Source organism: Rhodococcus sp. JS3073 (assembly GCF_026810085.1).
Taxonomy (GTDB): domain Bacteria; phylum Actinomycetota; class Actinomycetes; order Mycobacteriales; family Mycobacteriaceae; genus Rhodococcus_F; species Rhodococcus_F wratislaviensis.
In genome coordinates this window covers 4,152,915-4,210,111 of record NZ_CP113951.1, presented here as the reverse complement: position 1 = coordinate 4,210,111, position 57,197 = coordinate 4,152,915, and the positions used below count along the sequence as shown (strand labels likewise).

Genomic DNA, 57,197 nt, shown 5'->3' with positions numbered 1-57,197 from the left:
CTTCGGCCCGCAGACCCACGATTCGCTGTCCTCGTTCCAGCGGGAGATCGGGATCGCCGCCGACGGCATCTGCGGTCCGGCAACCCTGCGGTCGCTCGAGTTGCTCGGCACCCGCGTCACCGGTGGGTCACCGCATGCGATGAGCGAAGAAGAAATGGTTCGTAGCTCCGGACCCCAGCTGAGCGGCAAGCGGATCGTCATCGATCCGGGCCTCGGCGGCGACACCTACGGCACCATCGTGCGGTCCGCGTACGGCACGATCTCCGAGTCCGACATCCTGTGGGACCTCGCCAGCCGCCTCGAGGGCCGCATGGCCGCGACGGGCATGGAGACGTTCCTGTCCCGGCCGCACCACGCCAATCCCACGGACATCGAACGCGCATCCACGTCGAACGCCTTTGATGCCGACCTGATGATCTCGTTGCGCTGCGATGGAAACACCAGCCCGTCCGCCAACGGTGTCGCGAGCTTCCACTTCGGCAATTCGCACGGTTCGACGTCGATGATCGGTCAGGTTCTCACCGGATTCATTCAGCGGGAAATCGTGGCGCGCACGCCGTTGCAGGATTGCCGGACCCACGGCCGCACCTGGGACCTGCTGCGCCTGACGAACATGCCGACCGTGCAGATCGACCTCGGTTACCTCACCAACGACCTCGATGCCGCGGTGCTCTCCAACCCGCGGGCGCGCGACGCCATCGCCGAAGCGATCCTCATCTCCGTCAAGCGTCTGTACCTGCTCGGTCAGGACGATCAGCCGACCGGAACGTTCACGTTCGCCGAGTTGCTCGCCGAAGAGCTGTCTTCCTCCGAACGTTCCTGACTTCTCGTTCCCGAACGCTCAGTGCGCACCGACAGGTGTGCGCTCCCCGATGTCGACCATGCTCACCGTCGCGGTGTGGATCAGACGCTCCAAGGCAGCCTCGACGTCTTCCTTCCACCCGTGATCCCGGTTCAGCTCGAGCCGTAGGCGGGGGAACCGATGATGGGGCGCGACGATCTCGAAGCCGTTGTCCTCGAGGAAATCGGCCGGGATCATGCACTCCTCCGGGGAGCACTCGCGCGCTGCTGTGGCTGACGCCATCCCATGTGTGTCGATCGGCCCGGTTCCGTCGGTGTTGCGGATACCGAACGCCTCGAGCGCGCGAACACCGCGGCGCACCAGATCGGCCACCACGGCTTGGATCAACGTGGTTCCCAGATTCTGTTCTTCCCCGGCAGGCTCGAGCCGAAGGCTGGTGAGCAGGACGGCGTCGGCACCGACCGGAGCGGTCGGGAGAAGCTGCGCGCGCGGCACGGTCCGTGGGGGAGCGTAGAGGGCGCTGCCGACCGGCTTCCCGTCCATGACGGCAACCTGGCCGCACGATCCCCATTCGAGCATGACCATGGAGAGCCAGGCTTCCTTCTCGAATTCCTGGTCGCAGAATCCGCGCGAACTGTGGATGGCCGCGGGATCCATTTCCCAGAAGACACAGCGACGAGCGTGGGCGGAGAGCTTGTCCAAGCCGTCGAGAGTGAGCGATGTGACGTGAGTCGACACTGGCTAGCTCAGCCTCCATATGTCACTACCGCAGATCATTCGACATCCTCTGGTATTCAATGTTTTTCGCCCCCGATAGTTCTGCTGGAGTCGGTCCGTCAGCGGCCACTGTCACAGTGACGGATCACCCGCGGGTACTTCTACCTCTCTCAGGCGCTCATGAATCGGCCTTCTGTGCCTCCATCATCCCAACAATCCTCTGAAGATCGTCCACCGAACCGAACTCGACCACAATCTTGCCCTTGCGCTTGCCGAGGCTGACCGTGACCCTCGTGTCGAACGAATCCGACAGCCGCTCCGCGACGTCCTGCAGGCCCGGCATCTGGATCGGCTTGCGACGCTGGGCGGGCTGCGCCGCCTGGTCGTCGCTGCGGTTGGCGAGCGTCACCGCCTCCTCCGTCGCGCGAACGGACATTCCCTCCGCGACGATGCGTGCCGCCATCACCTCTTGCGCGTCGGCCCCGGCCTCGAGCGACAGCAGGGCGCGAGCGTGACCGGCGGACAGCACACCCGCCGCGACGCGTCGTTGCACGGGAATCGGCAACTTCAGCAGTCGGATCATGTTCGTCACGACGGGACGCGAGCGGCCGATCTTCGCCGCCAGTTCCTCGTGGGTCACCTCGAACTCTTCGAGCAACTGCTGATACGCCGCCGCCTCTTCGAGAGGGTTCAGCTGGACGCGGTGGATGTTCTCCAGGAGCGCGTCGCGGAGCATGGCGTCGTCGCCGGTCTCGCGGACGATCGCCGGGATCGTCTCCAGCTCGGCTTCCTGGCTGGCACGCCACCGACGCTCGCCCATGACGAGCTGGAACTTGCCGTCGTCGAGCGGCCGCACCACGATCGGCTGCATCAGCCCGAACTCGCGGATCGAGTGGACGAGCTCGGCGAGAGCGTCGTCGTCGAACACCTGACGCGGCTGCTTGGGGTTCCGCTCGATCAGGTCGGGAGCGATCTCCCGGTACACCGCTCCGGTGGGGGAGGGGAGGGGTTGAGCACCGTTCCCGGATGCGCCGTCGGCGCCGTTGCTCCCTCCGTTGTTTCCCGTGGACGCGGGAGCGGTCTTCTTCTCGGTCGCAGAGTCCGAAGAGTCGGGTGCGGGAGCGGTCAGTACGTTGCGCCGGTCCGCACCGATCACAACGTCGGCGGCGGCGTTGCCCAGCCCCGGTCCCGTCGTGGTCGGTCCCGTAGGAATGAGCGCAGCCAGTCCACGGCCAAGTCCACCCTTACGCGTCTGACTCATCGCTGCTCCTGCTTCGTGATGTGTGCGGTGCGTGCTGCGAGTTCACGTCCCGCGTCGAGGTAACTCATGGCTCCCCGCGAACCGGGGTCGTAGTCGAGCACGGTCATCCCGTACCCGGGAGCTTCGGACACCTTGACGCTGCGGGGAATGACAGCGCGGAGCACGGCGTCACCGAAGTGGGTGCGAACCTCTTCGGCCACCTGGTCGGCCAACTTGGTTCGACCGTCGTACATCGTGAGAAGGACCGTCGACACGTGGAGGTCCGGGTTGAGGTGCGCCTGCACCAGTTCGATATTCCGCAGCAGCTGTCCCACACCCTCGAGGGCGTAGTACTCGCACTGGATCGGAATCAGCACTTCCTTGGCCGCGACCATCGCGTTCACCGTGAGCAGTCCGAGTGAGGGCGGGCAGTCGATCAGGATGAAGTCGGCATCGACCTCGCCGAGAGCCTTCTCCGAGAGCGCGCCCTTCAGCCGCCCCTCGCGGGCGACCATGGAGACCAATTCGATCTCGGCGCCGGCGAGGTCGATCGTGGCCGGAATGCAGAACAGCCGGTCGTTGTGCGGGCTCTTCTGGATGGCTTCCGCAGCGGTCACCTCGCCGAGGAGAAGCTCATAGCTGGATGGCACACCGGAGTGGTGGGCGACGCCCAACGCGGTGCTGGCATTACCCTGCGGGTCGAGGTCGATCACCAGAACGGTGAGCCCCTGTACCGCGAGGGCGGATGCAAGGTTGACCGCGCTCGTGGTCTTGCCGACGCCACCCTTCTGATTGGCGATCGTGAGGATTCGCCGTTCGGGTGGCTTCGGCAGGCTCACCGAGTGGGGGTGCAGCACCTGACTTGCGCGGTGCGCGGCCGCACCGATCGGAGTCTCCTCGACGGAGATTCCGTTGTAGGGGGCCGTGAATCCGTCGTCTCCGTTCCCGGAGCTCGTCGCCTGGTCGGATTGATGGTCGGTTTCACGTGAAGCTGTTTCACGTGAAACGGCGGATTCAGGCCCACCCGACATTGACTACTCCTTCGATTGGGAATCGCTCGTTACTCGACATACTCACTCCCTGGTCACCGTGCACATCGTCATCGACGCTGACGGCGTTTCGGTACACGTTCTGCCCGAACGACAACGGTGGGGACAGGAAGCAGGCCCACTCCGCATTCCACGATATCCAGCTTGCCAGCACCCAACCGAGTCAGGGAAGCGCGATCACGGGAAATCTCTTCGGCGGCGCTCGAACCTTTCAATGCGAGCATTCTCCCATGCTCGTGGATCAGCGGCAGCGACCACTTGGCCAATTTCTCCAGCGGTGCCACCGCGCGGGAAGTGACGACGTCGGCACCACCCGCTTCCTTCACCACACCCGACTCCTCGGCGCGGCCCCGCACCACGAGCACGTCCAGACCATTCGACTCGACGAACTCGGCGAGGTACACCGACCGTCGCAGCAGCGGCTCCACCAACGTGATCCGGAGATCGGGACGGGCGATAGCGAGAGGGATACCGGGCAACCCGGCACCGCTTCCGACGTCGACGACCGACTCGCCCTCGGCGATCAACTCACCGACGACGGCACAATTGAGGAGGTGACGTTCCCAGAGTCGCGGAACCTCTCGCGGTCCGATCAACCCCCGCTCGACACCGTCGGTCGCCAACGACTTGTAGTAGCGCTCCGCAATATCGAATCGTTCACCGAACACCTGGCGTGCCGCCGCTTGTTCGTCCCATTCGGCCGGCTCTCCACCATTCGGTTCCACGTGAAACATCCTCCCGCGAATAACGCGAAATCAACAAACACAGTTTCTTTATTATCCGCCCTCGCTCGCGACTATGTCCCTTAACTCGAACGCGCAACGCCGGAACAGTGTCGAGCCGCACCCCCTTCCGGTGGGGGAGGGGAGGGGTTGGGTCGTTCGCCGTCGCTGATGATCGACAGCGGGGAGATCCTCCGCGGATGTTTCACGTGGAACAGGCGAACTCGTGCAGGACAGAACTCGAGAGTGCCGATAGACCCGGCCGGTTAAATCCTTGGTCCCGGTATGCCCGCACTGATCACGGTGCGCGGAGTACCGGGGGGCCCACTCGGTGCGGTCGGCGCGAGTTTGGCACGCGAGACTTGTCCGAACTTCATCGCGTTTGTCGCGGGCAGTTTCACGTGGAACAACCATCGTGGTTTCACGTGGAACAGACCGAGGTCGCCGCAACCCCGTCCGCGCATCAGCGGCAGCCTTCCGGAGCACGCGGGCGCAAGCTTCCAGCGAATGACAATCGCGTCGAACCTCCCCAAGGGGAAGCAGCCGTCCGCGCCTGCCCGACGCTACCTTCTCGGCAGCTCCACTCGACTCAACCCTGATCTCTAAATCATCACAGTGACGAAACTCCCGGGTGTGGTTGGGTGGGTGAAACTACAACCTAAATTGCTTCGAAAACGCTCGAGAACGACGGTCCGGAGACTCCGAATCCGCCATGCGTCAGACAGTAGTGTCCGGGAAAGAGTGGTGCTCGTGAGCGACGAGCCACCGACCATCTTCCTTCCGCAACCCCACTGTGAGGCGGAGTCGATTCTCTGGATTGTCGGCGAGTTCCGCTTCCATTCCACAGCGGAGGAGGGCATGGGCAAACGCAACGTCTTCGCCGGCCGTCACATCCAACGACACCATCTCGAATCGGGCACCCATCGATTGCCATTCGAAGAACGGCGGCCATGTCTCGCGATACGCATCGATTCCGCGAGCACCCTCGAATGGCGGTGGCACGTCGAACATCACGATGTCATCGGAGTGGTTCGCCAGAACCCCTGCCATGTCGCCATCGTGCACGGCCTGCGCCCAGCGTTCGATCAGGTTCCGAATCTTCTGTTCGTCTTCGCTCATCGTTCACTCCATCCACTCGACGGCACCGGTTCGGTCCCCTCGATGATGTGGACTTCGAGCGGGATCCAAACTCATCGCGTCGACGCAGCCTCGCGTGAATCGTATGTCTCAGGACATCGCGAACACTCCCAGATCGTTCGGTGACTATCGCCGGATCGGCGGCGCCGAGGGCGTAGGTGGATCCAGCACTCGTCTTCACGACTTCAGCAGTGGGCCGCGCCGGGAGTACGGGAGGATCAATCATCGCTTCACCACAATGCACCGACGGATTCACGTGCAAGCGGACACTGAAAACTGTGATCTCCGCTCCGGGAGTATGGGTCCGGGACGACGAGGGCGCGATCGGACTGACGCACCACCAGGCCGAGACCCACCACTGCCACTGCAGCGTCGGGGCGAATGTCCTGAACTGCAAGCCCGCCGACCCCGAGCCAAATGGATCATCGACGCGCACCACGGAAAACCTGGAGGCACGCATGCGCGCCTGCCGGCCGGATCGATACCGAGGTGCCGATCCAGTCCTCGAGCGACTACGAATCCGGACCGGGGATCGGCAAACTACGGGGGCATCGTGATCGGCCGACACTCGACCTCTCGGTGGGGGAGGGGAGGGGTTGGTGTTTCACGTGAAACGAAACGAAGCCAAAGTGACGAATCACGGCATACGGATAGAGAAAAAGACGGGGCTCCCGGAGATGAATCCGGGAGCCCCGCCTACGTGATGCTTGTGTGGATCAGTCCTTGATGACGACCACGCGACGTGAAGGCTCGGCGCCTTCGCTCTCGCTCGAAACGCCATCGACCTTGGCGACTGCGTCGTGAACGATCTTGCGCTCGAACGGCGTCATCGGAGCGAGCTCCTCGCGTTCGCCGCTCTCGAGTACGCGGCGCGCAGCCGAGGAACCCAGCTCGGTCAGCTCGGCACGACGGCCGGCACGCCATCCGGCGATGTCGAGCATCAGGCGACTACGTTCACCCGTCGCCTGCTGCACGGCGAGGCGAGTCAGTTCCTGAAGTGCGTCCAGAACCTCACCCTTGCGCCCGACCAACTTGGTGAGATCGTCTCCACCGTCGATGCTGACAACAGCACGGTCGCCCTCGACGTCCAGGTCGATATCGCCGTCGAAGTCGAGTACGTCGAGCAGCTGCTCCAGGTAGTCGCCGGCGATTTCCCCTTCCTCGATCAGGTAGTCGTCAGAATCGGAATCCACCTCGGTGTCCGGGTTCTGCGTCGGTGCAGTCACGTCTGTCTCATCTCCGTCCACTGCGATGTCAGGCTCACTAGCCATGCTCGTTCTCTTTTCTGAATCAGCGCCGCTTGCGCTTGGGGGACTTTCCGCGGTTGGACTGGGGGCGGGCACCGGGCTTCGGCTTCGACGTACCTGCGGCCGAACCGTCACCACTCACCTGATCGGAGGCGCTGTCTTCGACGACGCCCTCGACGATCTCCGGCTCGTCCGCCGAGGAAGAACCGTCCGTTGCGGTCGCGGACTTCTTCTTTTTCTTGGTGAGATCGGGACGTGCACCGGGCTTCGGAGCGTTGTCCGCCCGGCGTGCGATGGCAGCCTGCTTCTTCTCTTCCTCTTCTTGGTCGATGCGACGGAAGACGATGTGCTGCTGCCCGTAGGTCCAGATGTTGTTACTCACCCAGTACAGAAGGATCGCGATGGGGAGGAACGGACCACCGACGAGCACACCGAGCGGGAAGACCCAGAGCGCGAGCTTGTTCATGATCGCGGACTGCGGGTTGGCGGCGGCCTCAGGGCTCTGCCGCGCAACGGACGCACGCGAGTTGAAGTGGGTCGCGATGCTGGCGATGATCATCAGCGGAACCGCGACGACCGCGATATTCAGCACGGTGGGAATCGGACCGTACGCAGCGAACGCGTCGAGCTGCGCCTTCGGCATCGTGATCCACGCCGAGATGGGTGCACCGAACAGTCGGGCACTCAGGAAGGACTGAACGTCCTCCACGCTGAAGAAGTAGTTCGGCGTGTTCGCGTTGGCCTCGACCGACATGCCGAGCTGACCGATACCGGTGCCGGTGCGGTTGAACGAGCGAAGCACGTGGAACAGGCCGATGAAGACCGGCGCCTGCGCGAGAACAGGGAGACAGCCCATGATGGGGTTGAACCCGTGCTCCTTCTGGAGCTTCTGCATCTCGACGGCCTGACGCTGGCGGTCGCCGGAGTACTTCTTCTGCAGCGCCTTGATCTGCGGCTGAAGTTCCTGCATCTGACGCGTCGTACGAACCTGCTTGACGAACGGCTTGTACAGCACGGCACGCAGCGTGAACACGAGGAACACGACGGAGAGCGCCCACGTGATACCGCTGTCCGGACCCAGGAAGGGAATGGCACCGAAAACCTTGTGCCAGACCCACAGGATCCCGGACACCGGATAGTAAATGAAGTCGAGCACGGCTCTATGTACTCCTCTGTTCGTCCACGTTCGCCGGACAGCAACGTCGGCCACCCGCATGACGGTCGTGACGGGCAGGGACCGGGTCCCACCCACCAGGGTGCCAGGGGGCACACTTCGCCAACCGAACCACCGTCAAAAAAAGGCCTTTGATCACCCCGTGGGTACGCAGGGACTCCACCGCGTACTCGCTACAGGTCGGCATGAACCGGCAGGTCGGCATCCTCAGGGGCGACACATACGTCCGGTAGAGCTCGATAAAGAAGATGAGAGTGCGCGCCGGTAACGCACGGACCGACTTCCACGCGGAAGAGGCCGAGGAGGTGGCCTCGGCCGTGTTGGCGCGCGACTCGTGGAGTGCGCTTTTCATGCGGAGTTACTCACGGGCGCAAGAAGGTCCAATCGAAGGAGACCTGCACGAAGTTGCTTCTCCAGGTCCCGGCTACTTGCAGTCGCAGCTCCCGGAAGAGCACGAATCACCACATCGGTTCCCCGTGGAACCACGTCCACGAGGTCGATGCAGATATGACGAAGCCGGCGTGCGACTCGATGTCGAATCACCGCCGGCCCGACAGCCTTACTCACAACCAGTCCGAATCGCGGACCGCCGCTACTCACCAGCTCATCTGCCTGTGCACGGTCGAATGCGTGCACAACCAGGTCGCGTCTTCCCATCCGACGACCACGTCGCACAGTCAGCGAAAAATCTGAATGACGACGCAATCGGTGCGGCTCAGGCAACACCCCGAGCTCCCGAACCCAGTGTCGGGATCAGGCGGTGAGGGATTCGCGGCCCTTACGGCGACGCGCCGAAACGATTGCACGACCCGCACGGGTCCGCATACGAAGACGGAAGCCGTGAACGCGCGCGCGGCGTCGGTTGTTCGGCTGGAACGTCCGCTTGCCCTTGGCCACGGTCAACACTCCTCGAAGTTCATCGACGCCTCCCGGCGTCATGGATCTAACATTGGCGAAAACTCAGGTGTTCATCCACAGGGTGGGGATGGAACGACTTCGAAACTGGACTCGAGCCAGCACGAAACCGCCACCTCACCACAGGGTGACTGTTCGAGAGTACTTACCACTCACGGTCAGGTCAAACTCGCTCACCTGCGATTCCCCCGCGAATCGGTTGACCGACACGCCGAGGATCGACAAATGCTTGCACCCCAACTTCCAATGTGCCAAACCGCTGTGAGCTTGCCGACACTGTTGCTAGCGTCTATGCATGGTCTCGCCGATGAACCCTGATCGAGTGCCCAGCTCTCGACTTCACCGTTCTCATCTGCATATTCACCACAATTCATCCACAGGGCACAGATGGTGTGCCGCTTCGGATCGCCACGAGGGTTGTTGACACCCTTCACTTCCCGGGTCCTCGAACCCACTCATCCAGGTTTCGCATGCATAAGCGCAGGTCAGCGCGCTCGATCTGGACTCCTCGCCACGCAACGGCGTCTCGACAGGAGGCGTCTGCACTTTGTCCACATCTGTGGATAATTGTGTGGAAACACAGTTCAGATGGCATATTCGTAGGTCCGTACGGGGTCCATCCTCAGGTCGGGGAAGCTCCAAATTCCACCTCGACGACGGCACCGACACTCGACTCGGCACCGCTGGCGCCGAGTCCGCGAACACACTGGGGAGGAACCACGTGAACGACGATCCGAATGCGCTCGCACGGATCTGGATCGACGTCGTCGCAGACCTCACATCCGATTCGCCCGGCGGCGATCTGCCGCCGCTGACGAGGGGACAGAAGGCGTGGTTGGCGCTCGTCAAACCGCTGACGCTCGCACAGGGCTTCGCGCTCCTGTCCGTTCCGTCGCCCTTCGCGCAGGAGGCGATCGAGCGGGATCTCCGTGAGCCGATTCTCCACGCCCTCGGCCGGCATCTCGGTGAGCAGGTCGAAGGCCTCGGTGTGCGTATCGCGGCCCCGGTCGACGACGAACCCGAATCCGAGCCACCGAGCCGGGACCACCGGCCCGAGCCGGAACCCATCCACACTCCTCGCCACCTCGAGCCTTCCGTCACCAGTTCCGGGTCGTTCCGCAGGCGCCGCTTCGGCTCCGGTGAGGATCAGCCCTACTCCGACACGACGGACTTCGAGGAAGTCGACGACGACCGCGAGGCCCTCGCCAGCGTCCACGAATCCTGGCCGTCGTACTTCACGAAGCCGCCGTCGGGCCCTCCACCGTCGGCGACCGGGGGGAACAGCCTCAACGCGAAATACACGTTCGACACGTTCGTGATCGGCTCGTCCAACCGGTTCGCCCACGCCGCGGCAGTCGCCATCGCCGAGGCTCCGGCGCGCGCATACAACCCGTTGTTCGTGTGGGGTGCGTCCGGCCTCGGCAAGACGCACCTCTTGCACGCCGCCGGCCACTACGCCCAGCGGCTCTTCCCGGGGATGCGGGTGAAGTACGTCTCCACCGAGGAATTCACCAACGACTTCATCAACAGCCTCCGCGACGACCGCAAGGTGGCGTTCAAGCGCCGCTACCGCGAGACCGACGTGCTGCTGGTCGACGACATCCAGTTCATCGAGGGCAAGGAAGGTATCCAGGAGGAGTTCTTCCACACCTTCAACACCCTGCACAACGCGAACAAGCAGATCGTCGTCTCGTCCGACCGGCCGCCGAAACAGTTGGCGACACTCGAGGAACGACTGCGGACCAGGTTCGAATGGGGCCTGATCACCGACGTTCAGCCACCCGAACTCGAGACCCGCATCGCGATCCTCAGCAAGAAGGCCCGAATGGACCGGCTCGAGGTGCCCGACGACGTCCTCGAGTTGATCGCCTCCCGGATCGAACGCAACATCCGGGAACTCGAGGGTGCCCTCATCCGCGTGACGGCGTTCGCGTCCCTGAACAGGCAACCCCTGGACCTCACGCTCGCCGAGGTGGTGCTGCGTGACCTGATGCCGGACTCGTCGAGTCTCGAGATCAATGCGGCGACGATCATGGCGGTCACCGCGGAGTACTTCAACATGTCCATCGACGACCTGTGCGGCCCCGGCAAGGCACGTCCGCTGGCGTCCGCGCGCCAGATCTCGATGTACCTGTGCCGCGAGCTCACCGATCTGTCCCTGCCGAAGATCGGGCAGACGTTCGGCCGCGACCACACCACCGTCATGTACGCGGACAAGAAGATTCGCAAGGAGATGACGGAGCGGCGGAAGGTCTACGACCAGGTCCAGGAGCTCACCGCCCGGATCAAGCAGCGTTCCAAGAGGTAGTCGCCGACCCCTGCCTCTCCTGTGCCCCTGGTAGCTCGCCTACCGGGGGCACGGGTCGTTTCGGGGGAAACGCAGTCCGGCGGGCAACTCGAGGGACTCCTCGAGCCGGTCCTCGAGGGTTGGCTCGAGCGGGTCCTCGAGGTGCCGCTCGAGGGTCTACTCGAGGCTCGCGCGACCCCCCGCCGACACGACACGCCGGTGCAACACGCCGACGCCAGGACCTGGGATAAAGCATGCACACCTGTGGATAAGTGTGGGGATGAGGTGGAATCTCTGTGGACAGAACGTGCAGAACTTTGAACAACCTCGAGTAGTCCACATGGGTGCCGGATCGGTCCTCGAGTTTGTCCTCGAGAATTCCCCATACGACGACGCGGAAGGACCAGCGTCTACACGCCTTCGTCCACAGTTTCCACAGGACCTAATAGTACTTCTCATTAATTCTTATAAAAACCTCTTTGAAAACAGGGTTGGGGACAGCATCGGTTCACAGGCCTCGGTCGGCGACTCGAGGACGCGACGGTTCCGCTTTCAACTTCGTCCTCGAGGGCATACGGTTATGCATCGCCGCTCTGTGAAAGACTGCAGTGCTGTGGTCACGGCCCGACCGTGGCGAACAACCGTGCCTACCGAGAGGAACAACCCGGCGATGGAGCTTGGAAGCCTGAAGTTTCGTGTCTCCCGGGAAGAATTCGCTGATTCAGTGGCATGGGTCGCTCGCAGTCTGCCGTCGCGGCCTCCTGTCCCCGTTCTCGGCGGTGTTCTCCTGGACGCGACCGAGCAAGGGTTGACGGTTTCCGGATTCGACTACGAGGTATCGGCCCAGGTCCGGGTCGCAGCCGAGGTCGGTAGCGCCGGTCAGGTCCTCGTCTCCGGCAAGCTTCTCGCCGACATCACGAAGTCGCTTCCCAACAAGCCGGTCGACGTGACTCTCGAAGGCACCCGCGTGCTGATCACGTGCGGAAGCGCCAAGTTCTCCCTGCCCACCATGCCGGTCGAGGACTATCCCCAGCTTCCGCAGTTGCCGCAGCAGACCGGCTCCATTCCCGCCGACGTCTTCTCCGAAGCGATCAGTCAGGTGGCTGTCGCAGCGGGCAAGGACGACACCCTGCCGATGCTCACCGGCATCCGTGTCGAGATCGAACGCAACGCGATCGTGCTCGCCGCCACCGACCGGTTCCGTCTCGCGGTCCGTGAACTCGAGTGGTCGCCGGCGAACCCCGACACCACCGCGGCCGTCCTCATCCCCGCGAAGACGCTCTCCGAATCGGCGAAAACGCTTGCAGGAGATGCTACTTCGCCGGTCGAGCTGGCACTCGGTTCGGGTTCGGCGGTCGGAAACGACGGCCTCCTCGGCATCGTCAACGACGGTCGCCGCACCACCACCCGACTGCTGGACGCGGAGTTCCCGAAGTTCCGGCAGCTGCTGCCGTCCGAGCACACGGCACTTGCCACCGTGGAGATCGCTCCGCTCGTCGAGGCCATCAAGCGTGTGGCCCTCGTCGCCGAGCGTGGCGCGCAGGTTCGCCTGCAGTTCTCCACCGAGGGGCTTCTCCTCTCCGCAGGCGGCGACGATGCAGGTCGCGCCGAGGAAGGGTTGAACGCGGTCTTCCAGGGTGAGCCGCTCACCATCGCCTTCAACCCCGGCTACCTGATCGACGGCCTGTCTTCGCTGCACAGCGAGCAGGTGCTGTTCGGCTTCACGACCCCCAGCCGCCCCGCGGTGCTGCGTCCGGCCACCGAGGACGAGATCGAGCCCGACGATTCGGGTAACTTCGCGGCGCCGGAGAGCGCGTATACCTACCTGCTGATGCCGGTGCGTCTCCCGGGCTGACGGTTTCGCGGAAGCGAAATCAGTACTGCCGAACGAAATCTCACGAGTGGACGGAGATCACGATGCAGATCGGGTTGGTCGGGCTCGGAAAGATGGGATTCAACATGCGCGAGCGGTTGCGCGCGCACGGGCACGAGGTGGTCGGTTACGACCCACGCCCCGAGGTCACGGATGTGGCGTCGCTGGCGGAACTCGCTCAGCGACTCGAGTCTCCGCGAGTCGTGTGGGTGATGGTTCCTGCGGGAAGGATCACCCAGGACACGGTGACCGAGCTGTCGTCGGTGCTCGAGACCGGTGACCTGGTGATCGACGGCGGCAACTCGAGATACACCGACGACAAAATTCACGGCGAACTGCTGGGTTCCCACGGGATCGGCTACCTCGACTGCGGTGTGTCCGGCGGGGTGTGGGGACTCGAGAACGGCTACGGGCTGATGGTCGGCGGATCGGAGGCGGACGTCGAGCGGGCGCTGCCGATCTTCGACGCCCTGCGCCCAGAGGGTGAGCGTGCGGACGGCTTCGTTCACGCCGGCCCGATCGGTGCCGGGCACTACGCGAAGATGATCCACAACGGCATCGAGTACGGACTGATGCAGGCGTACGCCGAGGGTTACGAACTGCTCGAGGCGGAAGACCTCGTCACGGACGTCCACGGAGTGCTGCGCGCATGGACCAAGGGCACGGTCGTCCGGTCGTGGCTGCTGGAGCTGCTCGTCAAGGCATTGGGTGAGGATCCCGATTTCGCCGAGATCTCCGGCTACACAGATGATTCGGGTGAGGGCCGCTGGACTGTGCTCGAGGCGATCGACCACGCCGTGCCCGCACCGGTGATCTCGGCCGCGTTGTTCGCGCGGTTCGCGTCCCGTCAGGACGATTCCCCCGCGATGAAGGCCGTCTCGGCGCTGCGCAACCAGTTCGGTGGTCACGCCGTGAAGAAGGCGGCAGGCGAGGCAGAAGCCGGTTCTGGAACGTAGGTGTTCGTTCGCGCACTCTCGCTCAGAGACTTCCGTTCCTGGGACGCCCTCGGCCTCACCCTGCGTCCGGGCTGCACCGTCTTCGTCGGACCCAACGGTCACGGCAAGACGAACGTCCTCGAGGCGCTCGGCTACCTGTCCACCCTGTCGTCTCATCGGGTCAGCTCGGACGCCCCGCTGATCCGGACGGGTACCGGGCAGGCATTCGCCGGGGCGACCGTCGTCAACACCGGCCGGGAACTGACCGTCGATCTCGAGTTGAACGAGGGCAAGTCCAACCGGGCGCGGATCAACCAGTCACCAACCCGGCGGCCGCGGGAGATTCTCGGAATTCTGCAGACGGTGCTGTTCGCGCCGGAGGATCTGTCGCTGGTCCGCGGGGATCCGGGGGATCGGCGGCGCTACCTCGACGAGCTCCTCACCTCCCGTATCCCGCGGATGGCGGCGGTGCGCTCCGATTACGACCGGGTGCTGCGGCAGAGGTCAGCGCTGCTCAAGACGGCAGGCGGCGCATTGCGACGGGTGTCGCGCGGCAGCGGCCAGACGAGCGAGGACGGCGCGAGTGCCCTTGCGACGCTGGAGGTCTGGGACGGACATCTCGCCGCACACGGCGCGCAGCTGCTCGCCGGGCGGCTTCACCTCGTCCACGATCTCGCTCCGCACCTGGCCGAGTCGTACCAATCGCTGGCGCCGGAGTCGAGGCCCGCGAGCATCCGCTACCGCTCGAGTCTGGGCTCCTCCCTGCCGCCGGAATTCACCGAACCGGCTCGAGTGCCCGAGGCGGGCGATATCGCGTTTCTCGAGGAGCGGTTCCTCCAGGAGCTGTCCGTGATGCGCTCCAAGGAGATCGAGCGGGGTGTGTGTCTCGTCGGACCGCATCGTGACGATCTCGAACTACAGCTCGGCGACACCCCGGCGAAGGGATTCGCGAGTCACGGTGAGTCGTGGTCGTTCGCGCTGTCGTTGCGGCTGGCCGGATTTGCACTGCTGCGTTCGGACGGCAGCGATCCCGTCCTCATGCTCGACGACGTGTTCGCCGAACTCGACCGTCGTCGACGGCGGGCACTCGCCAAGGTCGCGTCGGACGCGGAACAGGTGCTGATCACGGCGGCGGTGCCGGAAGATGTTCCGGAGGAACTCGACGCCGTCCGATTCGGTGTGGAGGCCCGCGACACCGATCGAGGACGGATCTCGCACATCGTGGAAGAGACGGAGGACCGCCGTGATGGATGAGCCCGAACCCACCGCACCTGCTGCGGCCCCCGAACCGGAGGTGAAGGGAATCGATCTCGCCCGCCGCGCCCTCGAGGAGGCGCGTGCCGCGGCGAAGGCGAGCGGAAAATCCGTCGGGCAGGGCCGCCGATCCGGAACCGGTGTCCGGGCCCTGCGCGCCCGGCGTCGACGCGGATGGTCGGGTCCCGGGCCGGACGACCGCGACCCGCAGCCGTTCGGTGCGCTGACCAACGCGATCGCGAAACAACGCGGCTGGTCGCCCAAGGTGTCGGAGGGAACGGTCCTCGGTCGGTGGGTACAGGTGGTCGGTGAGGACATCGCCGCGCACGCCGAACCGACCGGGCTGCGGGACGGGATTCTCAGCGTCTCCGCGGAGTCGACGGCCTGGGCGACGCAGCTGCGGATGATGCAGTCGCAAATTCTCGCGAAGATCGCCGCGGCCGTCGGCGACGGTGTCGTGAAGTCGTTGCGGATCACCGGTCCGACCGCTCCGAGCTGGCGAAAAGGGGAACGGCACATCCGGGGGCGCGGCCCCCGGGACACCTACGGATAGGCCGGAGCGGACGTTCGGTTCCTGGTTTTGTCTATTACCCGGTGTTACAGTTACTCCAAGTTTTCGAGTGAACTGTGCCACAGGCCTTCGTCGTGGCGCAGCCGCCGGCACGAAGGAGTAATGAGATGTCCGCCCCGACTGCACCCCGGAACGCGATCCCCGAACCGGACCACATCCTGTTGCAGGCCAGGAACGTGGAGTTCGACTGGTCGAACCTCCCCATGCACTGGATCCCGGGCGACCCGTTCAGCACGCACGTCCTCAACGTCCTGCACCTACTCCTGCCCGCCGGCGAGGAATGGTTCGTCGAGACGTTCAAAGAGGCACTGCCGCTGATCGAGGACGAGCAGCTCCGCGACGACGTCGTCGGGTTCATCGGCCAGGAGGCGATGCACGCCAACGCCCACACCGGCGTGCTGGGGCACCTGAAGGTGAAGGGCCTCGACCCGACGCCCTTCACCGAGCAGATGGAATGGACGTTCTCCAAGATCCTCGGACCGCGACCGCTCACCGGTCTGCGCGAGAAGAACTACCTGATCGAGCGGCTGGCGGTCATCGCCGCCATCGAGCACATCACCGCGTTCCTCGGCGACTGGGTGCTCAACGCCGAGGGGCTCGACCGCGCCGGGATGCATCCGACGATGCTCGACCTGCTGCGCTGGCACGGCGCCGAGGAGGTGGAGCATCGCTCCGTGGCGTACGACGTCATGCGGTACTTCGACAAGCGTGAGTCCCGGCGGATCCGCACCCAGGTGATCGTCACCCCGGTCATCGTGTGGCTGTGGGTGCGCGGCACCCGATTCCTCATGCGGAACGATCCGGAGCTCGCCCAGTGGTCGGCGCACCGGCGTAAGCCGCACCTGACGGATTTCTTCGCGGCAGGCAAGCGCGGCACCCTCCCGACGGCCCGGGAACTCGGCAAGCGGATGTCGACGTACTTCACGCGTTCGTACCACCCGAGCAACGAGGGTTCGACGGCACAGGCCGTGAAGTACCTGGCGTCCTCGCCCGCGGCTCAGGCGGCCGAGCGATGAAGCTGTCGCAGGTGCGGGAGGTGCTCACCGGGCAGGGCCTGCCCCGCCACGACGCTCCCCCGGACATCAAGGGGCGACCGCGCCCCGACCGCGCCATGCGCATCACCGAGGCCGTTGCTGCCAAGTATCTCCGTGTTCTCACCGCGTACGAATACGACCCGGGCGTCGCCGGTCACAACCCGGACGTGGCGATGAAAATGGTTGTTTCCCAACGGGATGTCGTCGCGCTGGACGAGAACGTCGTGCAATTGCGGTTCGAGGCCGAGGACGGTGCGGAACTCCCTGCGTGGCAGCCGGGTTCGCACCTCGACTTCCATCTGCCGTCCGGGCTGCGACGTCAGTACTCGCTGTGCGGCGACCCGTCCGATCGCACGGGCTACAGTATCGCCGTCCGCCGGATCCCCGACGGTGGTGGTGGATCCCTCGAGATGCACGCGCTCGAACCGGGTGCTCCGGTGACGGTTCGCGGCCCCCGCAACGGGTTTCCGTTCGTCGGCGAGGGGAGTGCGCTCTTCGTCGCCGGCGGCATCGGTATCACGCCGATCCTCGCGATGGTCCGGGCGGCGCGCGATCTCGGCATGGACTGGCAGTTCGTGTACTCCGGCCGCTCACGGGAATCGATGCCGTTCCTCGACGAGATCGAAACGTTCGATCGGTCACGGGTTTTCATCCGTCCCGACGACGAGTTCGGGCTGCCGACCGCCGAAGAGTTGCTGGAGCGCGCCGCACCGGGCGGTGCCGTCTACTGCTGCGGTCCGACGCCGATGCTGGAGTCGGTACGCCGTGCATTCCCCGGAAGCCCGGCCACCGCATTGCATTTCGAACGATTCGGGGCACCGCCGGTGCTCGACGGCACCGAGTTCGAAGTGCAGCTCCTCAGCACGGGTGAGGTGCTCACCGTGCCCGCCGACGAATCCGCGCTGACCGTGATCAAGAAGACGATGCCCGGAGTGGGGTATTCGTGCCAGCAGGGATTCTGCGGCACCTGCCGGGTGAAGGTGCTGTCCGGCACCCCGGATCACCGCGAGACGCGGCTCACCGACGCCGAGCAGGAGAACGAGATGCTGATCTGCGTGTCCCGCGCCGACAGCGGCCGTCTCGTCCTCGATCTGTAGTTCCCACCGTCGATCCCATACCCGATCCCGCACGACCAGAGGACCCACCATGACTCCATCCGCATCCGGTACCGCCCGGCGGATCACCAACGGTTCCGTCCAACTCGCTGTGTTCGAGGAGGGCAACCCCGACGGCGAGACGATCGTGCTGGTGCACGGCTGGCCCGACACCCACGACCTGTGGAGCCGGGTGGTGCCGTTCCTGACGGAGCGGTTCCATGTGGTCAGTTACGACAGCCGCGGCGCAGGCCGGAGCACCGTGCCCACCAGGGTCGAGGACTACCGGCTGCCGGCCCTGGCCGGCGACCTGTTCGCGGTGATCGACGCCGTGAGCCCGGGCCGGCCCGTGCACGTCCTGGCGCACGACTGGGGATCGGTGGAGGCATGGGAGGCGGTGTGCGAACCGGGAGCCCGCGCGCGGATCGCGTCGTTCACCTCGGTCTCGGGACCCAACCTCGATCACCTCGGCAAGTGGATGCGCCGTCGCCTCTCGGACCGCAGCTTCGGGGGGCCGCTCGCGCAGGCCGTCGCGTCCGGGTACACCGTCCTGTTCCAGATTCCGGGCCTGGCGACGCTGCCGCTGCGGCTGTGGTTCTCCCGGCACTGGCCTGCGTTCCTGAAGTTCTTCGACCGCCTCGACCCCACGCTGGTGCGTCCGGCGCCGACGCTGGCGAACGACATGGTGAACGGTCTCAAGCTGTACCGCGCCAACATCCGGACGAGTCTGCTGAGGCCGCGCGAGCGGTACACCGACGTCCCCGTCCAGCTGATCCTGAACAAGAACGACAAGGCGGTGCGGCCCGTCGGCTACGAGGACACCGAGAAATGGGCGCCCGACCTGCGCCGTCGAGAGGTGGATGCCGGGCACTGGTCGCCGATCTCCCACGCCGAGGACGTCGCGCAACTCGCCGCGGAATTCGTGCTGGACGTCGAGGACCGGCAGCGGGCCGAACTCTCGGACGGCCCGTCCGAAAGCGCTTCGGCGTAGGTTTTCACTCCCGAGACGCCCTGAAAATTCGTCTACGGGGCGCTCAGGGGTGTCATAGCCCGCTCCTGGGCCAGACGTACCAGTAAGATGGCCGAGGTAACTAGCGGCAAGATTCCCGATTCTCGTCTCCCGCGTGCCCGACCAGGGCGGTGGGCGCCTGCGTCGGGCATTGGACGGAGAAGGAGAGCTACCCACCCGTGGCTGCCCAGAAGTCAGACAAAAGCACCTCCAGCAAGGACTACGGCGCTTCTTCCATCACCGTCCTCGAGGGACTCGAAGCCGTTCGTAAGCGACCGGGTATGTACATCGGTTCCACCGGTGAACGCGGTCTCCACCATTTGATCTGGGAAGTCGTCGACAACTCCGTCGACGAGGCGATGGCCGGCCACGCCAGCAAGGTCGAGATCACCCTTCTCGAAGACGGTGGCGTCAAGGTCGTCGACGACGGTCGAGGCATCCCCGTCGGGATGCACGCCTCCGGTGTCCCCACCGTCGAGGTCGTCCTCACCCAGCTCCACGCCGGCGGCAAGTTCGACTCGGACTCCTACGCCGTGTCCGGCGGTCTGCACGGTGTCGGTATCTCCGTCGTCAACGCGCTGTCCACCAGGCTCGACGTCGACATCAAGCGCGACGGCTTCCAGTGGAACCAGACGTACACCGACTCGAAGCCGGGTGAACTCGTCAAGGGTGAGGCCACCAAGGAGACGGGCACCACGGTCACGTTCTGGGCCGACCCGAACATCTTCGAGACCACGGTCTACAGCTTCGAGACGGTCGCGCGCCGCCTCCAGGAGATGGCCTTCCTCAACAAGGGCCTGACCATCACCCTCACCGACGAGCGCGTCAGCGACGCCGAGGTCACCGAAGAGGTCGTCAGCCAGGTCGCCGACGCGCCGAAGACCGCCGAGGACGAGTCGGCCGAGGCGGATGCGCCTGCCGTGCACAAGGTGAAGACCCGCGTCTACCACTACCCGGGCGGCCTCGAGGACTACGTGCGGCACATCAACCGCACGAAGCAGCCGATCCACAATTCCGTCGTCGGTTTCACCGCGAAGGGCACCGGCCACGAACTCGAGATCGCGATGCAGTGGAACTCCGGCTACTCGGAGTCGGTCCACACGTTCGCGAACACCATCAACACCCACGAGGGCGGTACCCACGAAGAGGGCTTCCGGTCCGCTCTGACGGCGACGGTCAACAAGTACGCGCTCGACAAGAAGCTCCTCAAGGAGAAGGACCCGAAGCTCACCGGAGACGACATCCGGGAGGGTCTCGCGGCGATCATCTCCGTGAAGGTTGGTGAACCGCAGTTCGAGGGTCAGACGAAGACGAAGCTCGGTAACACCGAGGTCCGGTCGTTCGTCCAGAAGGCGAGCAACGAGCACCTGTCGCACTGGTTCGAAGCGAATCCGGCCGACGCGAAGACCATCGTGAACAAGGCGGTGTCGTCGGCACAGGCCCGCGTCGCCGCCCGCAAGGCCCGCGAACTGGTGCGCCGCAAGAGCGCCACCGACCTCGGCGGTCTGCCGGGCAAGCTCGCCGACTGCCGATCCAACGATCCGAGCAAGTCCGAGATCTACATCGTGGAGGGCGACTCCGCAGGCGGCTCGGCCAAGTCCGGCCGCGACTCGATGTACCAGGCGATCCTGCCGCTGCGCGGAAAGATCATCAACGTCGAGAAGGCACGCATCGACCGTGTGCTGAAGAACACGGAAGTCCAGTCGATCATCACCGCGTTCGGCACGGGCATCCACGACGAGTTCGACATCGCCAAGCTGCGGTACCACAAGATCGTGCTGATGGCCGACGCCGACGTCGACGGCCAGCACATCGCAACGCTGCTGCTCACGCTGCTGTTCCGCTTCATGCGGCCGCTCGTCGAGCACGGTCACGTCTACCTGGCGCAGCCCCCGCTGTACAAGCTGAAGTGGCAGCGCAGCGACCCGGAGTTCGCGTACTCCGACCGCGAGCGCGACGTCCTGGTCAAGGCGGGCCTCGAGTCCGGCAAGAAGATCAACAAGGACGACGGCATCCAGCGTTACAAAGGTCTCGGCGAGATGAACGCCAAGGAACTGTGGGAGACCACGATGGATCCGACGGTGCGCGTCCTGCGTCTGGTGACGCTCGACGACGCGGCCGCAGCCGACGAGCTGTTCAGCGTTCTCATGGGTGAGGACGTCGAGGCCCGGCGTAGCTTCATCACCCGCAACGCCAAGGACGTCCGCTTCCTCGACGTCTAGGTATCCGGCACAAGAGATTACGGATGTCATGCAGCCACCGGCGGTCGGAAGACCCCGGTGGCTGCACCCGTCTGGGCCGGTTGCGGGACCGGGTCACGCAGAAATCCGTCCTCGACTGTGAACCGCGATTCTGTGTAGCCTGGTCCGCTGATCCACCCCGCGACGGCAACGTCTGGGATCGGTGGTGCGCATGTTACTTAGAAGTAAGGATCGGGGAATTTCTGTGGTAAGAACGTTCCCCATGGGGATGTGATGAACTCGTTACATTCGGAAATCGGTGCGTCGGGCAGCGCTGCGCACAGCGCAACTGATCGATCACTTTCCTCTGTCGACGCGTGTCGTCCGGGCCGGTACGACTGTCCCGCCGCAGACGCGGTCACGAGCACAGAGCGACAAGCTATGAGTGGTTGGAAAGGAAGCGTGGGATGAGCGACGATTCGCCGCCCCGGGCAAAGTTCTGGGATATCGAGGGCTGGGGCCTGCGGTGGAAGGTCACCGCGGTTCTCGCAGTTCCCGTCACCGTCGCCATGGTGCTCGGCGGGCTCCGTGTGCAGGGCGAGCTGAGTAACGCCGTCCACTTCACCGAGGCGGCCGACCAGATCGTCGTCGTCCCGGACATCGTGGCCCTCGAAGCCTCGATGGGTACCGTGACCAGTGGTTACGCCTCGGGCACCCTCACCAAGCAGGACCGCGGGGACGCGGAAGCCCTGATGAACGACGTGTCCGAGCAGGCCCGGAACCCCGAACTGGATCCCGCCGTCGCGAGTTCAATCAACCAGACCGTCTCGGACGGCCGCGCCCTCCTGAATCTGATGGATTCCCCAGGTGTCGCCACCGACCTGCTCGCGGAACGCCAGCGCGCGTTCGCCGCGGACTTCATCCGCGAAGTGGACGACATCGTCCGTCCCATCGAAGACAGCGAAGTCGTCGACAAGGGTTACCAGCTGACCAACGCGTGGCAGGCGCAGCGGCGACTGTTCGAACAGGCCATGGGCCTCGTGATCGTGAAGGACGTCTACGCCGGTCCCGACGGACGGGAGAAGGCCCGCACGGGCGACATTCCCACCTCGGCCGTCGTCGCGGCCGCCGGCGCCGAATCGAGCCTCCTCGACGTCCTCGACCGGTACTACCCCAAGGGGGATGCCCGTCTCGAGACGCTGCGAAACAACATCAACGACCGCAACGCCCTCATCGACCAGGGCCTGGCGGACGCGGCGCGCGGCGGGATGCTGCCCATCCTGCAGCTGCGCTCCTCGCTCATCGCGAGCCGTGACGTCTACCAGGAGCTGACCAGCGAAGCGGCGAAGGACATCGCGTCCACCGTGCAGGTCCGCGCAGCCGAGACCCGGTCCGCCGCGCTGCGTGACACGGCGATCGTCCTCGGAACCCTGCTCGCCGCCCTCGTCCTCGCGCTCCTCGTGTCGCGGTCGCTGATCGGTCCGATCCGCCGCCTGCGGTACGGCGCGCTGAAGGCTGCTCGCCGCGACCTCCCGGAGGCGATCGAGCAGATCAAGGCCAGTGACGATCCGCGGGCACTGTCGTTCGAGCCGGTGGCCGTGCACTCCTCCGAGGAGATCGGCCAGCTCGCCCGCGCCGTGGACGACATCCACGGACAGGCACTCAAGCTCGCCGGCGAGCAGGCGCAACTGCGCCTGCAGATCAACGACATGTTCGAAACGCTCGCGCGCCGAAGCAAGTCCCTCGTCGACCAGCAGCTCGGCCTGATCGAGAATCTCGAGTTCGAGGAGAAGGACCCGAAGCGGCTCGAGAGCCTGTTCCGGCTCGACCACCTGGCCGCGCGTATGCGCCGGAACGGTGAGAACCTGCTGATTCTCGCCGGCACCCGGGTGCGTCGTTCGCAGGCAGCGCCGATCCCGCTGGGTGACGTGCTGCGTGCCGCGATCTCCGAGGTCGAGGACTACCAGCGTGTCCAGATGGGCGCGACCCCCGAAGGCGCGCTCAGCGGCACCGTCGTCACGGACGTCGTGCACCTGCTCGCCGAACTCGTCGACAACTCGCTGCGCGCTTCGCCGCCCGACACGGTGGTGACGTTCAGCTTCGCTCGCGCCGTCGACGGCGGGGTGCTCCTCGAGATCGCGGACCGCGGCATCGGTATCCCGTCCGACGACATGCGCGCCGTCAACGAACGCCTGGCGTCGGGTGGTGAGGTCGGTCCGGAGACGGCCCGCCACATGGGTCTGTTCGTCGTGAGCCGGCTCGCGAAGCGTCACGGTCTGACCGTTCGCCTGCGGTCGACGTTCGACACCGCCCGGAACCCGGGTGTGACCGTGAGCATCCACATCCCGAATGCGCTGATCGTGTCGCAGGCCGCCCGGCAGGACACGGGACCGCAGCGGAAGATCCCCGCGGCACCGGTCCGGACCGCCATCCCCGCACCCGCGGCCCCGGCGCAGCGCAAGGACAACGGACAGCAGCAGCCGGCGACCCGCAACGGACTGCCGACGCGCACCCCGTCCACGCCCCCGCCCGCACCGAGCCCGGCACCTGCGGGCGCGGTGACGACGGCGTCGGGCACGAGCCTGCCCCGACGTCAGCCCGGTGCCAGTGGCATCGCGGCCGGCGCGGGATCGGCGGCCGGTGCCCCGGCCGCGCAGTCCCAGGACACTGTCAACGTCCGGGGATCCGGGGCGATGCCGAAGCTGCCCGTGCGGCGGCCGCAGGCGGCGCCCGCGGAGACCGCACCGGCGGAATCGCAGCCGCAGCACGCACCGCACGCACCCCGTAGCGAGAACCGTAGTGAGAACCGGACCGCGGAACAGCCGGCGCCCCCGTCGTCGAACGGCGACGACCAGGCACCGGTCCGGCACCGCTACCGCACCAACTCGGCGAAGACCGCGTCGTTCTTCCAGTCGCGGATCGATCCGCCACTGGCCGAGGCCACACCCCGGCCCGGCGGCGGCACCCCGATCTTCTCCGACATGGTGTCCGACTGGCTGACCGATCCGACCGGCGCCGAAGGCGCACCCGGCGTCTGGCATTCCGCCGGCGACGCCGGATGGTCCGCCGCGGAACGGGTCAGCGAGACTCCCGTCGAGGTCGACCCGGAGATCGGACTGCCCAAGCGGCGTCCCGGCGACCGACTGGTTCCCGGCACGGTCGAAGGCGCGCACAATACGGGGACACTGCGCCGGGTGCGTGACCCTGAGACAATTCGCGCCAATCTCAGTCGTCACCAGCAGGGCGTCCGAAACGGCAGGGCCACGAGGCTCGCGGAACGTAACAGCATTGAAGGAGACCGATGAACACCGCTCATGGATCCGACGTCACGCGACCGCTCGACTGGTTGGTGTCGAACTTCGCCAGTGACGTGCCCGGTGTCTCCCACGCCGTGCTCGTGTCCGCGGACGGTCTCCTGATGGCAGCCAGCGCCCATCTCCCGATCGACCGGGCCGAGCAGCTGGCCGCGGTCACGTCGGGGCTGGCCAGCCTGTCGGCCGGTGTGTCCCGGTTGTTCGAGGGCGGCGGGGTGCTGCAGTCGGTGGTCGAGATGCAGCACGGGTATCTGCTGCTCATGAGCGTCGGTGACGGCTCGCATCTGGCGACCCTCACGGACGCCGAGTGCGACATCGGACAGGTCGGCTACGAGATGGCGATCCTGGTCGACCGCGTCGGCGCATCGGTGCAGGCCACGGCCCGCACTCCGCAGGGTCTCTGACCAGCCCATGCCCATGAACGACCACCACTCGGAGCAGCCGGGCCCGAACATCGTGCGCCCGTACTCGCTGACGTCGGGCCGGACCCGGCCTGCGGTCGAGCTCGCGCTCGAAGCGTTGATTCAGGCACTGCCGCAGTCGGTGGACCGGCAGTGGGAACTCGACGACGTCAACGCGGCGATCGTCGCGTTGTGCCAGCAGTCGCCTTCGGTCGCCGAGATCGCCGCCCGGGTGGGCGTACCCCTCGGAGTGGCACGCGTCCTGGTCGCCGACCTGGTCGAGGCCGGTCATCTCCAGATCCTGGCCACCCTGAAGGAAGACTCGACCGACTCCGAACGTCGTGAACTCATCGAAAGGGTCCTCAGTGGACTTCGCGAAATCTGATCCCCGCAATCGGGTGACCTCGACCAAGATCGTGATCGCCGGCGGGTTCGGCGTCGGCAAGACCACGCTGGTGGGGGCTGTCTCCGAGATCGTCCCGCTGCGCACCGAGGCGCTCGTGACCAACGCCAGCGACGGCGTCGACAACCTGGCTGCGACACCGCAGAAGGGCACGACCACCGTCGCCATGGACTTCGGTCGCATCAGCCTGGCCGACGACCTGGTGCTGTACCTGTTCGGTACCCCCGGTCAGCACAGGTTCTGGTTCATGTGGGACGACCTGATCCGCGGTGCGATCGGCGCGATCGTCCTGATCGACACCCGCCGGTTGGACGAGAGCTTCGCGGCGGTTGACTTCTTCGAGGCCCGGCAACTGCCGTTCCTCGTCGCGATCAACGAATTCGACGACGCCCCGCGCTACCCCATCGAGGACATCCGCGCGGCCCTCGCGATCTCCGAGGACGTGCCGATCATCCCGATCGACGCGCGTGACCGGGAATCGGCGAAACGCGCCCTGGTCGCGATCACCGAATACGCACTGACCAAGCTCCACACGGCCGCGTACTGAGGATTCGAAACATGTCGGACGAGTTGCAGCACTTCTCCATGGGGACGTGGATCGTCGCCCTCGCCGCGGTCACGTCGTTCATCGGCGTGTTCGTCGGTATCGCCAGCGCCCGCAAGGCGGTGACCGCGCCGAACCCGAGGCAGCGGTACCTCTGGCTGGCCTGGGGCGCGTTGTCCATCGGCGGCATCGGCGCCTGGCTGCCGCACTACATCGCGATGGTCGGGTTCGAGGTCTACGGCAGCGTGGTGCGCTACGACGTCCTGTGGATCGCGGTCTCGTTCGTGGTGCCCGTGGCGGCCGCCGCGGTGGCGTTGCTGATCATCAGCCCGCCGCCGACGAAACACCGGCTGCCGAGCGCGTCGGTGGAGATCGGCCGCCTCGCCGGCGGTGCGGTGCTCCTCGGCGTCGGCTTCACCGGAATGGACCTCGCCATCGTCTCGTCCCTCGAGATCCAGGGTTCGGTGGACACCGACATCCTGCTGACGGCGGCGTCGGCTGTGATCGGCCTGGTCGTCGGCGCCGGAATCATGTGGTCGATCTCCGCCCTCGAGTCCCGCACGCTGCGACTCGTGGCGTCGGTGGTCGTTGCGGCCGGACTGGTGGCCATGCACTACACCGGCGTGTTCGGGCTGAGCGTCACCGTCGACCCCGCCGTGGCGCGCCCGGACGGGCTCGAGGTGTTCTCGATCCTGTTCCCCGTCTTCGTGCTGGGCATGCTCGTGGTCACGATCCCGATCACCGCCCTGCTGATGGCGCCCGACCGCGTGGCCGCCGAGCTGGAACTCGAGGCCGACATGCTCGCCGCCGAATCCCTCGCCGCCGAAACCCAGGGCAGGGAGCTCGAACTCCAGTAGATCGGACGACTCCTGCGGCACCGATTCATGAGCGCACCCGAGTCCTTCACCCTCACAGCTGACCTGCACCTATAGACTCGGGTGGTTGCGCGACGTCGTGCAGGACCGCGAGTCCGCGAGGAGACGTCAAGCCGAGTAGAAGAAGGAGCTCATGACTGACACAACGTTGCCGCCGGAGGGACCGGGGCACGACCGCATCGAGCCCGTCGACATTCAGCAGGAGATGCAGAGCAGCTACATCGATTACGCGATGAGCGTGATCGTGGGTCGTGCGCTGCCCGACGTGCGCGACGGCCTCAAGCCGGTGCACCGCCGCGTTCTGTACGCGATGTACGACAACGGTTACCGGCCCGATCGCGGTTATGTGAAGTCTGCGCGACCGGTCGCCGAGACGATGGGCAACTACCACCCCCACGGTGACGCCTCGATCTACGACACGCTCGTCCGCATGGCCCAGCCGTGGTCGCTGCGGTACCCGCTCGTCGACGGCCAGGGCAACTTCGGTTCCCGCGGCAACGACGGCGCCGCCGCCATGCGATACACCGAGTGCAGGCTCACTCCGCTGGCCATGGAAATGCTGCGTGAGATCGACCACGAGACGGTCGATTTCACCCCGAACTACGACGGTCGTACACAGGAACCGTCAGTTCTCCCCAGCCGTATCCCCAACCTGTTGATCAATGGTTCCGGCGGCATCGCCGTCGGTATGGCCACCAACATCCCGCCGCACAACCTGCGCGAGGTCGCCGAGGCCATCTACTGGGCGCTGGAGAACTGGGAAGCCGACGAGGAGTCCACCCTCACCGCGGTCATGGAACGTGTGAAGGGACCCGACTTTCCGACGCACGGCCTGATCGTCGGAGGCCAGGGCATCCACGACGCCTACACCACCGGACGCGGTTCGGTCCGCATGCGCGGTGTGGTGGAGATCGAGGAGGACGCCAAGGGGCGCACCACGATCGTCATCACCGAACTGCCGTACCAGGTGAACCCGGACAACCTGATCACGTCGATCGCCGAGCAGGTGCGCGACGCGAAGATCGCCGGCATCTCCGACATCCACGACGAGTCCTCGGACCGGGCGGGTATGCGCATCGTCGTCACCGTCAAGCGTGACGCGGTCGCGAAGGTCGTGCTCAACAACCTGTACAAGCACACCCAGCTGCAGACCAGTTTCGGCTGCAACATGCTGTCCATCGTCGACGGCGTGCCGCGCACCCTGCGTCTCGACCAGATGATCCGGCTCTACGTCGCCCACCAGGTCGAGGTCATCCGCAGGCGCACCGAGTACCTGCTCCGCAAGGCCGAGGAACGCGCTCACATCCTGCGCGGACTGGTCAAGGCCCTCGACGCCCTCGACGAGGTCATCGCGCTGATCCGGGCGTCGCAGACCGTCGACATCGCGCGGGCCGGCCTGATCGAGCTCCTCACTGTCGACGAGATCCAGGCCGACGCGATCCTCGCGATGCAGCTGCGCCGCCTCGCCGCCCTCGAGCGTCAGAAGATCATCGACGAACTCGCCGAGATCGAGCGGGAGATCGCCGACCTCAAGGACATCCTCGAGAAGCCCGAGCGTCAGCGCCGGATCGTCCGCGACGAGCTCAAGGAGATCGTCGACAAGCACGGCGACGACCGCCGCACCCGCATCATCGCGGCCGACGGCGACGTGGCCGACGAGGATCTGATCGCCCGCGAGGACGTCGTCGTCACGATCACCGAGACCGGCTACGCCAAGCGCACCAAGACCGACCTGTACCGCTCGCAGAAGCGCGGCGGCAAGGGCGTGCAGGGCGCCGGGCTGAAGCAGGACGACATCGTCTCCCACTTCTTCGTCAGCTCCACTCACGACTGGCTGCTGTTCTTCACCACGAAGGGCCGCGTGTACCGGGCCAAGGCGTACGAGCTGCCGGAGGCGAGCCGCACGGCCCGCGGACAGCACGTGGCGAACCTGCTCGCGTTCCAGCCCGACGAGCGCATCCAGAGCGTCATCCAGATCAAGACGTACGAGGACGCGCCCTACCTGGTTCTCGCCACCCGCAACGGTCTGGTGAAGAAGTCCAAGCTCACCGACTTCGACTCGAACCGCAGCGGCGGCATCGTCGCCATCAACCTGCGCGGCGAGGACGAACTGGTCGGGGCGGTGCTCTGCTCCTCCGACGATGACCTGCTGCTCGTCTCCGCGCAGGGACAGTCGATCCGCTTCTCCGCCACCGACGAGGCGCTGCGTCCGATGGGCCGAGCCACGTCCGGTGTCCAGGGCATGCGGTTCAACGGCGACGACGAACTGCTGTCGCTGAACGTCGTGCGCGAAGGCACCTATCTGCTGGTGGCGACGTCGGGTGGCTACTCGAAGCGCACCGGCATGGAGGACTACCCGGTCCAGGGTCGCGGCGGAAAGGGTGTACTCACGATTCAATACGACAGGAAACGTGGCACCCTGGTCGGAGCGCTCATCGTGAACGACGACGACGAGCTCTACGCGATCACGTCGGGCGGTGGCGTCATCCGCACCGCCGCCAAGCAGGTCCGCAAGGCCGGTCGGCAGACCAAGGGCGTTCGTTTGATGAACCTCGGGGAAGGCGACACCCTGCTCGCGATCGCGCGCAATGCCGACGAACCCGATGAACCCGACGACAACGCCGAGAGCAGCGGCAAAGGAGCTAAGGAGTCCTAGTGAGCACTCCCAACCAGCCAGGCAGTGACCGGCAGAACCCGGGTTCCGCCAATCAGGCGAAATCCGAGCAGCAGGCCTCCCGCACTCCCGAGAACGGGTCGGCGCGACCGAACCCGCAGCCGGGTTCCGCGCCGCAGGGGCCGCAGGCGTCCGCCGGTCGTGGTCCCGCTCAGGCGGGGCCGGCTGCCCGGCCGGGCGGTGCTCCCGACGCGAGACCGGATCGGCAGGCTCCGGCCGATCCGGCCCGGTCGCCGTCGACGCCCCAGCATCAGGGTCCGCGTACGCAGACCCCGCAGGGGCGGTCCGTGCCGCCGCAGCAGGGTCACGCTCCGAATCAGCAGGCTCCCGGGCATCAGGGCCCGCCTCAGCAGGCGCCCGGCAACCGGGCTCCCGCGGGCGGTGCTCCCACCGAGTCCATCCGGGGAAATCAGGCTCCGCCGTGGCAGCGGGGAATGCAGCGAGAGCCGCAGACCAACCTGAAGCGTCCCGTGCAGGGCGGGGCCGGTGCCAAGCAGGCTCCGCGCCCGGAGGGCCAGCCGAGCGCGGCCAACGGCTCGGGTGCCGCGGCAGCGAAGGCTCCCGGAAGCCAGGACGTCCAGAAGCCGCAGACCGCTCCGACGCAGAAGACGCAGGCGCCGGGTCAGCGACCCCAGGGCGCGCAGAACTCGGGTGCTCCTACCCAGGCGGTGCCCACACAGAAGGCGCCCGCGCTGAATCCGTCGTCGCCGGCGAAGGGTCAGCCCGCACCCAAGCAGGGGTCCGATCGCACACCGTCCTCGACTGCGGCCACGGCAGCGGTCGGTGCGGTGTCCGGTGCAGCCGCGGCCGGTGCCGTGGGTCAGCGGGAGGCCGCGAAGGCGAAGGCGTCCGCGATCGACGGACCCACCCGGCACATCAACCGGGACGTGCTCCCCAAGGACATGCCGGATCTGTCCGAGGCCAAGCACCCCTTGCCCGGGGCGGCGACGGCCACGGGTCAGCAGCCGAAGATCGCCGTGGCTCCGCAGCGGGTCGAGGAGGGTGAGGCTCTCCGGGCGACGGTGCAGGTCCGCAAGATCGATCCGTGGTCGACGCTGAAGATCTCGTCCGTCATCTCGGTGTCGCTGTTCTTCGTGTGGATGGTGGCCGTCGGTCTGCTGTACGTCGTCCTGGACGGGATGGGCGTGTGGGACCGGCTGAACAACGCATTCACCGATATCGTCGCCGAGTCGAGCTCTGACGGGCTCGTGACGGCCGGGCAGGTCTTCGGATACGCCGCCGTCATCGGTCTCGCGAACATGGTGTTGTTCACCGCACTGGCGACGATCGGCGCGTTCATCTACAACCTGTGTTCCGATCTCGTCGGGGGCGTCGAAGTGACGCTCGCCGACCGGGACTGAACGCGGAAAACGACGGGGGCTGAGCTGGGAAAAGAGCGTCTCGCCGGACCGGTTTTGGTAGTTGCCGGTCCGGTGGGGTAATCTTCCGACTCGGTTCAGGGAACTGCGCGAGATGAGTTTCCAGACTTCAGGGGCCTATAGCTCAGGCGGTTAGAGCGCTTCGCTGATAACGAAGAGGTCGGAGGTTCAAGTCCTCCTAGGCCCACTCCTGGTGCCGGTGAAAGGTCATTCGCATGAAGGTCCTCCTGTTCGTGGGAGCCGGAGTGCTGGTGGCAATCGGACTGACCAAGTTGCTTCGCGGCAACGAGGTGTGGCACGAGGTAACGGGGCCTTAGCTCAGTTGGTAGAGCGCTGCCTTTGCAAGGCAGATGTCAGGAGTTCGAATCTCCTAGGCTCCACAAGTACGAATACAGAACAGTGTGCCCCGGATTCGGAAGAGTCCGGGGCACACTGCTGTGCGAGGCTGGAACGGGTGAGGTTACCCTTACTTCATGACCGCACTCGATCCCGGAGCCCGTGAACGCCTCGACCCGCGCAGCCGCGTCGCATCCCACCACCGGACCGGCGAGGGAACCGCACGAATCGGCTACCCGATCGGAGTCCGCACGGTCACGGTCCGTGCACGCGAGTACGTCACACCCCGCATGCTGCGTCTGACGATCGGGGGCCCCGGCCTCGACGGGTTCCACACCTATCAGGCCGACGATCACGTCAAGATCGTGTTCCCCGATCCGGACGGGACCCGCCGCGTTCCGGTGGTGAATGACGCGATGATGCTCGACTGGCCGCGACCGCTCCCGACCACGCGGAAATACACCGTCCGCCGCTACGACGCCGACACCCGCGAACTCGACCTGGACTTCGTGCTGCACGACGGTGGTCTCGCATCGTCCTGGGCGACGACGGTCGCGATCGGCGACGACGTGACCATCGCCGGACCGCCCGGTGCGAAGGCATTCGCCCACAATTTCGACCACTACGTCTTCGCGGTCGATTCCACTGCGCTTCCGGCGGTCGCGCGGTGGCTCGAGGAGTCCCCCGCGGACGTCTCGGCGCACGTCGTCATCGAGACCGACGACGACGTCGAGCACGGCTACCCGCTGGCCGTGCGCGAGAACCTGGACGTCACGTGGCTCGTCCGCGACGGCAGCGAGTCCGCCCTGGCGTCGACGGTGCAGTCGCTCGCGCTGCCCGACGGCCGCTCGTTCCTGTTCGCGGCAGGAGAGGCGAATGACATCAAGCCTCTGCGCGCGTGGAGCCGGGACCGGATGGATTCGCTGTTCACCGGATACTGGAAACGCGGAGTCGCGGGGCTGGACGACTGACCGGCCCTACACTCGCACCATGACCACGGTCCGGCCCGCACTCGCCCGCCGCGTGGCCGCCGCCGCGGTGATGCTCGGAATGCTGATCGCCGGCGGTGCCGCGCCCGCGAGTGCGCAGACCCGTCCACTCCAACCGATCGCCCTGGCGGTCTCCCTGCGCCTCGCGACGGCGGACGCGGTGGCGGCGGCCAAGTGGGGCACGCCGTCACCGATCGACGATCCCGCGCGCGAGGCGCAGGTCCTGGGTGCGGTCGCGGCGCAGGCGGCCGACGAGGGCCTGAGCGCGGTGCGGGTGCAGCAGATCTTCCGGGATCAGATCGAGGCCAACAAAGAGGTGCAGCGCGCTCTCTTCGGCTGGTGGAGTGTCGCACCCGGCTCTGCGCCGACCGTCCGGCCGGACCTGACGCAGGTCCGTCCGGTGATCGACCGCCAGAACACGGACATCCTGCTGCAGCTGCGCGACCAGGAGGCCGTGCTCGCCGGCCGGGATTGCGTGCCCGCTCTCGTCGACGCCGCGGTTGCGGTGGCGGCCGAACAGCGTCTCGACCCACTGCATCAGGCCACGCTGGTGCGTGCGCTCGTGTCGATCTGCGGGCCGGTCCGCGACTGACTGGCCGTTTCGGCATGGTCCGACAAGATGTCGCCAACTAGACTGGGGGCATGATCTCCAAGGTCGCGACGCTCCTCCTCGATCGTGTCTCGATGTTCGAGTTCGGGGTGGTCTGCGAAGTGTTCGGAATCGACCGCACCGAACACGGGGTTCCCCCGTTCGACTTCCGCATCTGCGGGATCCGTCCCGGCGAACCGCTCGCGTCGATCACGCCGGGGCTGACGCTGTCCGCCGACTACGGGCTGGACTCCCTGCGCGACGCCGATCTCGTCGTGGTCCCGCCGCCGGGGGCGCAGTCCGACTTCCCGGTGGAGGCGCTCGACGCGGTGCGCGCCGCGGCGGATGCCGGCGCCATCGTCCTCAGCCTGTGCTCGGGTGCCTTCCTGCTCGGCGAGGCCGGACTGCTGGACGGGCGCAAATGCACCACCCACTGGGAGTACGTCGACGAACTGGCCACCCGGTTCCCGACGGCGACCGTCGACCCCGACGTCCTGTTCGTCGACGAGGGCAACCTCGTCACCAGTGCGGGCACCGCGGCAGGCATCGACGCCTGCCTGCACGTGGTCCGCCGCGAGCTCGGTTCCACCGTCGCAAACACGATCGCCCGCAGGATGGTCGTTCCGCCGCAACGCGACGGGGGACAGCGCCAGTTCATCGAGCAGCCGGTGGTCGCGTGCACGTCGGACAGCCTCAGCGAGACGATGGCGTGGATGAGCGAAAATCTCGAGTTGCCACACACGGTCGACGAGCTCGCGACCCGCTCGTCCATGTCGACGCGCACCTTCGCCCGCAAATTCGCGGCCGAGACGGGCACCACCCCCGTCAAGTGGCTGACGACACAGCGGGTCCTCTACGCGCAGCAGCTACTCGAGGGCACCGACCTCGGTCTCGAGGCGATCTCGAGACGCAGCGGTTTCGGGTCCGGTGCCCTGCTCCGGCACCACTTCAACCGGGTGGTCGGCGTCGCGCCCGCCGACTATCGACGCCGGTTCGGCTGCAACACGGCCGAACTCACGCAATGAACGTGCCGATGGCCGGGTTCGCCTGGCAGATCGGGCTGCTTCCGAAGTTGATCGATCCGAACGCCGTCGCCACCACGTTGCCGACGCCGGTGTTCACCGTCGCGGACAGGAAGGGGTAGACGCCGCCGAGGTTCACGATCCCCGAACGTCCGCTGTCGGTGTTGACCCAGGCCACGGTGACCTGCGCGGCTGCCGGGATCGGTGGCGCGGCGGGGCGTGACTCGAAGCGGATGTCGCCGTCGGCGATGGGCGGTGACGCCTCCGGCCCGGACTGTCCGGTGAGCGCCGTCAACGACATCAGGCTGCCCTGGTTCGGACAGCCGATGGTCAGGGCCGGCCCGCCGAACGGGTGGGGTGGGTCGGCGCCGGCGGGGCCGGCCGTCAGCACAGCCGCGGCGGCGGCGATCGGAAAGGTGACGGCGGCGATGCGATGGACGATACGTCTGGCGGTCATGTCTGCTCCTCGGAACGGATCCTCGCGCTGGTGCGCATCTGCCTGCGGGATACCCCTGGTACAAGCCGTGAAACGAAGACAGGACACCAGGACGGTTGTCCACCTAGGATTCGCAGATGCCGGAGACAGCGCCTTCCGTTCCCTCCCGACTGCGGGACGGGTCCGTGCGCTACGCACGGTCGCTCCACCCCGTCGGCCTCGCGTTCGCGTTGCTGTTCTTCGTGTGGTCGATGACGCCGTCGCTGCTGCCCCGGCCGTGGTATCTGCAGGCGGTGGCGACGGGCATCAGCCTGGCCACCGGTTACGCCGTCGGCTGCTTCGTCGCCTGGGTGGTGCGTAAGTGCGGGGTCGAACCGCACTACTCACCGAAGGCCCGTCGGATCGGGTGGTGGATTCTGCTGGGGGCCGCCGTGATCCTCGTTCCCACCTTCCTGGTGCTGGGGTCGTGGTGGCAGCAGATCGTCCGCGATCTGGTCGGCACCGATCGCGCGAACCGCACCTACTACCTGCTGATCCTTATGATCTCGTTCGCCGTCGCGGCACTGCTGCTGGCCGCCGGGAGGGGACTCCGCAGTGCCGCACGGCGATTGACCGCCGTCGGATTGCGCTACGTACCCGCGCCGGTCGCGAAGATCGCGAGCGTCGTCGCACTGGTCGCCGTCCTCTTCTTCGTCGTCAACGGCGCCCTCTACGCGGGCCTGCTCGCCCTCGCCAACGGCAGCCTCGCCGCCGCCGACCACGACACGGCCGCCGGCGTCACCCAGCCCACCGCGCCGGAACGGTCGGGCTCACCGGACTCGGCGGAACCCTGGGATTCACTGGGCAAGGAGGGACGCACGTTCGTCGCCGGTGGTCCGTCGGCGGAAGACATCACCGCCCTCACCGGGCGCCCGGCGCTCACACCGATCCGCGCGTACGCGGGTCGCGACTCCGCGGACACCGTCGAGGAGGTCGCGCAGCACGTGGTGGCCGAACTGAAACGCACCGGCGCCTACGACCGCGCGGTCCTGGCCGTCGCCACGACGACCGGACGCGGCTGGGTCAACCAGGACGTCGCGTCCTCGCTCGAGTACCTGAACGACGGCGACACCGCGATCGCGTCGATGCAGTACTCGTTCCTCCCCAGCCCACTCGCGTTCATCGCCGACCGGGAGACACCGATGGTGGCAGGCAGGGCGCTGTTCGAGGCCGTCTACGCCGAATGGGCTGCGTTGCCGCAGGAGTCGCGGCCGAAGCTGGTGGTGTTCGGCGAGAGCCTCGGTTCCTACGGGGGACAGGCCGCGTTCGTCGGCGGTCAGGACATGCTGGCCCGCGTCGACGGCGCACTGTGGGTGGGAACGCCCAACTTCACCGAACAGTGGACCCGGATAACCGAGAACCGCGACCCCGGGTCGTTCCAGCGGGTCCCGGTGATCGAGGACGGCGCCGGAATACGCTTCGCCGGAAATCCCGCCGATCTCGAACTCGACGGTCCGTGGGGCGACAGTCGGGTGGTCTACTGGCAGCACGCCGGCGACCCCATCACCTGGTGGTCGTTCGACCTCCTGCTGAACCGCCCCGACTGGCTACGCGAGCCGCACGGTCCGGACGTGGATCCCGGAATGCGGTGGATCCCGTTCGTGACGTTCTGGCAGGTCACCCTCGACATGGTGTTCTCGGCGGACGTTCCCCCCGGGCACGGGCACAACTACGGGGAGGACGCCGTCGACATGTGGGCCGCGATCCTGCAACCGCCCGGCTGGACGCCGGGCGACACCGAGCGAGCGCGCGCCCTACTGGCCGGGGAGTGACGGGTCGGTAGGGGTGAGGGGCTTCGTCGCCGTGGGCGGCGTGGGCTCCTGCGTGTCCGCGCTGTCGAGGTCGCGCAGGTTCGGGGGAGCGGACGCGACGCGCGGCTGCTCGCGGCGGCGGCTCTTGACGAACACCGCGCCCCCGGCGACGGCGGCACCCACGAGGACGACGATCGCGATGCGACGGCCCTTCCGCGACTTCTTCTCCTCGACCGGTGCTACGGCCGAGGTCAGGGGGCGAACGACATCCTGGGCGACCTTCTTCACCGGTACGGTCCGGGCGCGTTCGTAGCCCTTCTTGGCCAGCGAGGCCCCTTGACGGCCGAGGAACAGACTGAGCTGGCCGGCACCGCGGGCCGTCGCGAGTGCCGCCGCGCGTGCGTAGCGCCGCGCCTGATCGACAGCCTGGGATTCCTTGACGCGGGAAGCCGAATCCTCGACGTGGGCCAGAGCGGTCTCGACTCGTTCGGAGACCTGCTCCTGCAGGGTCTCGGCGCGTTCGGTCGGAAGCAGATTCGTGAGGGACTCCGTCGCTCGTGTCATGTCCCCACTTTGTCACAAGAACCGCGAGCACGAACCGATCCGAAGTACTCGAGTCACCGCGGCGGAACCACACGGAACCCCACAATGGCAACATGGTGGTGTGACTTCACCTCATCAGACCGCAACCGCAACGCTGCACACCAACCGCGGCGACATCAAGATCGCGCTGTTCGGCAACCACGCGCCCAAGACCGTCGAGAACTTCGTCGGCCTGGCCGACGGTTCGAAGGACTACAGCACCGCCAACGCCGGTGGCACCGACTCCGGACCGTTCTACGACGGCGCCGTCTTCCACCGCGTCATCGACGGATTCATGATCCAGGGCGGCGACCCCACGGGCACCGGCGCCGGTGGCCCGGGCTACAAGTTCGGCGACGAGTTCCACCCGGAACTGCAGTTCGACCGCGCATACATCCTGGCCATGGCGAACGCAGGCCCGGGAACCAACGGTTCGCAGTTCTTCATCACCACCGGCCCGACGCCGCACCTCAACCGTCGCCACACCATCTTCGGTGAGGTCGTCGACGAGGAGTCGAAGAAGGTCGTCGACGCCATCTCCACCACCGCCACCGATCGCGCGGACCGTCCGCTCGAGCCGGTCGTGATCAACAGCGTCACCATCGCGTAGGGAACCGCAGCACATGACCAACCCCGGCTGGGGCGGTGCCGCGAACGAGGGCACTCCGCCCCAGCCGCGGTGCGTCCGCCACCCCGATCGCCCCACTGCACTGTCGTGCAATCGGTGCGGTCGTCCCGCCTGCCCCGAATGCCTGCGCGAAGCGGCCGTCGGCTACCAGTGTGTCGACTGCGTCGCCGCCGGGCAGCGTGATGTCCGGCCGGTCCGCAACGTCGCCGGCGCCGTCACCACGCAGCGTGCGACACCGCTCGTGACGTACATCCTGATGGCCGCGAACGTCGGCATCTTCCTGATCACCGCGGCGCAATCCCGCAGCATCATGCAGAACCAGGCCGGATCGAAGCTCTTCGCGGACTGGGCTCTGTTCCCACCCGCCGTCGTGGACGGGCAGATCGTCCGCGTGCTCGGCAGCGGATTCCTCCACTTCGGCATCATTCACCTGGCCGTCAACATGTTCGCGCTGTGGGTGATCGGCCGCGACACCGAACTGGTCCTCGGGCGTGCCCGCTACGCCTGCGTGTACTTCGCGTCGCTGCTCGGCGGTTCCGCCGCGGTGATGCTGTTCCAACTCGGCGCGGTCACCGCAGGTGCGTCGGGCGCCGTCTTCGGCCTGATGGGCGCTCAGGCCGTCATCCTCCTGCGTCTGCGACGAAGCCCCGCACCGGTGATCTCGGTGATCGCCATCAACGTGATCATCAGCATCACGATCCCCGGCATCTCACTGTGGGGGCATCTCGGCGGCCTGGTCGCCGGAGCCGCGGCCACCGCAGGAATCCTCTACGGGCCCCAACTGCTGGGCGTCGGGAACAACCGGGAGAAGGCCGTCACCGTCGGCTGGGTCTGCCTCGGCGTCGTGGTGCTGGTGCCACTGGCCGTCATCGCCGTCCGCACGCTGCAGCTGCGCGCGAGCTTCGGTTACTGACCCCGGCCCACCAGACGATGCACCGCGAGGGCATCGAACACGTCCTCCGGATTGGTGCCGAGATCCCAGCGGCCGAAGATCAGGAGGCGTTCGGTGCCGTCCTCGGTGCGCACGTCGATCTCGAGCATCGGTACCCGGCGGCCCAGCCGGGGATAGCGCACGAGCCGCGCGCGGTCGATCTCCGAGCGGGCATACCCGTGGCGGCCGGTCAGCCGGTTCACCACGATCCCGCCGCCCTCCTTGTCGACGGCGAGGCGCGGGCGTTGCCGGAGCGCCGACGCGGCGGTCAGCAGCAGTCCGAGGGCGGCGACGCACACGAGGACACGGCCGGCCGGCTCGGTCGACACGGCGAGTCCCGCGACCCCCAGCGCGAGTCCGCCCGCAGCGAGCGCGATCACCGCGCCGAGGGGCGTCGACCACTCCAACGGTGCCTCGTCAGCAGACATCAGCACTCGACCTGCGGCTATCCACAGGGGTTGTCCACATTGGGGATGAATGACATGGGTGTAATTGTGACCGTCAACGCCAGCGCATCGTCATGATCAGACCGACCACCATGAAGCCGAATCCGATGAGGAAGTTGTAGGCACCGAGGTTGTTCATCCACTCGAGCTGGTCGGCGGCCAGGTAGTAGACGAGCAGCCACACCAGGCCGACCAGCATGAACCCGAGCATCACCGAGACGTACAGGGTGCTCGAGGGGCCGGCCTTCACCTTCACCGGGGTGCGGCTCGCAGGGTTGATCGTGTAATCGGTCTTCTTTCGGACCTTCGACTTCGGCATGACGTCCTCGTTCGTGCGGCTCTACGGGAATGTGGGCAGGTAGATTCGGAAATACCTGCGTGTGTACACGCTAACGTAGCCGCGATTCGCGCGGCGAGGACGAGGGGACGGAAACACCGGTGACCAGGTCGATCTTCTGGCGGATCGCGGTGCTGGTGGTGTGTCTCGTGGCCGGTCTGCTGGTGGCCACCACCCGTCAGGTGTCGCACGGCAACGAGATCCGCGCCGGCGATTCCACCCGGCTGTCCGACCTCGTGCGCAACGCGCAATCCGAGACCGACCAGGTGGCCGAGACCCGTGATCGGCTGGCGGCGCAGGTCGAGTCGCTGCAGCAGGACGCTGCGGCGTCCGACAGCGGTGTCGCGCAGGCGCTCGCCGACTCCAAGGCGCTCGCCACGGATGCCGGACTCACACCGATGACCGGTCCCGGAGTCACCGTCACGCTCACCGACGCCCCCCGCGACGCGGACGGCAAATACCCCGTCGACGCGTCGCCGGACGATCTCGTCGTCCATCAGCAGGACGTCCAGAGTGTGCTGAACGCGCTGTGGGTGGGCGGTGCCGAGGCGATCAGCATGCAGGACCAGCGAATCGTGAACACGTCGGCGCCGCGCTGCATCGGCAACACCCTGCTGCTGCACGGCCGCACCTACAGCCCGCCGTACGTGATGTCGGCGATCGGGGATCCCGCGCGGCTGGAGGCGGCGCTCGCCAACGAACCCGGAATCCGGGTGTTCAAGCAGTACGCGTCGCGGTTCGGTCTCGGCTACTCGGAGGCGGCGTCCGGCCAGTTGACCGTGCCCGGATACGCGGGGCACTGACCTGAACGGTCCCCGGCCGTGCAGAGCGGGAAGCGGGCAGAATACCCTGCTTCCATGAGGATTCTCGTCGTCGACAACTACGACAGCTTCGTGTTCAACCTGGTCCAGTACCTCGGACAGCTGGGAACCCGGGCCGTGGTCTGGCGCAACGACGATCCGAACCTCACGGGACCCGACGCCGTCGCGGCGGCAGCGGCCGAGTTCGACGGCATTCTGCTGAGCCCCGGCCCCGGCACACCGCAGCGCGCCGGTGCGACGATGGACCTGGTCACGGCGTGCGCCGCCGCCAGGACACCGCTTCTCGGGGTGTGCCTCGGTCATCAGGCGATCGGGGCCGCCTTCGGCGCCACCGTCGACCGGGCACCCGAACTCCTGCACGGCAAGACCAGCGTCGTCCACCACACCGGCCAGGGTGTTCTCGCGGGTCTGCCCGACCCGTTCACCGCCACCCGCTACCACTCGCTGACCGTCCTGGAAGACACCATCCCGGACGAACTCGAGGTCACCGCCCACACCGACAGCGGCATCGTCATGGCGATGCGGCACCGGGAGCTCCCGATCCACGGCGTTCAGTTCCACCCGGAGTCCGTGCTCACCGAGGGTGGGCACCGCATGCTCGCCAACTGGCTCACCGTCTGCGGCGAGGCCCCGAAGGAATCCCTCGTCGCCACCCTCGAGGCCGAGGTCGCGCAGGCATTGGGCGCGTAGCACCCGTGAGTGGTTGACGAGTCCAGAGACTCCTCGACCACTCACAGGCGGCGGAGCCGCCTACCGCGGGATGCCCAGCGCGCCGACACCGACCGAGACGACACCGTTCTTGGTGATCTCCGATCCCGGCGGCTGTTCCTGGCTGATGATCTTGCCGACCATCTCCGGGTCCAGGGTGGACGTCTGCGTCTGATTCAGCGAGGCCGACGACCCGCTCCAGCCGGCGCTGCGCAGCTCGGCGAGCGCCTGCGACACCGTCTTGCCCGTCAGGTCGGGCATCTCGATGTTGTTGCCGTTCGACACCCGGATCTGGATCGTGTCGCCCTTGGCGGCGGAGGAGCCGCCGACGGGGTCGGTGGAGACGACCTGACCCTTCGGCACACCGGAATCGATGTTCTGGATCTGCACCTTGAAGCCGGCACCCTCGATGTTCGCTTGCGCGACCTCGACCTTCTGGCCGGTCACGTCCGGGATGCGAATCTGCTCCGGCCCGGTGCCCAGCGTGACGGCGACCTCGGAATCGAGGGAGATGCTCGCCCCGGAGGACGGGTTCTGCTCGATCACCTTGTCGACGTCGGACACGTCGGACGGCGCGCGGGCGACGGCGGTGTCGAGCCGTAGTCCGACCGCGTTCAGCTCCTGCTGCGCTTCCTGCTGGGTGAGGCCGGCGAGCCGCGGGACCTTCACCTGTTCGGGGCCCGACGACACCTCGAGGGTGATCGTGCTGCCCTCGTCCACCTGCACCCCGCCGACGGGCCGGGTGGTGATGACGTTGCCGGTCGCCACGACGGCGTCCGGTTTCTGCTGCCGGGCGACGCGGAAACCCAGGTTCTGCAGTGTCGTCTCGGCGTCGTCCGCGGCCTGGTTCGTGACGTCCGGCATGGTCACCTGATCGGCCTTCGAGCCCGGTCCCACGGACCACAGGAACGCGCCGACGATGCCGACGACGATAAGCGCGCCCAGCGCCATCAGCGCCACCCGCATCGGGTTCTTCTTCTTGTCGGGCTCACCGCCGTCCGTCTTCGACGCGGTGGCCGGGGTGGGTGACTGCGGGCGCCGGTAGTTTCCCGCGCCGGAGTCGACGGCACCGAGGATCGTGGTGCGGTCCTCGTCGCTCATGACCATCGGCGCGCTGGGGCGCTGCCCGCCGAGCACCCGGACCAGGTCGCTGCGCATGTCCGCGGCGGTCTGGTAGCGGTTGGCGGGGTTCTTGCTCATCGCTTTGAGGATCACCGAGTCGAGCTCGCGCGGAATGTCCGGGTTGACCGCGGACGGTGTCTGCGGGTCCTCCCGCACGTGCTGATACGCGACCGCGACCGGGGAGTCACCCTTGAACGGGGGTTCGCCGGTGAGGATCTCGAACAGCACGCACCCGAGCGAGTACACGTCGGAGCGGGCGTCGACCTGCTCACCGCGGGCCTGCTCGGGCGACAGGTACTGGGCGGTGCCGATCACGGCGGCTGTCTGCGTCATGGGGCTGGACGCGTCGGAGATCGCTCGCGCGATGCCGAAGTCCATCACCTTGACCGCGCCCGCACGGTTGATCATCACGTTGGCGGGCTTCACGTCGCGGTGCACGATGCCGTTGCGGTGGCTGAAGTCGAGCGCCGCGCACACGTCCGAGATGACTTCCATCGCGCGGCGCGGTGCCATCGGGCCCTCGCTGCGCACGATGTCCCGCAACGTGTCACCATCGACGTACTCCATCACGATGTACGGCAGCGGTCCCGCGTCGGTTTCCGCCTCGCCGGTGTCGTAGACGGCCACGATCGCCGGATGGTTCAGCGCCGCCGCGTTCTGCGCCTCGCGGCGGAACCGCAGGTAGAACGTGGGGTCGCGGGCCAGGTCGGCGCGCAGGACCTTGATCGCGACATCACGGCTGAGCCGGACGTCACGGGCGAGGTGGACCTCGGACATGCCACCGAAGCCGAGAATCTCACCCAGCTCGTAGCGTGAGGAGAGGTTGCGCGGTGTCGTCATGGCAGTCCTTGTGGGGTCGGAGTAGCTGACTCCTCCGACGTGGTCGTCGTGGTCGTCGTCGTGGTGGTCGGGGCGGTCGTGGTGGTGGTAGTCGTCGTCGGCTCTGTCGTCGTCGTGGTGGTCGGGGCGGTCGTCGTCGTGGTCGGCGGCTCGGTGGTGGTGGTCGTATATGTCGGCGGCTCGGTGGTGGTCGTCTGTTCCTCGGTCGTCGTGGTCGTCGTCGGCCGCGGTGTCGTCGTGATCGTCCGCAGCGACGAGGTCACCGCCGGCGACGTCGGTTCCTTCGTGTCACCCCCGTCGAACAGGACGAGCGCGAGCGCGATGATCGCCGCCAGCAGGAGCAGGCCACCCGCACCCCAGGCCACGGCCTTCTGGCCGCTGGTCAGCCCGCCCTTCTTGCCGTCACCGTTCGAGTCGTCCGGCGGCACCTGCCCCGTGACCGGTCCCGCGTACGCGGTCTGGGAAGGCGGCATCATCTGGGTTGCCCCGGTCATCGGCGGGGGCAGAACCCGGGCGGCCCCGGTGCCCGACACGCCGGGCGGCGGGGGACGCCTGCCCGCCCGGACCGCCGCGACCGCGTCGGCGAACTCTCCGCCACTGGCGTAGCGGGTGCTCGGATCCTTCGCGATGGTGATGTCGATGAGTTCGCGGATGTTCGGCGGCAGGTCGCTCGGCAACGGTGCCGGCGCCTCCTGCACGTGCTTCATCGCGACCGTGATCGCGCCGTCGCCGACGAACGGACGCCGTCCCGACAGCGCCTCGTAGCCGACGATGCCGAGGGAGTACACGTCGCTCGCCGCGGTCGCGTCCTGTCCGAGCGCCTGCTCGGGGGCGATGTACTGCGCGGTGCCCATCACCATGCCGGTGCGCGTGATGGGCGAGTTCTCCACGGCCTTCGCGATGCCGAAGTCGGTGATCTTCACCTGACCGGTGGGGGTGATCAGGATGTTGCCCGGCTTCACGTCGCGGTGCACGACTCCGGCGTCGTGCGCCACCTGCAGCGCCCGGCCGGTCTGCTCGAGCATGTCCAGGGCGTGCGGCACCGCGAGACGGCCCACCCGCGCGAGGACGGCGTTGAGCGGCTCACCGTTGACGAGTTCCATCACCAGGTAGGCGGTGGAATCGCCGGTGGCGTCGCGGACCTCGCCGTAGTCGTAGATTCCGGCGATGCCGGAATGGTTCAGCTGCGCGGTGGTGCGCGCCTCGAAGCGGAAACGTTCGACGAACTCCGGGTCGGACGAGAACTCGGACTTCAGCACCTTCACCGCGACACGACGGTTGAGCCGGTTGTCCGTCGCTTCCCAGACCTGTCCCATTCCGCCCGTGGCGATGAGCCGGATCAGGCGGTATCGATTGGCGATCAGCGCGCCGTTGTTCAGTGCCACAATCAGCCCCCTTGTAGTCCGGCTGCGATGACGGCACGGCCGATAGGTGCAGCCACCGAGCCGCCGGTTGCGGCCAGTGCACGATCTCCGCCGTCCTCGACGATGACCGCGATGGCCACGGTCGGGTTCTGGGCGGGTGCGAATCCGATGTACCAGGCGTGGGGCGGGGTGTTCCGAGGGTCGGTCCCGTGCTCGGCGGTGCCCGTCTTGGACGCGATCTGGACGCCCGGGATCTTGCCTTCGCCGCTGGTGTTGTTCTCGGAACCGATCATCAGGTCGGTCAGGGTGGCCGCCACCTGGGACGACATCGCCTGGCCTTCGGACACCGGGTTGGTGGTCGCGAGGTTGGACAGGTCCGGCCCCTGCAGTTCGGACACCAGTTGCGGTTGCATCCGTACGCCACCGTTGGCGACGGTAGCCGCGATCATCGCGTTCTGCAGCGGAGTGAGCGCGACGTCACGCTGGCCGATGCTGCTCTGGCCGAGTGCGGCGTCGTCGGGGATCGACCCGATCGTGCTGTCCGCGACGGGGAACGGGACGCCGGGCATCTGCCCGCCGATGCCGAGCGCACTGGACTGGTCGCTGACGGCGTCGGTGCCGGTCTTCACACCGAGTTCGACGAACGCCGTGTTGCAGGACCGCGCGAACGCCTCACGCAGCGACGCGGTGGGTGCGCCGCCGCACGTGGAGCCGTTGTAGTTCTCGAGCGTCGTCGACGTGCCGGGAAGGGTGATCTGCGGGGCCGCGGTCAGCTGGGTGTCGGGGGTGGTTCCGGCGGCGAGCGCGGCAGCGGTCACCACCACCTTGAACGTGGAGCCGGGTGGGTACGTCTGCGACACCGCGCGGTTGATCAGCGGCTTCTCCGGGTCGGCGTTGAGGGCCTCCCACGCCTGGGTGGTCTCGGTGCCGTCGTGGCTGGCGAGCGAATTGGGGTCGTAGCTCGGGGTGCTGACCATCGTGAGGATGCGTCCGGTGCTCGGCTCGATCGCCACGACCGAACCGGTGTAGCCCTTCGCCGTCAGCTCGTCGTACGCCACCTGCTGCATGACCGGGTTGATGGTGGTCACCACGTTGCCGCCGCGCGGGTCGCGGCCGGACACGAGGTCGAAGAAGCGACGTCCGAACAGCCGGTTGTCGGAACCGTTGAGGACCGGGTCCTCGGTCCGCTCGAGACCGGTGCTGCCGTACTGCATCGAGTAGAAACCGGTGACCGGTGCGTTGGCCAACGGGCTGGACGGCGCCGCCGGGTTCGGCGGGTAGGTGCGCAGGTACTTGTAGCGGTCGTCGGTCGGGACGGACGCCGCGAGCACCTGGCCTGCCGCCGAGATCTGGCCGCGCTGACGCGAGTACTCGTCGAGCAGCACGCGCGAGTTCCGCGGATCGGCCCGCAGGTTGTCCGCCTTGATGACCTGGACGTAGGTGGCGTTGGCGAGGAGGGCGACCACCATCACCATGACGGCGATCGCGACGCGACGCAGCGGTGTGTTCATGAGCGCGGCACCATCTCGGTCGGGGCGTCGGCGATGGGTGCGGGGCCCTTCTTCTTCGGGACCGCCGGCTCACGCGCTGCGTCGGAGATCTTGATCAGGATCGCGAGGAGGAGATAGTTGGCGAGCAGCGACGACCCACCGTACGACATGAACGGCGTCGTCAGACCGGTGAGCGGGATCAGCTTGGTGACGCCGCCGACCACCACGAACACCTGCACCGCGATCGTGAACGACAGACCGGCCGCGAGGAGCTTGCCGAAGCTGTCCCGGACGGCCAGCGCGGTGCGCAGACCGCGGATGACGAGGATCAGGAACAGCATCAGGACGGCGGCGAGTCCGATGAGACCGAGCTCCTCGCCGATGGTGGCGACGATGAAGTCGGTCTTCGCGAACGGCACCTGAGCGGGTCGTCCGCTGCCGAGTCCCGTACCGGCGACACCACCGGTCGCGAGCCCGAACAGCGACTGCGAGATCTGGTAACCGGTGTTGTTGTAGTCGGCCAGCGGGTCGAGCCAGGTGCTGACCCGGACCCGGACGTGGCCGAACAGCTGGTAGGCGAAGAAGAAGCCGATTCCGAGCAGTCCGGCACCGATCAGCAGCCACCCGACGCGTTCGGTGGCGATGTAGAGCATCACCAGCACGGTGCTGAACAGCAGCAGCGACGTGCCGAGGTCCTTCTCCAGCACGAGCACACCCACCGACACCATCCACGCGACGAGGATGGGCCCGAGGTCGCGGGCGCGCGGGAGGTCGATGCCGAACACGTGCTTGCCTGCGGTCGTGAAGAGATCGCGCTTCGCGACCAGCACCGACGCGAAGAAGATGATCAGGAGGATCTTCGCGAACTCGCCGGGCTGAATGCTGAAGCCGGGGAGGCGGATCCAGATCTTCGCGCCGTTCACCTCGGAGAAGCTGGACGGCAGGATCGCCGGGATGGCGAGGAACACCAGTCCGGCGAGGCCCAGCGTGTAGCTGTAGCGGGCCAGGAGGCGGTAGTCCTTGAGCAGCACCAGCACGCCCACGAAACCGGCGATGGCCAGCGTCGTCCACAGCACCTGCTGGTTGGCGTCCGGCGACGGGACGGGCAGCCCGAAGTAGGCGGCGGACTGTGCGTCGGCGAGGTCGAGTCGGTGGATCAACACCAGTCCGAGGCCGTTGAGCAGCGCGACGATCGGCAGGATCAGCGGGTCGGCGTACGGCGCGAACCGGCGCACCGCGAGATGCGCGATCAGAAACAGCGCCGAGTAGGCGGCGGCGTACTTGGCGAGGTCCCAGGTGATGCTCTGTTCCTGGCTGGCCTCGACCAGGACCAGCGAGATCGTCGTGATCAGGATCGCGAAACCGATCAGGATCAGCTCGGTGCCCCGGCGCGTCGACTGGACGGGGGCTGGCGCGAACCCGCCGGGGGGACTGGGAAACTGAGCCCCCGGTGATGCACTTGCGACCGACATCAGCTAGCCGTCCTGCAGTTCTGACCGGGAACCTGGGTCACGGTCGGCGCCGGGGTGGCGGTCGGAGTCGGGGGTGTGGTCGGCGCCGGAACCGGCGGTACCTCGGCCGGGGGCACAGGTGCAGGCGCGGGCGGCGGCGTGGTCTCCGGGACGGGGGCCGGGGTCGGAGCCGGGGTGGTCGTCGTGGTGGTGGACGACTCCGACTCGCAGACCGGAAGCAGATCGTTCTGGGCGAGGCGCGTCATCTGGTTGCGGACGTCGTCGAGCTTGCCCGAGGGGAGCCCGGCACGTACCTGCTCGCGGGCCGACGGCTGGAGGTCGTCGACCTCGAGGATGGTGCACCCGTTCGGTGACTCGGTCGGCGACATCAACGTCAGGTCGCCGGCATCGCTGACACAGCCGACGAGATTCGCTTCCTGCAGGGAGTAACCCAGCACCGAACCGGGAACTCCGCGCAGCACGGTGACGCGTTCGCCGTCGGCGCCGACGTAGTAGTTGTTCCGGACCAGAGCCCGCCCCACGAAGGCAGCGACGGCGACCACGACGATCAGACCGAGCGCGAGCGCAGCCCACCACATGCGGTGACGCTTCTTCTTCGTCGGCGGTTCCTCGACCTGCGGGACGACCCGCTTCGGGGTGGCCCGCGGCGGACGCATCGCGGCGGCGCGCCCCGCAGCCGTGTTGGGCGGCGGTGTGTCCTCTTCGTCGTCGGCGGAGGCGGCACCGGCGACGATGGGGTGGCTCTGCCCGTAGTCGAGGTCGATGACGTCCGCGACGACGACCGTCACGTTGTCCGGGCCGCCGCTGCGCAGGGCGAGTTCGATCAACCGGTCGGCGCACTCGTCCTGCGAGCCCTCACGCATCGTGTTCTCGATGGTCTCGTCGCTGACCACGTCCGACAGTCCGTCGGAGCACAGCAGATAGCGGTCGCCTGCGCGCGCCTCGCGAACCGTCAGCGTCGGCTCGATCTCGTTGCCGGTGAGGGCGCGCATGATGAGCGACCGCTGCGGGTGGGTGTGCGCCTGCTCGGCGGTGATTCGCCCCTCGTCGACGAGGGACTGCACGAACGTGTCGTCCCGGGTGATCTGTGCGAGGGAATCGTCGCGGAGCAGGTAGGCGCGGGAGTCACCGATGTGGACCAGCCCGAGCTTGTTGCCGGAGAACAGGATTGCGGTGAGCGTGGTGCCCATGCCGTCGAGTTCGGGGTCCTCCTCGACGTGGTCGGCGATGGAGTCGTTGCCCTCCCGGGTGGCGGCCTCGAGCTTGCCGAGCAGATCTTCGCCGGGCTCGTCGTCGTCGAGATGCGCGAGGGCCGCGATCATCAACTGCGACGCGACCTCACCGGCCGCGTGACCGCCCATGCCGTCCGCGAGCGCCAGCAGGCGGGCACCGGCATACACGGAATCTTCGTTGTTGGAACGGACAAGGCCACGGTCGCTGCGGGCGGCATAGCGGAGTACGAGGGTCACGGGCGCAACTCGATTACCGTTTTGCCGACCCGTACGGGGGTACCGAGCGGCACGCGGACAGATGTGGTGACCTTGGCGCGATCCAGGTACGTGCCGTTGGTCGAGCCGAGGTCTTCGACGTACCAGTCGGCGCCTCGCGGGGAGAGCCGAGCGTGGCGGGTGGAGGCGTAGTCGTCGGTGAGAACGAGGGTGGAGTCGTCGGCCCGTCCGATGAGGACGGGCTGGGTGCCGAGAGTGATGCGCGTGCCGGCGAGGCCGCCCTGCGTCACCACCAGATACTTGGCCGTCTTGGTCTTCCCCAGCGACGGCAGCACGTTGCCGCTGCGCGAATACCGGGGCGGCACACGGACGCCGGATCCCGCGTAGATGTCGCCGCGCAACGCCCGCAGAACGGTCCACACGAAAAGCCACAGCAGAAGCAGGAAACCTGCTCGTGTGAGTTGCAGAATCAAACCTTGCACGGCAGTCCACCTCCTTCTGTGGCGGGAACGTTCGAGGTTCCAGCGTCTTTTTCTGGCAGCATCATATGGGCAACCCGCACCCTGGGATCAGGATACGGACAGCCCACAACGATACGGAGTCCCCACCGTGTTACGTCCGACACGGGCTCCGACGCGATGTCGGTCGAGTATCGAAGCCGTCTCGGTTGGGTCTCGGTGAGGCAGTTCGGGGTCGGGTATCGGCGGAACCTACTCGGAGTCCTAACTCGGTGGTGCCTCAGAGGATTCGGACCAGGATCTCCGAATGACCCGCCCGGATGATGTCTCCGTCGGCCAGCTGCCAGTCCTGCACGGGGGCACCGTTGACGGTGGTTCCGTTGGTGGAGCCGAGGTCGGACAGCATCGCGACCTGTCCGTCCCAGCGAATGTCGATGTGGCGGCGCGACACACCGGTGTCGGGCAGGCGGAACTGCGCCTCCTGGCCGCGGCCGATGATGTTGTTGCCCTCACGCAACTGGAAGTGGCGTCCGCTGCCGTCCTCGAGCTGCAGCGTCGCCGTGAACGTGTGACCGTCGGGTGCGTAGGCCTGCTGCCCGTAACCGCCCTGGTCGTAGTCGGCGTAGCCCTGCTGGTCGTATGCCTGCTGGTCGTAACCGCCCTGCTGGTAACCGCCGCGGTCGTATCCCTGGTCATAGCCCTGCGGCTGCTGGTATCCCGCGTCGGCGTAGGAACCGTCCGGGTAACGCGCGGGAGCCGCCTGCTGGTCGTAACCGCCCTGGTAGTCCTGCTGGTAGCCGCCCTGCTGGTAGTCGTAGCCGGCGTCCGCGGGCTGCTCGTAGCCGGGAGCCTGCGCGCCCTGGTCGTAAGCCTGGCCGTACGCGGCATCCTGGGGGTAGCCGCCGCGCTGGTCGTCGGGGTACTGCTGCTGGTCGTAGCCGCCCTGCTGGTAGCCGCCGCGGTCGTAACCGTTCTGGTAGCCCTGCGGGTACCGCTGGTCCTGACCCGCATGGGCATGACCGTTGCGCGCGTACTGCGGGTCGGGATTGCGGTTGCCCGCTGGTTCGCGGCTGGGGTCGTAGCCTGAGTTCTGCGTCATGGGGCCAGCTCCTGGGTTCGACGTGACGGGTACAAACGGTGCCTGTGGTCGCGGTGCGGGACCGCGTGGCGGTTCGGGTCGCCCCGGCGTGGCCGCACCTGGGCGGCCGGCATCCGGATCCACCGAACCCCGGGTGCGGAACTGCCCGGTGTGCAGTGAAGGCGACGGTTCGAACGCGACATGAATGGGACCATACGTCTGCCAGCCCTGGTCGCGAATGAAGTCTTCGAGGTGTCGGGCGAAGGCCTTGACCGTCAAGTCTCTGTCGGCGGCAAGTTCTTCGTGGTCCGAGTTGTTGATGGCGATGACATAGCTGTTCGGCGCGAGCACGTGCCCACCGTCCAACTGCTGGATTCGGTCGGAGGCTTCCTGTTGAAGCGCGGCCTCCACCTCCTGTGGCACGACGCCGCCGCCGAAGACCCGGGCGAACGCGTCACCCACGGCTCCCTGGAGCTTCCGCTCGAAACGTTGAACTATCCCCATCGGAACCTCCTCACGGTGCCTGGCTGTCGGGTCTTCTGTCCTCGGTGCGCGGTGGCTGTGACGAGACATGTCCGTGTCGCGCCACTGCCGTGCGTGTATCCCACGGTACTGTCATTGCCTCGAGCCACGACGCGGGTCTACGCCATTGCATGATATCGGTCTTTGCCTGGACGGGTGTTTTTGTGGCCTTTTCGGGTCCTGACCTGTACGAATCGTAATTTCTGGCGACCTCGTGTTAATGTTTCCGGGTCGCTCGGGCGAGTGGCGGAATGGCAGACGCGCTGGCTTCAGGTGCCAGTGTCCTTCGGGACGTGGGGGTTCAAGTCCCCCTTCGCCCACCACCAGCGATTCTCCGGAATCGCGACATCGAGGCCACGAACTCCACGAGTTCGTGGCCTTTGTGTTTCCCCCGCAAGAGCGGGGGTGATGCATCCCCACCCCAGGGTGGCTATCGGGCGCCCCGCCCCAGGCCGACGATGGAGTAGAAGCCTCGTCGCGAACCTCAAGCCCTTCCGGACCCGAACCCGTCCTCCCGGCGGTCCGTGACGAATGACTCGAGTGTGAACCTGCCGTCCGGCTTCTTCCGCTGGGTTTCTGCGAACGTCGAGAGTGGGTTGTGTATGAGCATCAGCCAGGTCCGGGCCACCAGCTCGGCGAATGTCGGTGAGTATGTCGGTTCCGTCGCGACGACGGTGGGCGCCCTGTCGGTCGACTGGTGGTGCACCCCCGCGTTCGACGCGGTCGTGACACTGTCCAGCGAGATTCCCTACTACCGCGGACGGAAGGCCGTTCTGGCCTGGAACCGCCACTTCGGGTGGTCGCTCGGAGTCCACGGACTCACCCAGGGGAATGTGCTGGTGGTCGAGGGACTCGGATTGGGACCGGCACCGGACCCCGCGCACTGCTCGGATCGGGTCGCCGAGTTGCTCACCGAACTTGCCGACTGGGCGCCTCGTCCGGCGTCCGGACAGCCCGCCCCACGAATCGTGCACGGCCCCGGCGCACCCCGCGGGTGACCCAGATATCGGGAACCCCTGCGTCCCCGCCGTCGACCGGCTTGGATATCGAGTATGGACGGCAGGAGAGCCCCTGATCCGCTGCGTCTCGCGGCCGGCGTCGCCGCGACAGCCGGCGGTGCATTGCAGCGTGTGATCGGATTCGGCGTCGACACGGCGCGACTCCTCCCCGGAGTCGACCCGCTGCTGGTCACCCTCGAGGAACGCGGCACCCAGACACTCCGCAGCGCCGACGAACTCGCGGATCGGGTGCTGCACGCGGTGCTGCGGAGGGTCGTGCAGGTCGCTCTTCAGGAGGTGGACCTCACCGCGATCGTGCGGGATCACGTCGACCTGGACGTGGTCGCCGAGGGCATCGACATCCAGCGGATCATCGACCGGGTGGACGTGGACGCGATCGCCGCCCGGGTGAATATCCCGCTGATTCTCGATCGTGTGGATATCGACGCCGTCGCCGCCCGGGTCGACGTGGATGCGATCGTCGACCGCGTCGACGTGGATTCCGTCATCGGGCGTGTCGACCTGGTGGTGCTCGCCGACACCGTGATCGAGGGCGTCGACCTGCCGCGCATCATCCGCGAGTCGACCGACTCGATGTCGAACGAGGCGGTCCGCGGGGTGCGGACCCAGGGCATGCAGGCCGACGACGCCGTCGCCGGTTTCGTGGGCAAGTTTTTCGGGCGCGGGCACGAACCGGACGATGCATGAGCACGCCGGCGCATCGTGCGGCCGGGATCGTCACCCGGGGTCTGGCCACCGGCATCGACCTGGCGGTCGTCCTGGCCGTGATGGGCGGCATCTACGTGGGCGTGCTGTTCGTGCGGTTGCTGTTCTCACCACAGGAGTTCTCGTTCCCCGACGCCAATGCCGTGCTGTCGGTGACCATGTTCATCGTCCTGTCGGTGCTGTACCTGACGGCGTGCTGGGCGGTGAGCGGCCGCACCGTCGGTGCCGTGACGATGGGACTGCGGGTGGTCAGCCGCAACGGTGAACTGATCGGCTGGCTGCGCGCCCTTCTCCGGGCGGTGCTGTGTGTGATGTTCGGGTTCGGACTGCTCTGGGCGGCTGTCGACAGCCGGCGCCGGTCCCTGCAGGACATTCTGCTGCGGACCGCCGTCGTCTACGACTGGGAGCCGGATCTGCATGCCGGCGAGCCGGAGATCTGACGCCGCGCCGAGTGTCGTAGCAGCTGCCTAGCATGGGGTCATGTACACGGAGCGGCGGTCGGTGTTCCCCGGCGCTGTGGTGTGGCAGAAGACCGCGCCCGGGGGTGCGGCCGCCATCCTGCCCGACGGCTGCATGGACCTCATCTGGATGAACGGTGACGTCGTCGTGGCCGGGCCCGACTCGCGGCCGTATGTCACCCGCGGCCGCGAGGGCGACCGCTACGTCGGATTGCGTTGTTCCCCAGGAACTCTTCCGGATCTCCTGGGTACGCCGGCAGAGGAGCTGACCAATCTTCGGGTGCCACTCGCCGAGGTGCTGAGCGACCGCGCCACCACGGAGTTCCTCGGCAGGATCGCCGACGACGCCGACCCCGGCAGGGCACTCGAGGAGTTCGCGCGGTCTCGGCGGCTTCTCGGGCCGCCACCGGACAGCAGGATCCCCGTGATCGTCCGACTTCTGGAGCAGCAGGCGTCCGTCCGTGAGGTCGCGGACCGGATCGGTGTCGGCGAACGGCAACTGCACCGCCTGTGCCGGCGGCAATTCGGTTACGGGCCGAAGATGCTGGCCCGGATCCTTCGGTTGCAGTCGGCGCTGGGGCTGGCGGGTTCGTCCATTCCCGCAGCTCAGGCGGCCGGCATGGCCGGGTTCGCCGATCAGGCCCATCTGATCCGTGAGGCGCACGATTTGACCGGCCGCACGTTCGGCCAGCTGGTTACGGCGTGAGCGCGGCGAACAGGTCGACGGGGTTGCCGTCGGGATCGTCGACGGTGGCGTAGCGCTGCCCCCACGGTGCGTCCCACGGCTTCTTCCGACCGTTGTAGCCGTCGCCCGTGATCTCGTCGAAGAGCGTGTCGACGTCGGCGGCGGTTCCGCAATCGAAGGCGAGTGCGGTGCGATGCCCGCCGGTGGGTTCGGTCCAGTCGGGTGTGAACGAGCGGATGGTTTCGACCGTGTCCCACAGCAGGCGGATCCCACCGGGAAACTCGAATTCGACGTGCGGCGCCTGATCGGCGTCGGCGGGAATGTCGAGTCCGAGCCGCCGGTAGAACGCGAGCGACGTGGGCAGGTCGTGGACGACCAGTTCGATGGCACTGAATGTTGCGGTCATACCGAGAACGCTAACGACCTCAGACCGACCCGCATTGAAGGTTTCGGACATCGAGCACCGGAGTCCGATTTCTTCAATCATCCGGGCGCTGCGGCAGGGATGCTGGGAGCCATGACCACCGAATCAACCCATGTCAGTGTGTTCATCGCTCGGACCGCCGCCGACGTCTACTCCTACGCGAGCGACCCCGCCAACCTCCCCGCCTGGGCGGCGGGCCTGAGCACCAACATCACCCGGGACGGCGACCGCTGGCTCGCAGACTCCCCGATGGGGCAGGTCGCCGTGGCCTTCGCACCCGCCAACGACTACGGCGTCCTCGACCACGACGTCACCCTCCCCAGCGGCGACACCGTCTACAACCCCGTCCGCGTCATCCCCGACGGCGACCACAGCGAAGTCATCTTCACCATCCGGCGACGCGACGGCGTCACCGCCGAAGAATTCGCGCAGGACGCGGCAGCCGTCAACGCCGACCTGCAGCGGTTGAAGGGGTTGCTGGAGGGGTGAGGGCTGTCCGCGTGTCCGTCGCGTTTGCACACCGATTGGTCAAACGCGCATGCAATTCGTTCGTTGCCAGGATGGTCGTGAGACACCTGGCAACGAACGCGGGGAAGTGGAGCCCGACATGATCGAGGCAGAGTTCGGACTAACCCCCACCGGCAGGCGCTCGTATCCGTTGTCCTACAGGGTCGAGTTCCTCCGGCGCTGGGACGAGTGCGTCGAACGGGGCGCAAAGGCTCGGCTGATGAGGGAGAACAACATGGACCGTGCCACGGTCCAGGCGTGGCTGAAGGCCCGCGATCGGGGAGAATTCACTGCAGCAATGGTGGCCGCAGCGGAGAAGTCTGGGAGTCCTCGGATGAACAGTCGTGAACGGGCGGAGGTGGCCAAGCTCCGCGCGGAGAATGAACGACTCAAGGAGAAAGTCGTTCAGGCGGAGGCCGCGCAACAGATCTTGGGAAAAGCATTCGAGCTCTTGCAGGGGATCACCGAGCGCTCGACGGAAGACATGACGGAGATCCCGCCGGCCCTGATGAGCGCGAGCGAGTACGCGCAGTGGCTCGAGCGCAGAAAGCTGTCCTGATCGACGCTGTCACCGCCCTCCATGAGCAGGCCGGTATCCACGTCGCCCGGGCGAGTGCCCTGCTCGGTCTGGCCCGGTCGAGTTACTATCGGCTGGCCCGCAACTACCAGCACTACCAGCCGGTCGAGCGGCCGATCCCGCACACCGATCGCTCTCAACCGGCGGCGTTGTCGGAGACCGAACGGCGGGTGATCATCGACCTGTTACTTGCCGAAGAGAATTCGGATCGGTCTGTGGTGCAAACATATTGGCGTTCGTTCGATGAGGGGCTGGTGGCCTGCTCCGAGCGGACGTTCTACCGGGTCGCCCGGTCGCAGAATCTGACCGGGGATCGTCGGCGTACTCGCCGCGGCGGAAGCAACGCGCGACCGAAGCCGGTCGTGGCGACCGCGCAAGTGGGTCAGTTGTGGTCCTGGGACATCACGATGCTCCAGGGGTCGCGCAAGCAGGACCGGTACTTGCTGTATCTGGCGATCGACGTTTTCTCTCGTTACCCGGTGGCCTGGCGAATCGAGTACGCCGAGACGACACAGATGGCGGTGCAGATGTTCGGTGCCGCGTTCGAGAAGTACGGGGTGCCGCTGGTGTTGCATGCCGACAACGGGGCGTCGATGCGCTCGACCGGACTCCTCGATGCCCTGGAGTCGGCGGGGGTTTCGGCGTCGTACTCGCGGCCGCGGGTCAGTGACGACAACCCGTTCTCCGAATCGCTGTTCAAGACACTCAAGTACGACCTGAGTTGCCCAGAACGGTTCGACGATATCGGTCACGCGCGGGAATGGACCGAGCAGTTCTTGCACCGGTATGCGAACGAGCACCGGCACGGGGGTCTGAGTCGGCACACACCGGCTGCGGTGTTCTTTGGCACCGCCGCCGCGATCCGTCGGCACCGTCAGGACCGGCTCGACCGGATCTGGACCGAACATCCCGAACGGTTCCGTCGCCGTCCCCAAGCGCCGGAACTACCCCAATTGACAGGAATCAATATCAAGCACGACCTGTCTCAGGCAGGTTGACAACTTCCGAATTGCGTGTGAAGCTGGCCAAAATGTGTGCGGATGTGGTGACTGCGCTCAGCTACTGCCGCTCGACGTCAGGGACGGCCTCCTGCCGCACATCTGCACACCGATTAGCCAATGCACACGCAATTGCGGGTGCAAACAGCAAAACCGTGGGCGGATGTCTCGAGCGGCATACGGTGTCTCTAGCGGAGCAGGAGCGAATCCTTGATGTTAATCATGCTGCCGACGTTGATGTTCAAGGTCCTGGCATTTCTCCCGGCGGACGCAAGCAACTAAAACTTGCGCGAATGTGAGTGGCCTTGATGTGCCCCTCCGGTTGGAACGGTATTCCGCTATTCGTACCGAAGTGCGGCAGTGAGAATAGTGGCGATAAAACCGGAAGGGTACTGGACGTGCCCCGCTCAGACCCGTTCCGGACGACCTTCGGCCACGGCTGACGCCGCCGCGGACACCCGCTCGTACGCGGCCCGGGTGTCCGGTGCCAGCCGGCTGTGATCGATGACGATCCCCATGCCCAGATGTTCGTCGTAGGGGATGGTCTCGATGCCCCACACCTGTCCGCCCAGGTACTCGCGGAGGAGGTCGACGTCCACCTGCCAGCCGGTGGCGTCCTGATTCGACACGGTGACGACGGTGCGGGCGAGCCCGGGTGCGCCGAGCGTGTCACCGATCGACTGCAACGCGGAGCGGAGGCGGTTGAACGCGTCCGCCCGGCACGGCACGACGAGGACGATGGGTGACGGAGTGGCCCGCAGCGGCGCGAGGTATGCGGCTCGCAACCGGTGACCGAGGTCGTGGACGGCACTCACCCCCTGGGTGCGGAGTGACCCTGTGACAGTGTGGAATTCACGTTCCGATGCGGTCTGATTCCCGATGCGGTTCAGGATGCGGGTCCCGGCGCTCGTGCGGGAGCAGTACCCGTCGAACACGTCGTCCGCGACGGGGCCGGCGGCCGCGGATGCCACCAGTTGCTCGAGGCCGCTCACGGAGAGCACGGCGTCGGCGCCACGCTCGGCGACGTCGCCGCCGGCGGGTGTCGCGTCGAGGGCCACGACCGCGCCGCCGCGAGCCGCCGCGGTGTTGGCGAGCCCGAGCGTCGTCGTGGTGGCGCCTGCTCCTCCGCATGCCCCGAGGACGAGGGTCGACACCGGAAGTGCTTGCAGTAGTGGGTCGGTCACTTGGCGTCTCCAATGGATGTGATGTACGTGCGGCCGTCGCGGTCCGCGGTGGTTACGACCTGCTCGTACTTCTTCGTCGACCGGTCCGGTCGCAGTTCCGACAGCGTCACCGCGTAGCGGCCGGGTTCGGTTTCGGTGATGGCGAGGCAGTGCTCGGTGCCCTCGGGCACGGAGTCGATGCCGCCCTGGATCGTCTCGGCGGACCCCAGCGGCGCATCGGGGGCGACCACCTCGCGGGCCTTCGCGCCGCTCCGTGCGACGTAATAGGCGTGGTCGAATGCCAGGATCGCGGCGACACCGTCGGAGGTACTGCCGGGACCGTTGCCGACAACCGTCGAGCCGTCGCGGGATTCGACGCACCAGCCCGAATCGGCAGCGGCGACGGGGGTTCCGCTCGCATC

At 66.8% G+C, this 57,197-nt stretch carries 56 protein-coding genes and 3 tRNA genes (2 of these 59 cut by a window edge); 35 read left to right on the top strand and 24 right to left on the bottom strand.

From position 1 onward, the window contains the following. Positions 1-823, top strand: partial view of an N-acetylmuramoyl-L-alanine amidase gene (locus OYT95_RS19155; RefSeq protein WP_009476734.1) — the 3' portion only. 377 nt of this gene lie to the left of the window's left edge; the window shows 823 of its 1,200 coding nt (coding positions 378-1,200); the start codon falls outside the window, past its left edge; its stop codon occupies positions 821-823. Between the two features lie 18 nt (positions 824-841). Here the strand turns inward: OYT95_RS19155 and OYT95_RS19150 are convergent, their stop codons facing one another. The 10 genes from OYT95_RS19150 to rpmH form a co-directional block, all read right to left on the bottom strand. After that, entirely contained in the window at positions 842-1,540 is a 699-nt protein-coding gene (locus tag OYT95_RS19150; RefSeq protein ID WP_005560833.1) for a hypothetical protein, read from the bottom strand. Positions 1,541-1,697: 157 nt separating this feature from the next. Beyond that, complete coding sequence (locus OYT95_RS19145; protein WP_037234914.1) at positions 1,698-2,780, bottom strand: ParB/RepB/Spo0J family partition protein; 1,083 nt, start codon at positions 2,778-2,780, stop codon at positions 1,698-1,700. Beyond that, a complete protein-coding gene (locus OYT95_RS19140; RefSeq protein WP_112300297.1) occupies positions 2,777-3,790 on the bottom strand; it encodes a ParA family protein in 1,014 nt (337 codons plus the stop codon). Before OYT95_RS19140 ends, OYT95_RS19145 begins: the two co-directional genes overlap by 4 nt. Before the next feature lie 68 nt (positions 3,791-3,858). After that, the gene (rsmG, locus tag OYT95_RS19135; protein ID WP_005249117.1) at positions 3,859-4,542 is read right to left on the bottom strand and encodes a 16S rRNA (guanine(527)-N(7))-methyltransferase RsmG; all 684 of its coding nucleotides are present in this window, start codon (positions 4,540-4,542) and stop codon (positions 3,859-3,861) included. A gap of 705 nt (positions 4,543-5,247) precedes the next feature. Then, complete coding sequence (locus OYT95_RS19130) at positions 5,248-5,649, bottom strand: YybH family protein (protein WP_037234919.1); 402 nt, start codon at positions 5,647-5,649, stop codon at positions 5,248-5,250. A gap of 734 nt (positions 5,650-6,383) precedes the next feature. Then, positions 6,384-6,938: a Jag family protein gene (locus OYT95_RS19125; protein ID WP_037234922.1), complete on the bottom strand. Its 555-nt coding sequence runs from the start codon at positions 6,936-6,938 to the stop codon at positions 6,384-6,386. 19 nt (positions 6,939-6,957) lie between these two features. Continuing rightward, positions 6,958-8,070, bottom strand: coding sequence for a membrane protein insertase YidC (gene yidC, locus OYT95_RS19120; protein ID WP_037234925.1), 1,113 nt, complete (start codon positions 8,068-8,070; stop codon positions 6,958-6,960). 4 nt (positions 8,071-8,074) lie between these two features. Then, positions 8,075-8,440, bottom strand: a complete 366-nt coding sequence (gene yidD / locus OYT95_RS19115; RefSeq protein ID WP_268788685.1) for a membrane protein insertion efficiency factor YidD — start codon at positions 8,438-8,440, stop codon at positions 8,075-8,077. Then, positions 8,437-8,814: a ribonuclease P protein component gene (gene rnpA / locus OYT95_RS19110; protein WP_005249110.1), complete on the bottom strand. Its 378-nt coding sequence runs from the start codon at positions 8,812-8,814 to the stop codon at positions 8,437-8,439. The genes yidD and rnpA overlap by 4 nt, the downstream gene beginning before the upstream one ends. A 27-nt stretch (positions 8,815-8,841) precedes the next feature. Continuing rightward, positions 8,842-8,985 carry a 50S ribosomal protein L34 gene (rpmH, locus tag OYT95_RS19105; RefSeq protein WP_005263481.1) on the bottom strand — a complete coding sequence of 48 codons (144 nt, stop codon included), beginning with the start codon at positions 8,983-8,985 and terminating at the stop codon, positions 8,842-8,844. A 739-nt stretch (positions 8,986-9,724) separates the two neighbouring features. Here rpmH and dnaA point away from each other — a divergent pair. From dnaA to OYT95_RS19000, 21 genes are all read left to right on the top strand, one after another. After that, positions 9,725-11,311, top strand: a complete 1,587-nt coding sequence (gene dnaA, locus OYT95_RS19100) for a chromosomal replication initiator protein DnaA (protein ID WP_037234935.1) — start codon at positions 9,725-9,727, stop codon at positions 11,309-11,311. A 649-nt stretch (positions 11,312-11,960) separates the two neighbouring features. Next, positions 11,961-13,145 carry a DNA polymerase III subunit beta gene (gene dnaN / locus OYT95_RS19095; RefSeq protein WP_005249107.1) on the top strand — a complete coding sequence of 395 codons (1,185 nt, stop codon included), beginning with the start codon at positions 11,961-11,963 and terminating at the stop codon, positions 13,143-13,145. A 62-nt stretch (positions 13,146-13,207) separates the two neighbouring features. Then, on the top strand, positions 13,208-14,119 hold the full coding sequence (gene gnd, locus OYT95_RS19090; protein WP_268788684.1) for a phosphogluconate dehydrogenase (NAD(+)-dependent, decarboxylating): 912 nt from the start codon (positions 13,208-13,210) through the stop codon (positions 14,117-14,119). Further along, positions 14,120-15,352, top strand: a complete 1,233-nt coding sequence (gene recF, locus OYT95_RS19085) for a DNA replication/repair protein RecF (protein WP_268788683.1) — start codon at positions 14,120-14,122, stop codon at positions 15,350-15,352. Continuing rightward, positions 15,342-15,905 (top strand): DUF721 family protein, encoded by a 564-nt coding sequence (locus OYT95_RS19080; protein WP_328286502.1) that lies wholly within the window; start codon positions 15,342-15,344, stop codon positions 15,903-15,905. The genes recF and OYT95_RS19080 overlap by 11 nt, the downstream gene beginning before the upstream one ends. A 125-nt stretch (positions 15,906-16,030) precedes the next feature. Further along, a complete protein-coding gene (locus OYT95_RS19075; RefSeq protein WP_268788681.1) occupies positions 16,031-16,939 on the top strand; it encodes a metal-dependent hydrolase in 909 nt (302 codons plus the stop codon). Beyond that, the gene (locus OYT95_RS19070) at positions 16,936-18,054 is read left to right on the top strand and encodes a PDR/VanB family oxidoreductase (protein ID WP_112300302.1); all 1,119 of its coding nucleotides are present in this window, start codon (positions 16,936-16,938) and stop codon (positions 18,052-18,054) included. The genes OYT95_RS19075 and OYT95_RS19070 overlap by 4 nt, the downstream gene beginning before the upstream one ends. A gap of 49 nt (positions 18,055-18,103) precedes the next feature. Continuing rightward, positions 18,104-19,042, top strand: a complete 939-nt coding sequence (locus tag OYT95_RS19065; protein ID WP_112300303.1) for an alpha/beta fold hydrolase — start codon at positions 18,104-18,106, stop codon at positions 19,040-19,042. A 197-nt stretch (positions 19,043-19,239) separates the two neighbouring features. Then, on the top strand, positions 19,240-21,282 hold the full coding sequence (gene gyrB, locus OYT95_RS19060) for a DNA topoisomerase (ATP-hydrolyzing) subunit B (RefSeq protein ID WP_037234957.1): 2,043 nt from the start codon (positions 19,240-19,242) through the stop codon (positions 21,280-21,282). Between the two features lie 425 nt (positions 21,283-21,707). Further along, positions 21,708-24,545, top strand: a complete 2,838-nt coding sequence (locus tag OYT95_RS19055; RefSeq protein ID WP_268788680.1) for a sensor histidine kinase — start codon at positions 21,708-21,710, stop codon at positions 24,543-24,545. Next, positions 24,542-24,958: a roadblock/LC7 domain-containing protein gene (locus OYT95_RS19050; protein WP_005249096.1), complete on the top strand. Its 417-nt coding sequence runs from the start codon at positions 24,542-24,544 to the stop codon at positions 24,956-24,958. The genes OYT95_RS19055 and OYT95_RS19050 overlap by 4 nt, the downstream gene beginning before the upstream one ends. Before the next feature lie 7 nt (positions 24,959-24,965). Beyond that, the gene (locus OYT95_RS19045; protein WP_005249095.1) at positions 24,966-25,340 is read left to right on the top strand and encodes a DUF742 domain-containing protein; all 375 of its coding nucleotides are present in this window, start codon (positions 24,966-24,968) and stop codon (positions 25,338-25,340) included. 13 nt (positions 25,341-25,353) lie between these two features. After that, positions 25,354-25,905, top strand: a complete 552-nt coding sequence (locus OYT95_RS19040; protein WP_005249094.1) for a GTP-binding protein — start codon at positions 25,354-25,356, stop codon at positions 25,903-25,905. A gap of 11 nt (positions 25,906-25,916) precedes the next feature. After that, entirely contained in the window at positions 25,917-26,759 is an 843-nt protein-coding gene (locus tag OYT95_RS19035) for an MHYT domain-containing protein (protein WP_037234962.1), read from the top strand. A 151-nt stretch (positions 26,760-26,910) separates the two neighbouring features. After that, positions 26,911-29,433, top strand: coding sequence for a DNA gyrase subunit A (gyrA, locus tag OYT95_RS19030; RefSeq protein ID WP_005249092.1), 2,523 nt, complete (start codon positions 26,911-26,913; stop codon positions 29,431-29,433). Next, positions 29,433-30,812 carry a DUF3566 domain-containing protein gene (locus OYT95_RS19025; RefSeq protein WP_268788679.1) on the top strand — a complete coding sequence of 460 codons (1,380 nt, stop codon included), beginning with the start codon at positions 29,433-29,435 and terminating at the stop codon, positions 30,810-30,812. Before gyrA ends, OYT95_RS19025 begins: the two co-directional genes overlap by 1 nt. A gap of 131 nt (positions 30,813-30,943) precedes the next feature. Beyond that, positions 30,944-31,017: transfer RNA gene (locus OYT95_RS19020), tRNA-Ile, on the top strand. 120 nt (positions 31,018-31,137) lie between these two features. Beyond that, positions 31,138-31,210: transfer RNA gene (locus OYT95_RS19015), tRNA-Ala, on the top strand. A 93-nt stretch (positions 31,211-31,303) separates the two neighbouring features. Further along, positions 31,304-32,137 carry a siderophore-interacting protein gene (locus tag OYT95_RS19010; protein WP_268788678.1) on the top strand — a complete coding sequence of 278 codons (834 nt, stop codon included), beginning with the start codon at positions 31,304-31,306 and terminating at the stop codon, positions 32,135-32,137. 19 nt (positions 32,138-32,156) lie between these two features. After that, complete coding sequence (locus OYT95_RS19005; protein WP_268788677.1) at positions 32,157-32,747, top strand: chorismate mutase; 591 nt, start codon at positions 32,157-32,159, stop codon at positions 32,745-32,747. A 50-nt stretch (positions 32,748-32,797) separates the two neighbouring features. Further along, the gene (locus tag OYT95_RS19000) at positions 32,798-33,769 is read left to right on the top strand and encodes a helix-turn-helix domain-containing protein (protein ID WP_268788676.1); all 972 of its coding nucleotides are present in this window, start codon (positions 32,798-32,800) and stop codon (positions 33,767-33,769) included. Here OYT95_RS19000 and OYT95_RS18995 read toward each other — a convergent pair. Continuing rightward, on the bottom strand, positions 33,759-34,223 hold the full coding sequence (locus OYT95_RS18995) for a hypothetical protein (protein WP_037234975.1): 465 nt from the start codon (positions 34,221-34,223) through the stop codon (positions 33,759-33,761). The two genes, OYT95_RS19000 and OYT95_RS18995, sit on opposite strands and share 11 nt — an antisense overlap. Before the next feature lie 116 nt (positions 34,224-34,339). Between OYT95_RS18995 and OYT95_RS18990 the strand changes: the two genes are divergently transcribed. Further along, the gene (locus tag OYT95_RS18990; protein ID WP_268788675.1) at positions 34,340-36,013 is read left to right on the top strand and encodes an alpha/beta hydrolase; all 1,674 of its coding nucleotides are present in this window, start codon (positions 34,340-34,342) and stop codon (positions 36,011-36,013) included. Here OYT95_RS18990 and OYT95_RS18985 read toward each other — a convergent pair. After that, positions 35,996-36,556, bottom strand: a complete 561-nt coding sequence (locus tag OYT95_RS18985; protein WP_268788674.1) for a hypothetical protein — start codon at positions 36,554-36,556, stop codon at positions 35,996-35,998. The two genes, OYT95_RS18990 and OYT95_RS18985, sit on opposite strands and share 18 nt — an antisense overlap. Positions 36,557-36,656: 100 nt before the next feature. Here OYT95_RS18985 and OYT95_RS18980 point away from each other — a divergent pair, with 100 nt between their 5' ends. Both OYT95_RS18980 and OYT95_RS18975 read left to right on the top strand, forming a co-directional pair. Beyond that, a complete protein-coding gene (locus OYT95_RS18980; protein WP_025431550.1) occupies positions 36,657-37,184 on the top strand; it encodes a peptidylprolyl isomerase in 528 nt (175 codons plus the stop codon). A 13-nt stretch (positions 37,185-37,197) separates the two neighbouring features. Further along, a complete protein-coding gene (locus OYT95_RS18975; protein ID WP_268788673.1) occupies positions 37,198-38,115 on the top strand; it encodes a rhomboid family intramembrane serine protease in 918 nt (305 codons plus the stop codon). Here OYT95_RS18975 and OYT95_RS18970 read toward each other — a convergent pair. Together OYT95_RS18970 and crgA are read right to left on the bottom strand one after the other, a co-directional pair. Then, positions 38,109-38,567, bottom strand: coding sequence for a PH domain-containing protein (locus tag OYT95_RS18970; RefSeq protein WP_081792442.1), 459 nt, complete (start codon positions 38,565-38,567; stop codon positions 38,109-38,111). The two genes, OYT95_RS18975 and OYT95_RS18970, sit on opposite strands and share 7 nt — an antisense overlap. 67 nt (positions 38,568-38,634) lie before the next feature. Next, complete coding sequence (gene crgA, locus OYT95_RS18965; protein WP_005249082.1) at positions 38,635-38,898, bottom strand: cell division protein CrgA; 264 nt, start codon at positions 38,896-38,898, stop codon at positions 38,635-38,637. A 119-nt stretch (positions 38,899-39,017) separates the two neighbouring features. Between crgA and OYT95_RS18960 the strand changes: the two genes are divergently transcribed. Together OYT95_RS18960 and OYT95_RS18955 are read left to right on the top strand one after the other, a co-directional pair. Then, positions 39,018-39,719, top strand: a complete 702-nt coding sequence (locus tag OYT95_RS18960) for a DUF881 domain-containing protein (protein ID WP_037234988.1) — start codon at positions 39,018-39,020, stop codon at positions 39,717-39,719. A 54-nt stretch (positions 39,720-39,773) separates the two neighbouring features. Further along, positions 39,774-40,427, top strand: coding sequence for an aminodeoxychorismate/anthranilate synthase component II (locus OYT95_RS18955; protein WP_268788672.1), 654 nt, complete (start codon positions 39,774-39,776; stop codon positions 40,425-40,427). Between the two features lie 60 nt (positions 40,428-40,487). Here OYT95_RS18955 and pknB read toward each other — a convergent pair whose 3' ends face one another. The 7 genes from pknB to OYT95_RS18920 all read right to left on the bottom strand — a co-directional run bounded on the left by pknB (position 40,488) and on the right by OYT95_RS18920 (position 50,221). Beyond that, the gene (pknB, locus tag OYT95_RS18950) at positions 40,488-42,407 is read right to left on the bottom strand and encodes a Stk1 family PASTA domain-containing Ser/Thr kinase (RefSeq protein ID WP_037234994.1); all 1,920 of its coding nucleotides are present in this window, start codon (positions 42,405-42,407) and stop codon (positions 40,488-40,490) included. Beyond that, positions 42,404-43,792, bottom strand: coding sequence for a protein kinase domain-containing protein (locus tag OYT95_RS18945; protein ID WP_112300314.1), 1,389 nt, complete (start codon positions 43,790-43,792; stop codon positions 42,404-42,406). The genes pknB and OYT95_RS18945 overlap by 4 nt, the downstream gene beginning before the upstream one ends. 2 nt (positions 43,793-43,794) lie before the next feature. Next, the gene (locus OYT95_RS18940) at positions 43,795-45,282 is read right to left on the bottom strand and encodes a penicillin-binding transpeptidase domain-containing protein (protein ID WP_037235000.1); all 1,488 of its coding nucleotides are present in this window, start codon (positions 45,280-45,282) and stop codon (positions 43,795-43,797) included. Next, a complete protein-coding gene (locus tag OYT95_RS18935; protein ID WP_037235003.1) occupies positions 45,279-46,733 on the bottom strand; it encodes an FtsW/RodA/SpoVE family cell cycle protein in 1,455 nt (484 codons plus the stop codon). The genes OYT95_RS18940 and OYT95_RS18935 overlap by 4 nt, the downstream gene beginning before the upstream one ends. Beyond that, entirely contained in the window at positions 46,733-48,202 is a 1,470-nt protein-coding gene (locus OYT95_RS18930; protein ID WP_037235006.1) for a PP2C family protein-serine/threonine phosphatase, read from the bottom strand. The genes OYT95_RS18935 and OYT95_RS18930 overlap by 1 nt, the downstream gene beginning before the upstream one ends. Further along, complete coding sequence (locus OYT95_RS18925; RefSeq protein WP_005249074.1) at positions 48,199-48,663, bottom strand: FHA domain-containing protein FhaB/FipA; 465 nt, start codon at positions 48,661-48,663, stop codon at positions 48,199-48,201. The genes OYT95_RS18930 and OYT95_RS18925 overlap by 4 nt, the downstream gene beginning before the upstream one ends. A gap of 256 nt (positions 48,664-48,919) precedes the next feature. Then, positions 48,920-50,221, bottom strand: a complete 1,302-nt coding sequence (locus OYT95_RS18920; protein ID WP_037235008.1) for a DUF3662 and FHA domain-containing protein — start codon at positions 50,219-50,221, stop codon at positions 48,920-48,922. Positions 50,222-50,476: 255 nt separating this feature from the next. On the opposite strand from OYT95_RS18920, the gene OYT95_RS18915 reads away from it, so the two are divergent. The 5 genes from OYT95_RS18915 to OYT95_RS18895 all read left to right on the top strand — a co-directional run bounded on the left by OYT95_RS18915 (position 50,477) and on the right by OYT95_RS18895 (position 53,127). Beyond that, positions 50,477-50,562, top strand: a tRNA-Leu gene (locus OYT95_RS18915). 279 nt (positions 50,563-50,841) lie between these two features. Then, positions 50,842-51,237 (top strand): DUF6292 family protein, encoded by a 396-nt coding sequence (locus OYT95_RS18910; protein ID WP_037235010.1) that lies wholly within the window; start codon positions 50,842-50,844, stop codon positions 51,235-51,237. A 54-nt stretch (positions 51,238-51,291) separates the two neighbouring features. Continuing rightward, positions 51,292-51,945 carry a hypothetical protein gene (locus tag OYT95_RS18905; RefSeq protein ID WP_128640503.1) on the top strand — a complete coding sequence of 218 codons (654 nt, stop codon included), beginning with the start codon at positions 51,292-51,294 and terminating at the stop codon, positions 51,943-51,945. Continuing rightward, entirely contained in the window at positions 51,942-52,403 is a 462-nt protein-coding gene (locus OYT95_RS18900) for an RDD family protein (protein ID WP_037235014.1), read from the top strand. The genes OYT95_RS18905 and OYT95_RS18900 overlap by 4 nt, the downstream gene beginning before the upstream one ends. Before the next feature lie 40 nt (positions 52,404-52,443). Further along, positions 52,444-53,127: a helix-turn-helix domain-containing protein gene (locus tag OYT95_RS18895; RefSeq protein ID WP_268792196.1), complete on the top strand. Its 684-nt coding sequence runs from the start codon at positions 52,444-52,446 to the stop codon at positions 53,125-53,127. Here the strand turns inward: OYT95_RS18895 and OYT95_RS18890 are convergent. Then, the gene (locus OYT95_RS18890) at positions 53,117-53,512 is read right to left on the bottom strand and encodes a VOC family protein (protein WP_200887755.1); all 396 of its coding nucleotides are present in this window, start codon (positions 53,510-53,512) and stop codon (positions 53,117-53,119) included. The two genes, OYT95_RS18895 and OYT95_RS18890, sit on opposite strands and share 11 nt — an antisense overlap. Positions 53,513-53,623: 111 nt before the next feature. Between OYT95_RS18890 and OYT95_RS18885 the strand changes: the two genes are divergently transcribed. The 3 genes from OYT95_RS18885 to OYT95_RS18875 all read left to right on the top strand — a co-directional run bounded on the left by OYT95_RS18885 (position 53,624) and on the right by OYT95_RS18875 (position 55,612). Next, positions 53,624-54,019: an SRPBCC family protein gene (locus OYT95_RS18885; RefSeq protein ID WP_037235046.1), complete on the top strand. Its 396-nt coding sequence runs from the start codon at positions 53,624-53,626 to the stop codon at positions 54,017-54,019. A 118-nt stretch (positions 54,020-54,137) separates the two neighbouring features. After that, entirely contained in the window at positions 54,138-54,596 is a 459-nt protein-coding gene (locus OYT95_RS18880; protein ID WP_268792195.1) for a hypothetical protein, read from the top strand. Next, positions 54,569-55,612 carry an IS3 family transposase gene (locus OYT95_RS18875; protein ID WP_268792194.1) on the top strand — a complete coding sequence of 348 codons (1,044 nt, stop codon included), beginning with the start codon at positions 54,569-54,571 and terminating at the stop codon, positions 55,610-55,612. The genes OYT95_RS18880 and OYT95_RS18875 overlap by 28 nt, the downstream gene beginning before the upstream one ends. Positions 55,613-56,019: 407 nt before the next feature. Here OYT95_RS18875 and OYT95_RS18870 read toward each other — a convergent pair whose 3' ends face one another. Both OYT95_RS18870 and OYT95_RS18865 read right to left on the bottom strand, forming a co-directional pair. Next, positions 56,020-56,796 carry a hypothetical protein gene (locus tag OYT95_RS18870; protein ID WP_268792193.1) on the bottom strand — a complete coding sequence of 259 codons (777 nt, stop codon included), beginning with the start codon at positions 56,794-56,796 and terminating at the stop codon, positions 56,020-56,022. Beyond that, a protein-coding gene (locus OYT95_RS18865; protein WP_235214572.1) for a hypothetical protein crosses the window boundary here: on the bottom strand, positions 56,793-57,197 show its 3' portion. It continues 264 nt past the right edge of the window; 405 of the gene's 669 nt are visible here — the last part of the coding sequence; its start codon lies off the right edge, out of view; it ends in the stop codon at positions 56,793-56,795. The genes OYT95_RS18870 and OYT95_RS18865 overlap by 4 nt, the downstream gene beginning before the upstream one ends.

Coding starts and splice junctions, on each gene's coding strand:
- OYT95_RS19130 (WP_037234919.1), bottom strand. CDS start 5,649: ATGAGCGAAGACGAACAGAAGATTCGGAACCTGATCGAACGCTGGGCG.
- OYT95_RS19035 (WP_037234962.1), top strand. CDS start 25,917: ATGTCGGACGAGTTGCAGCACTTCTCCATGGGGACGTGGATCGTCGCC.
- OYT95_RS18905 (WP_128640503.1), top strand. CDS start 51,292: ATGGACGGCAGGAGAGCCCCTGATCCGCTGCGTCTCGCGGCCGGCGTC.
- OYT95_RS19000 (WP_268788676.1), top strand. CDS start 32,798: ATGATCTCCAAGGTCGCGACGCTCCTCCTCGATCGTGTCTCGATGTTC.
- rsmG (WP_005249117.1), bottom strand. CDS start 4,542: ATGTTTCACGTGGAACCGAATGGTGGAGAGCCGGCCGAATGGGACGAA.
- OYT95_RS18995 (WP_037234975.1), bottom strand. CDS start 34,223: ATGACCGCCAGACGTATCGTCCATCGCATCGCCGCCGTCACCTTTCCG.
- OYT95_RS19010 (WP_268788678.1), top strand. CDS start 31,304: ATGACCGCACTCGATCCCGGAGCCCGTGAACGCCTCGACCCGCGCAGC.
- yidD (WP_268788685.1), bottom strand. CDS start 8,440: ATGAAAAGCGCACTCCACGAGTCGCGCGCCAACACGGCCGAGGCCACC.
- OYT95_RS19145 (WP_037234914.1), bottom strand. CDS start 2,780: ATGAGTCAGACGCGTAAGGGTGGACTTGGCCGTGGACTGGCTGCGCTC.
- gyrA (WP_005249092.1), top strand. CDS start 26,911: ATGACTGACACAACGTTGCCGCCGGAGGGACCGGGGCACGACCGCATC.
- gnd (WP_268788684.1), top strand. CDS start 13,208: ATGCAGATCGGGTTGGTCGGGCTCGGAAAGATGGGATTCAACATGCGC.
- OYT95_RS19065 (WP_112300303.1), top strand. CDS start 18,104: ATGACTCCATCCGCATCCGGTACCGCCCGGCGGATCACCAACGGTTCC.
- OYT95_RS18975 (WP_268788673.1), top strand. CDS start 37,198: ATGACCAACCCCGGCTGGGGCGGTGCCGCGAACGAGGGCACTCCGCCC.
- OYT95_RS19055 (WP_268788680.1), top strand. CDS start 21,708: ATGAGCGACGATTCGCCGCCCCGGGCAAAGTTCTGGGATATCGAGGGC.
- OYT95_RS18985 (WP_268788674.1), bottom strand. CDS start 36,556: ATGACACGAGCGACGGAGTCCCTCACGAATCTGCTTCCGACCGAACGC.
- dnaN (WP_005249107.1), top strand. CDS start 11,961: ATGGAGCTTGGAAGCCTGAAGTTTCGTGTCTCCCGGGAAGAATTCGCT.
- OYT95_RS19070 (WP_112300302.1), top strand. CDS start 16,936: ATGAAGCTGTCGCAGGTGCGGGAGGTGCTCACCGGGCAGGGCCTGCCC.
- OYT95_RS19125 (WP_037234922.1), bottom strand. CDS start 6,938: ATGGCTAGTGAGCCTGACATCGCAGTGGACGGAGATGAGACAGACGTG.
- OYT95_RS19005 (WP_268788677.1), top strand. CDS start 32,157: ATGACCACGGTCCGGCCCGCACTCGCCCGCCGCGTGGCCGCCGCCGCG.
- OYT95_RS18920 (WP_037235008.1), bottom strand. CDS start 50,221: ATGGGGATAGTTCAACGTTTCGAGCGGAAGCTCCAGGGAGCCGTGGGT.
- OYT95_RS18890 (WP_200887755.1), bottom strand. CDS start 53,512: ATGACCGCAACATTCAGTGCCATCGAACTGGTCGTCCACGACCTGCCC.
- OYT95_RS19140 (WP_112300297.1), bottom strand. CDS start 3,790: ATGTCGGGTGGGCCTGAATCCGCCGTTTCACGTGAAACAGCTTCACGT.
- OYT95_RS19045 (WP_005249095.1), top strand. CDS start 24,966: ATGCCCATGAACGACCACCACTCGGAGCAGCCGGGCCCGAACATCGTG.
- OYT95_RS18895 (WP_268792196.1), top strand. CDS start 52,444: ATGTACACGGAGCGGCGGTCGGTGTTCCCCGGCGCTGTGGTGTGGCAG.
- OYT95_RS18990 (WP_268788675.1), top strand. CDS start 34,340: ATGCCGGAGACAGCGCCTTCCGTTCCCTCCCGACTGCGGGACGGGTCC.
- pknB (WP_037234994.1), bottom strand. CDS start 42,407: ATGACGACACCGCGCAACCTCTCCTCACGCTACGAGCTGGGTGAGATT.
- OYT95_RS18885 (WP_037235046.1), top strand. CDS start 53,624: ATGACCACCGAATCAACCCATGTCAGTGTGTTCATCGCTCGGACCGCC.
- OYT95_RS18935 (WP_037235003.1), bottom strand. CDS start 46,733: ATGTCGGTCGCAAGTGCATCACCGGGGGCTCAGTTTCCCAGTCCCCCC.
- OYT95_RS18955 (WP_268788672.1), top strand. CDS start 39,774: ATGAGGATTCTCGTCGTCGACAACTACGACAGCTTCGTGTTCAACCTG.
- OYT95_RS18940 (WP_037235000.1), bottom strand. CDS start 45,282: ATGAACACACCGCTGCGTCGCGTCGCGATCGCCGTCATGGTGATGGTG.
- OYT95_RS19075 (WP_268788681.1), top strand. CDS start 16,031: ATGTCCGCCCCGACTGCACCCCGGAACGCGATCCCCGAACCGGACCAC.
- OYT95_RS18880 (WP_268792195.1), top strand. CDS start 54,138: ATGATCGAGGCAGAGTTCGGACTAACCCCCACCGGCAGGCGCTCGTAT.
- OYT95_RS18910 (WP_037235010.1), top strand. CDS start 50,842: ATGAGCATCAGCCAGGTCCGGGCCACCAGCTCGGCGAATGTCGGTGAG.
- OYT95_RS19050 (WP_005249096.1), top strand. CDS start 24,542: ATGAACACCGCTCATGGATCCGACGTCACGCGACCGCTCGACTGGTTG.
- crgA (WP_005249082.1), bottom strand. CDS start 38,898: ATGCCGAAGTCGAAGGTCCGAAAGAAGACCGATTACACGATCAACCCT.
- OYT95_RS18900 (WP_037235014.1), top strand. CDS start 51,942: ATGAGCACGCCGGCGCATCGTGCGGCCGGGATCGTCACCCGGGGTCTG.